32 protein-coding genes and 1 pseudogene are annotated in these 41,345 nt (G+C 67.3%); 13 read left to right on the forward strand and 20 right to left on the reverse strand.

All coding sequences use genetic code 11. The features are described 5' to 3' along the window. Nucleotides 1-282: 282 nt before the first annotated feature. The 16 genes from bamA to D5301_RS23270 all read right to left on the reverse strand — a co-directional run bounded on the left by bamA (nt 283) and on the right by D5301_RS23270 (nt 18,092). Nucleotides 283-2,646 (reverse strand): outer membrane protein assembly factor BamA, encoded by a 2,364-nt coding sequence (gene bamA, locus D5301_RS23195; protein ID WP_153857020.1) that lies wholly within the window; start codon nt 2,644-2,646, stop codon nt 283-285. Between the two features lie 74 nt (nt 2,647-2,720). After that, on the reverse strand, nt 2,721-4,079 hold the full coding sequence (gene rseP / locus D5301_RS23200; protein WP_153857021.1) for an RIP metalloprotease RseP: 1,359 nt from the start codon (nt 4,077-4,079) through the stop codon (nt 2,721-2,723). Nucleotides 4,080-4,134: 55 nt separating this feature from the next. Further along, nucleotides 4,135-5,325 (reverse strand): 1-deoxy-D-xylulose-5-phosphate reductoisomerase, encoded by a 1,191-nt coding sequence (locus D5301_RS23205; protein WP_153857022.1) that lies wholly within the window; start codon nt 5,323-5,325, stop codon nt 4,135-4,137. A gap of 2 nt (nt 5,326-5,327) precedes the next feature. Next, nucleotides 5,328-6,164, reverse strand: a complete 837-nt coding sequence (locus D5301_RS23210; protein WP_110711707.1) for a phosphatidate cytidylyltransferase — start codon at nt 6,162-6,164, stop codon at nt 5,328-5,330. Next, nucleotides 6,161-6,928, reverse strand: coding sequence for a polyprenyl diphosphate synthase (gene uppS, locus D5301_RS23215; protein WP_110711708.1), 768 nt, complete (start codon nt 6,926-6,928; stop codon nt 6,161-6,163). Before uppS ends, D5301_RS23210 begins: the two co-directional genes overlap by 4 nt. Before the next feature lie 5 nt (nt 6,929-6,933). Beyond that, on the reverse strand, nt 6,934-7,488 hold the full coding sequence (gene frr / locus D5301_RS23220; protein ID WP_014036506.1) for a ribosome recycling factor: 555 nt from the start codon (nt 7,486-7,488) through the stop codon (nt 6,934-6,936). 96 nt (nt 7,489-7,584) lie between these two features. Then, the gene (gene pyrH, locus D5301_RS23225) at nt 7,585-8,313 is read right to left on the reverse strand and encodes a UMP kinase (RefSeq protein ID WP_005415854.1); all 729 of its coding nucleotides are present in this window, start codon (nt 8,311-8,313) and stop codon (nt 7,585-7,587) included. Nucleotides 8,314-8,434: 121 nt separating this feature from the next. Beyond that, nucleotides 8,435-9,973 carry a GGDEF domain-containing protein gene (locus D5301_RS23230; protein ID WP_110711709.1) on the reverse strand — a complete coding sequence of 513 codons (1,539 nt, stop codon included), beginning with the start codon at nt 9,971-9,973 and terminating at the stop codon, nt 8,435-8,437. A gap of 236 nt (nt 9,974-10,209) precedes the next feature. After that, nucleotides 10,210-11,085: a translation elongation factor Ts gene (gene tsf / locus D5301_RS23235; RefSeq protein WP_088025411.1), complete on the reverse strand. Its 876-nt coding sequence runs from the start codon at nt 11,083-11,085 to the stop codon at nt 10,210-10,212. Nucleotides 11,086-11,211: 126 nt separating this feature from the next. After that, on the reverse strand, nt 11,212-12,018 hold the full coding sequence (rpsB, locus tag D5301_RS23240) for a 30S ribosomal protein S2 (RefSeq protein ID WP_005408748.1): 807 nt from the start codon (nt 12,016-12,018) through the stop codon (nt 11,212-11,214). A 220-nt stretch (nt 12,019-12,238) separates the two neighbouring features. Next, entirely contained in the window at nt 12,239-12,937 is a 699-nt protein-coding gene (locus tag D5301_RS23245; protein WP_153857023.1) for a molecular chaperone, read from the reverse strand. After that, nucleotides 12,937-13,155 (reverse strand): hypothetical protein, encoded by a 219-nt coding sequence (locus D5301_RS23250; RefSeq protein ID WP_110711712.1) that lies wholly within the window; start codon nt 13,153-13,155, stop codon nt 12,937-12,939. The genes D5301_RS23245 and D5301_RS23250 overlap by 1 nt, the downstream gene beginning before the upstream one ends. Before the next feature lie 231 nt (nt 13,156-13,386). Next, nucleotides 13,387-14,424 (reverse strand): spore coat U domain-containing protein, encoded by a 1,038-nt coding sequence (locus tag D5301_RS23255; protein WP_153857024.1) that lies wholly within the window; start codon nt 14,422-14,424, stop codon nt 13,387-13,389. After that, entirely contained in the window at nt 14,421-16,799 is a 2,379-nt protein-coding gene (locus D5301_RS23260) for a fimbria/pilus outer membrane usher protein (protein ID WP_153857025.1), read from the reverse strand. The genes D5301_RS23255 and D5301_RS23260 overlap by 4 nt, the downstream gene beginning before the upstream one ends. A gap of 7 nt (nt 16,800-16,806) precedes the next feature. Continuing rightward, entirely contained in the window at nt 16,807-17,556 is a 750-nt protein-coding gene (locus D5301_RS23265) for a molecular chaperone (protein ID WP_110711715.1), read from the reverse strand. After that, entirely contained in the window at nt 17,556-18,092 is a 537-nt protein-coding gene (locus D5301_RS23270) for a spore coat U domain-containing protein (RefSeq protein WP_110711716.1), read from the reverse strand. The genes D5301_RS23265 and D5301_RS23270 overlap by 1 nt, the downstream gene beginning before the upstream one ends. A 172-nt stretch (nt 18,093-18,264) precedes the next feature. Here D5301_RS23270 and map point away from each other — a divergent pair, with 172 nt between their 5' ends. Genes map through dapE form a run of 6 tightly spaced genes read left to right on the forward strand, consistent with a single transcriptional unit; the run spans nt 18,265 to nt 25,233 of the window. Continuing rightward, on the forward strand, nt 18,265-19,107 hold the full coding sequence (map, locus tag D5301_RS23275) for a type I methionyl aminopeptidase (RefSeq protein ID WP_110711717.1): 843 nt from the start codon (nt 18,265-18,267) through the stop codon (nt 19,105-19,107). A gap of 2 nt (nt 19,108-19,109) precedes the next feature. Continuing rightward, on the forward strand, nt 19,110-21,737 hold the full coding sequence (locus D5301_RS23280) for a [protein-PII] uridylyltransferase (RefSeq protein WP_153857026.1): 2,628 nt from the start codon (nt 19,110-19,112) through the stop codon (nt 21,735-21,737). Then, nucleotides 21,737-22,825 (forward strand): 2,3,4,5-tetrahydropyridine-2,6-dicarboxylate N-succinyltransferase, encoded by a 1,089-nt coding sequence (gene dapD / locus D5301_RS23285; RefSeq protein WP_153857027.1) that lies wholly within the window; start codon nt 21,737-21,739, stop codon nt 22,823-22,825. The genes D5301_RS23280 and dapD overlap by 1 nt, the downstream gene beginning before the upstream one ends. A gap of 2 nt (nt 22,826-22,827) precedes the next feature. Continuing rightward, a complete protein-coding gene (locus D5301_RS23290) occupies nt 22,828-23,697 on the forward strand; it encodes a hypothetical protein (protein ID WP_324187385.1) in 870 nt (289 codons plus the stop codon). 31 nt (nt 23,698-23,728) lie between these two features. Further along, the gene (locus D5301_RS23295) at nt 23,729-24,100 is read left to right on the forward strand and encodes an arsenate reductase (protein WP_180847611.1); all 372 of its coding nucleotides are present in this window, start codon (nt 23,729-23,731) and stop codon (nt 24,098-24,100) included. Continuing rightward, nucleotides 24,097-25,233 (forward strand): succinyl-diaminopimelate desuccinylase, encoded by a 1,137-nt coding sequence (dapE, locus tag D5301_RS23300; RefSeq protein WP_153857029.1) that lies wholly within the window; start codon nt 24,097-24,099, stop codon nt 25,231-25,233. The genes D5301_RS23295 and dapE overlap by 4 nt, the downstream gene beginning before the upstream one ends. Nucleotides 25,234-25,299: 66 nt before the next feature. On the opposite strand, the gene D5301_RS23305 is transcribed toward dapE, so the two are convergent. Next, complete coding sequence (locus D5301_RS23305; RefSeq protein ID WP_110714286.1) at nt 25,300-26,178, reverse strand: tetratricopeptide repeat protein; 879 nt, start codon at nt 26,176-26,178, stop codon at nt 25,300-25,302. Nucleotides 26,179-26,516: 338 nt separating this feature from the next. Between D5301_RS23305 and asnB the strand changes: the two genes are divergently transcribed. Next, on the forward strand, nt 26,517-28,208 hold the full coding sequence (gene asnB / locus D5301_RS23310; RefSeq protein WP_153857030.1) for an asparagine synthase B: 1,692 nt from the start codon (nt 26,517-26,519) through the stop codon (nt 28,206-28,208). Between the two features lie 100 nt (nt 28,209-28,308). Beyond that, nucleotides 28,309-29,697: a cation:proton antiporter gene (locus D5301_RS23315; protein ID WP_110711723.1), complete on the forward strand. Its 1,389-nt coding sequence runs from the start codon at nt 28,309-28,311 to the stop codon at nt 29,695-29,697. 78 nt (nt 29,698-29,775) lie between these two features. On the opposite strand, the gene D5301_RS23320 is transcribed toward D5301_RS23315, so the two are convergent. Next, complete coding sequence (locus D5301_RS23320) at nt 29,776-32,103, reverse strand: penicillin acylase family protein (RefSeq protein WP_153857031.1); 2,328 nt, start codon at nt 32,101-32,103, stop codon at nt 29,776-29,778. 123 nt (nt 32,104-32,226) lie between these two features. On the opposite strand from D5301_RS23320, the gene bfr reads away from it, so the two are divergent. Next, nucleotides 32,227-32,715 carry a bacterioferritin gene (gene bfr / locus D5301_RS23325; protein WP_005408763.1) on the forward strand — a complete coding sequence of 163 codons (489 nt, stop codon included), beginning with the start codon at nt 32,227-32,229 and terminating at the stop codon, nt 32,713-32,715. A 325-nt stretch (nt 32,716-33,040) separates the two neighbouring features. Here the strand turns inward: bfr and parC are convergent. Both parC and D5301_RS23335 read right to left on the reverse strand, forming a co-directional pair. Further along, nucleotides 33,041-35,316 (reverse strand): annotated as a pseudogene (parC, locus tag D5301_RS23330) (DNA topoisomerase IV subunit A). A 60-nt stretch (nt 35,317-35,376) separates the two neighbouring features. Then, entirely contained in the window at nt 35,377-36,258 is an 882-nt protein-coding gene (locus D5301_RS23335) for a helix-turn-helix transcriptional regulator (protein WP_180847695.1), read from the reverse strand. 172 nt (nt 36,259-36,430) lie between these two features. On the opposite strand from D5301_RS23335, the gene emrR reads away from it, so the two are divergent. From emrR to emrB, 4 genes are read left to right on the forward strand one after another with little or no spacing between them, the layout of a single operon-like run. After that, nucleotides 36,431-36,874: a multidrug efflux system transcriptional regulator EmrR gene (gene emrR, locus D5301_RS23340; protein WP_005415875.1), complete on the forward strand. Its 444-nt coding sequence runs from the start codon at nt 36,431-36,433 to the stop codon at nt 36,872-36,874. After that, nucleotides 36,871-38,364 (forward strand): multidrug efflux transporter outer membrane subunit EmrC, encoded by a 1,494-nt coding sequence (gene emrC, locus D5301_RS23345; protein WP_153857033.1) that lies wholly within the window; start codon nt 36,871-36,873, stop codon nt 38,362-38,364. Before emrR ends, emrC begins: the two co-directional genes overlap by 4 nt. 11 nt (nt 38,365-38,375) lie before the next feature. Next, nucleotides 38,376-39,554, forward strand: coding sequence for a multidrug efflux MFS transporter periplasmic adaptor subunit EmrA (emrA, locus tag D5301_RS23350; protein WP_014036529.1), 1,179 nt, complete (start codon nt 38,376-38,378; stop codon nt 39,552-39,554). Nucleotides 39,555-39,561: 7 nt separating this feature from the next. Continuing rightward, nucleotides 39,562-41,148, forward strand: coding sequence for a multidrug efflux MFS transporter permease subunit EmrB (gene emrB, locus D5301_RS23355; protein WP_153857034.1), 1,587 nt, complete (start codon nt 39,562-39,564; stop codon nt 41,146-41,148). Nucleotides 41,149-41,345 lie beyond the last annotated feature (197 nt).

Raw genomic sequence — 41,345 nt, forward strand, 5'->3', positions numbered from 1 at the left:
TGGTCGCCGCATCCATGCGGCTCACCCCCCCGCAGCCCCACCCCGTCCGACCTCCGACGGCGTGGCGCGAGTGCCAGCCACGGAAAAACAGAAAAGATCAAAAGCAGAGCGGGCGCTTCCGGCATCCAGGCCAAACGAAAACGCCGGGCAATGCCCGGCGCTTCGTACCCCGTCTGGTGGAGAGCCCCCCTTTGTTAAGGGGGGCGCGCCAGCGGCGCGGGGGATAGGTGAAATGCGCGGGCAATTCACCGGAGGTGGATCAGTTCTGAGGAACGTTGTTCCTCAGAACTGGCCACCGAACGTGAATTGCAGCCGCTCGATCTTGTCGCCGTCTTCCTTCTTCAGCGGGAAGGCGTAGCTGATCGAGATCGGGCCGACCGGGGCGCGCCACAGCAGGGCCACACCGGTGGACACGCGCAGTTCGTTGGCCTTGAAGTTGTCCACGCCGGTGTAGACGTTGCCGAAGTCGACGAAGGCCGACACGCGTGCCGACGGGCTGTCGAACAGGCGCGGGAAGTAGGCTTCGACCGAACCGACGGTCTTCAGCGAACCACCCAGCGGCTGGCCTTCCGGATAACCGCGGGTCACTTCGCGCGGGCCGAGGGTGTTGTCCTCGAAGCCGCGCACCGAGTTGGTGCCACCTGCGTAGAAGTTCTCGTAGAACGGCAGGCCCTTGGCTGTGACCGAACGCAGGTTGCCGGCCTCGTCAGGCACCATCGCGGTCTTGTCGCTGCCATAGCTGTCGCCGTAACCCACTTCGGCGCGGGTGTTGATGACCAGCGACGGCATGATCGGCCAGTACTTGCTGATCTGGTAGTTCAGCTTGTAGTACTCGATGGTCGAGCCCGGCAGCGTCGTTTCCAGGCCAACGCGCTGGTAGGTACCACGGGTCGGCATGAAGTAGTCGTTGCGCGAGTCGCGTGCCCAGCCCAGCTCCGTGCGCCATGCATGGAAGGTCTTGCTGCCCAGTACGTTGATGTAGTCGATGATCGACTGCGGGGTCGAGCCCTGGTAGGTGGTGATCTGGTTGCTGTCGATGCCGAACATCAGCGAGACGGTATCGGTCTCGGTGATCGGCACGCCGAACACCACCTGCGCCGAGCCATTGGTGCTGTTGTACTGCGCGGTGTTGAAGTCGGAGTAGTCCAGTTCGCGCCAGGACAGGTTGTAGCCCAGCGACACGCCGTCATCGGTGAAGTACGGGTTGGTGTAGCTGAAGCCATAGCGTTGCAGGTAGCTGCTGCGCGAGGCTTCGACCGACACGCGGTTGCCGCCGCCGAGGAAGTTGTTCTGCGACAGCTGTACCGAGGTGGTCATGCCGTAGGACTGCGAATAGCCCAGGCCGAACACGAAGCTGCCGGAGGTGGTTTCCTTGACGTTGTAGACGACGTCGACCTGGTCGTTGCTGCCGCTGACCGCCGGAGTCTCGACGTCGACCGACTCGAAGTAACCCAGGCGCTGCAGGCGGATCTTGGAGCGGTCGATCGCGGCCTGCGAGTACCAGCTGTTCTCGAACTGGCGCATTTCGCGACGCATCACTTCGTCGGACGTGCGGGTATTGCCGCGGAACAGGATGCGGCGCACCGACACGCGCGGGCCCGGAACGACCTGCATGTTGATCGCCACGGTCTGGTCGGGGCGGTTGGTGGTCGGGATCGGGTTCACCTTGGCGAACGCGTAGCCGATGTTGGACAGCGAATTGGTGATGGTGTCCGAGCTGAACTCCAGCAGCGCACGCGAGAACGTGTCGCCCGGCTTCTGGATCACCATGCGCTCGACGTCCTCCTGCGGAAGGATGGTGTCGCCGCTGACCTTGATCTCGGAGATCTTGTACTGGGCACCCTCGGTCACGCCGGCGGTGAGGAACATGTCGCGCTTGTCGGGGCTGATCGACACCTGGGTCGAGTCGATGCTGAAGTCGACATAGCCGCGGTCCAGGTACCAGGAATTGAGCTTTTCCAGGTCGCCGGACAGCTTTTCCTTGGAGTACTGGTCATCACGGCGGTACCACGACGCCCAGTTGTGCTCCTTGGACTCCCAAGTTTCCAGGATGTCCTTGCTCTCGAACTTCTCGGTGCCGACCAGGTTGACGTGACGGATCTTGGCCGCCTTGCCTTCCTTGATGGCGATCGCGATGTCCACGCGGTTGCGGTCCAGCGGGCTCACGGTCGGGGTGATCTCGACGGTGTACTTGCCGCGGTCGTTGTACTGGCGGCGAAGCTCCTGGGTCACGCGGTCCAGGCTCAGGCGGTCGAAGGTGCCGCCCTCGGTCAGGCCGATGTCGGACAGGCCCTTGAGCAGCTGCTCGGACTTGATGTCCTTGTTGCCGGTGACGGTCAGCTTGTTGATCGCCGGGCGTTCCTTGACGGTCACCACCAGGATGCTGCCCTGGCGGTCCAGCTGAACGTCTTCGAAGAAGCCGGTCTTGTACAGGGCGCGGATGATCTCGCCGACCTTGTTGTCGGTGATGGTCTCGCCACGTTCCACCGGCAGGTAGGTGAATACCGTGCCCGAGCTGATGCGCTGCAGGCCATCCACGCGGATGTCGCTGACAGTGAAGGGCTCGGCTGCCTGGGCCAGGGCGGGAGCGCCGGTGACGGCGGCGAGGGCGAGGGCCAGCAGGCGGCGATTGGGGAGTCGCGTCATGTCACGTCCGGTAGGAAGGTCGATTTCATTGGTGCGGGATGCCGACGCTGTAGACGGCAACAACGTGGAAAAGTTCATCGCGGGACCAGGCCGAGGATGTCGTTGTAGAACGCCAACCCCATCAGCCCGGCCAGCAACGCCAGGCCGATGTATTGGCCGGCGGCGATGGCACGCTCGCTCAGCGGGCTGCCCTTGACCAACTCGATAAGGTAATACAGCAGGTGGCCGCCGTCCAAGATCGGGATCGGCAACAGGTTGATGATGCACAGGCTGAGCGACAGCAGGGCAAGGAACTGCAGGAACCAGTCGAGGCCGCGCTTGGCCGAGACATTGGCCACACGGGCGATGGTCACTGGCCCGGAAACGTTCTGCAGCGAGGCCTTGCCGGTGACGATGCGGCCCATCATGCCCAGCGAATCGGCGGCCAGACGGCCGGTTTCGCGCACGGCCACGGTGACCGCGTCGAGCGGGCCATAGCGCAGCAGGGTGTCGTAGGGGGGGCTGAACGAGGTCGGGAACTGCACGCCGATCTGCCAGGTCGGCTCGCCCCTGGAATCCTTGCCCTGACGCGGGGTGATTTCCAGCGCCAGGCGTTCACCGCCCCGCAGGACCTCGATCATGCCCGGGCCGCCAGCGCGGCCCAGCGTCTGGATCTCGCCGATGACCTGGTCGGCGCCGTCGATGCGCTGGCCGTCGATCGCCACGATCAGGTCGCCCGGCTGCAGCTGCCCGGCCACCACGGAGTCCGCGGTGAGCGAATCGACCAGCGCCGGTTGCAGCCACGACTGCCAGTACAGGCCGGCCAGGATCGGTACCCGCCGTTCATCGAAACCGGCCGGCAGCTGCGACAGCGGCAGGGTGCGCACGCGCATCTGGTCGGCCGGGTCCAGCACTTCCAGCTTCACGTCGCGGCGGTCCATCGCAGCGGCGGTCAGCGCCATGCTGGCCTCGCCGAGGGTGGCCACCGGGCGCTCGTCCACGCGCAGGACGCGGTCGCCGCTGGTCAGGCCAGCGCTGGCGGCGATGCCGCTGGCACGGCCGATGGTCGGCGAATAATCCTGCTTGCCGATCACGAACATCGCCCACAGCAGCAGGATGCACAGCAGCAGGTTGGCGATCGGTCCGGCGGCGACGATGGCGATGCGCTGCCAGACGGTCTTGTGGTTGAAGGCCTGGCCACGCTCGCGCGGGTGGACTTCGACCTCGCGTTCGTCGAGGAACTTCACATAACCGCCGAGCGGGATGGCGGCGATGGCGAACTCGGTGCCGTGCCTGTCGCGGCGCGACCACAGCGGCCGGCCGAAGCCGACCGAGAAGCGCAGGATCTTGACCCCGCACAGGCGCCCGACCCAGTAATGCCCGAACTCGTGGAACGTGACCAGCAGCCCGAGGCTGACAATCATCCACCAGACCGATCCGATGAAGTCAGTCATGCAGGCTCACAGTGGCGGGCAGGGGCGGCGTCGTCATGCGGGGCGAGGCGGTCGTTCAGGCGGCGTCGATGGCGTTCAGGGTCAGCTGGCGTGCCCGCTGGTCGGCGGACAACAGGACCTCCAGTGTATCGGCTGGCTGGGTCGGCAGTGTTGAAAGAGCGTTAGCAACCAGCTCCGGAATGGTCAGGAAACCGATCCGGCCCTGAAGAAACGCTGAAACCGCCTCTTCATTGGCGGCGTTCAGCACCGCCGGCGCGGTGCCGCCGGCCTGCATCGCCTGCCAGGCCAGGGCCAGGCAGGGGAAAGCGTCAGTGTCCGGGGCCTCGAAGTCCAGCCGGCCCTGGGCCAGCAGATCCAGCCCGGACACGCCCGATTCGATGCGTTGCGGCCAGCCCAGGCCAACGGCCAGGGTCGTGCGCATGTCCGGCAGACCCATCTGCGCCAGGGTTGAACCGTCCACGAACTCGACCAGCGAGTGGACCAGGCTCTGCGGATGCACCAGCACTTCGATGCGCTCACCGGGGATGCCGAACAGGTGATGGGCCTCGATCACCTCCAGGCCCTTGTTCATCAACGTCGCCGAATCGACCGAGATCTTCGGCCCCATCGACCACTTCGGGTGGGCAACGGCCTGTGCCGGGGTGACCTGGACCAGTTCGGCGCGGCTGCGGCCGCGGAACGGGCCACCGGAGGCAGTCAGCAGGATCCGGCGCACGCCGGCACCGTCGATGCTGGCGTCGCGCGAGCGCAGGCACTGGAAGATCGCACTGTGCTCGCTGTCGATCGGAATGATCTCAGCGCCAGCATGCTGGGCCGTGCGGGTCAGCAGCTCACCGGCCAGTACCAGCGATTCCTTGTTGGCCAGCAGGATCCGCTTGCCGGCGGCGGCCGCGGCCAGGGTCGAGGACAGCCCGGCGGCGCCGACGATGGCGGCAACCACGGTGTCACAGGCATCGCTGGCGGCCAGCTGGTCCAGCGCGGCATGGCCGGCATGGGCTTCGGTGGCCAGGCCGGCGTCGCGCAGGCCGTCACGCAGTTCGGTGAACAACGATTCGTCGGCGATCACCGCGTGCGCCGGCTTATGCTGGCGGCACAACGCCAGCAGCGCCTGCACCTGGCGGCCGGCGGCGAGCACCGTGGCCTGGTAGCGCTGCGGGTGGCGGGCGATCACGTCCAGCGTGGAGGCACCGATCGAGCCGGTGGCGCCGAATACGGCGACCCGGCGCAGGTCTGCGACAGCATTCATGGTCAGAATCCGAAGATTTCCTTGCCCAGTGCGAACACCGGCACCGCAGCGAGGACGCCGTCAACACGGTCGAGCACGCCGCCGTGGCCCGGGATCAGATGGCCCGAGTCCTTGGCGCCTGCATGGCGCTTGATCAGGCTTTCGAACAGATCGCCCAGCACCGAGGCGAATACCGCCACCACCGAGGTGATCAGCAGGCCCGGCAGGTGACCGGCATCGATACCTGCCAGCCAGCCGAGGCCAAGGGCCACGGCGACACCGGCCAGCAGGCCGCCGAACAGGCCTTCCCAGGTCTTGTTGGGGCTGATCCGCGGGGCCAGCTTGTGCTTGCCGAAGTGCCGACCGGCGAAATAGGCGCCTGAATCAGCCGCCCAGACCAGTGCCAGCGCAGCCAGCAGCCACAGGTGACCCTGCTTGCCCGGCGGATCGCCGCCCGCATGGATCAGCACCAGCGCGGCCCAGGCCGGGACGATGGCCAGGGTGCCGGCCAGCATCTTCACGATCCGCGAGGGCGCCGAGGGCTGTGCGCCGAAATTGAAGAAGCGCAGCCAGACCAGCGCGGCCAGCCACCAGGCGACGCCGGCCAATGTGGTGATCTGGAACAGCACCAGCGTGCTGCCATCCGCCCAGACCAGCAGCACCATCAGCAGCAGGTTCAGCACCAGCAGCACGGTGCGCGCCAGGGTGTCTTCGATGCCGGCCAGCTTCAGCCACTCCCACAGGCCGATCAGCAGCACGGCGGCGGCGGCGGCGGCCAGCCATTGCGTCGGCAGCAGCAGGATCGCGGCAATGGCGACCGGCGCCATGATCAGCGCGGCGAGGACTCGGGTCTTGGTCATGGGCTGGAGGTCTCGGTGGCCAGTGCGGCGATCTGGGCGCTGGTCAGGCCGAAACGACGCTCGCGGCTGCCATAGGCGTCCAGCGCCTGCTGCAGCAGTGCGGCATCGAAGTCCGGCCACAGCGCCTCGGTGAACCACAGCTCGGTGTATGCCAGCTGCCACAGCAGGAAGTTGCTGATGCGGGTATCGCCACCGGTGCGGATGAACAGGTCCGGCGGTGGCAGGTCGGCCAGGGCGACCTGGCTGCCCAGCAGCGATTCGTCGATCTGTTCGGGCAGCAGGCGGCCGGCGGCGACTTCAGCCGCCAGGGCGCGCGCGGCACGGGCGATGTCCTGGCGGCCGCCGTAACTGGCTGCGATCGACAGGGTCAGGGCGCTGTTGTCGGCGGTGCGTTGTTCGGCCAGCTGCATGCGGCTGACCAGGCCGGCGCCGAAGCGTTCGCGCTCGCCGATGAAGCGCACGCGCACACCGCGCCGATGCAGCTCGTCCACTTCGCGGTCGAGCGCGCCGAGGAACAGCTTCATCAGGGCATCGACTTCTTCCTGCGGCCGGCCCCAGTTCTCGCTGGAGAACGCGAACAGGGTCAGCGCCGGAATGCCCAGTTCAAGGCAGCGCTCGATGGTGCGGTTGACCGCGCGCGCGCCGGCACGGTGGCCGATCACGCGCGGGCGACGGCGCTGCTGTGCCCAGCGGCCATTGCCATCCATGATGATGGCAATGTGGCGGGGCAGGGCGGCCGGCAATGGAGGCGGGACTGAAGGCATCGACTTCAGACCGACAGCAGTTCTTTTTCCTTGTCGGCGACGACCTTGTCGACGTCCTTGATGTTGGCGTCGGTCAGCTTCTGGATGTCGTCTTCGCCACGCTTCTTCTCGTCTTCGCTGATCGCCTTGTCCTTGACCAGCTTGGCGATTTCCTTGTTCGCGTCCTGACGGATGTTGCGGATCGCGATCTTGGCGCCTTCGCCTTCCTTCTGCACCTGCTTGGCCAGCTCCTTGCGGCGCTCTTCGGTCGGCGGCGGCATGTTGATGCGGATCGCGGTGCCCAGGGTATTCGGGGTGAACTCGGCGTTGTAGAGACCCTTTTCGATCTCCTTGATCATGCTCTTGTCGAACGGCGTGACCAGCAGCGAGTGGGCGTCGGCGTTGGAGATCGACGCGACCTGGTTCAGCGGGGTGCTGGCGTTGCCATAGGCGCTGACCGTGACGCGGTCCAGCAGGGCCGGGGTGGCGCGGCCGGTGCGGATCGAGGTGAGGGTGTGCTTCAGAGCGTCGATGCTCTTGGCCATGCGCGTCTGCGCGTTGTTCTTGATGTCGTTGAGCATCGCCCGGTCCTGGGTGTAACTGGAATCGGGCGATTATAGGCGAATACGGGACGCTGCCGGGCCTGAATCGGCCCGGTTGTCGCCTGGGACTCAGGCTCAGGCCGGGTCGCGGCCCTGGACCAGGGTGCCGATGTTCGCGCCGTTGAGGATCTTCAGCAGCTCGCCCGGCTGGCCCATGTCGAACACGCGCATCGGCAGGTCGCTGTCGCGGGCCAGTGCGAAGGCGGCGGTATCCATCACTTCCAGGCCGCGACGGATCACTTCGTCGTAGCTCAGGCTGTCGAAGCGGACCGCGTCGCTGTGCTTGTTCGGGTCCTTGTCGTACACGCCATCGACCTTGGTGGCCTTCAGCAGCAGGTCGGCGCCGATCTCGATCGCACGCAGCGCGGCACCGGAGTCGGTGGTGAAGAACGGGCTGCCAACGCCAGCGGCGAAAATCACCAGGCGGCCCTTTTCCAGGTGGCGGATGGCGCGGCGGCGGATGTAGTCCTCGCACACGTCGTTGATCTTGATCGCGCTCATCACGCGGGCCTTGGCGCCCAGCTTCTCGAGGGCGTCCTGCATGGCCAGGGCGTTGATGACCGTGGCCAGCATGCCCATCTGGTCGCCGGTGACCCGGTCCATGCCGCCAGCGGCCAGGCCGGCGCCGCGGAAGATGTTGCCGCCGCCGATCACCAGGGCCACTTCGGCGCCGGCCTGCTGGGCTTCGATGACCTCGCGGGCCAGGCGGTTGATGATCTTCGGGTCGATGCCGTAGTCCTCATCTCCCATCAGCGCCTCCCCGGACAGTTTCAGAAGGATGCGGCGATAGGCGAGCTTGGACATAGGGACCTCGGGTGCGTGGAAATCGCGGGGGATTCTACGCGCATGCGGCGTCGGGCCAAAGTGTTTTGTGCACTGCGGCGCGAAATCCTGCCATCCGCCCCGGCCACGCGGGGCGTCCCGTTCAGCCCAGCTCGGCGCCGGCGGTGGCTGAAAGCTCGTCGTGGCCGAGGGCGCCGGGGGAGCGGGCAATCACCCGGTTGCGGCCCAGGTTCTTGGATCGGTACAGCACGTCGTCGGCTGCGCGCAGCAGGTCCTGCACGTCGGCAAAGCGCTCGTAGCCGCCCTGGGTGGCCACGCCGGCGGAGAACGTGACGAACAGCGGTCCGCCCTCCAGCTCGGCCATCGGCGTGGCGACGATGTTGGCCAGCACCCGGCGGATCACGTCCAGGGCCACGCTTTCGCTGGTGTTGGGCAGCAGTGCGACGAATTCCTCGCCGCCGAAGCGGGCCACGGTATCGCTGTTGCGCAGCTGGCCCTGCAGCTTGCCGGCGAAGGCGCGCAGCACCTCGTCGCCGGTCAGGTGGCCGTGGGCATCGTTGATCTTCTTGAAGTCGTCCAGGTCGATGAAGGCCACCGACAGCGGCCAGCCTTGCCGGCCGGCGCGCAGGAACTCCTGCTCCAGGACCGCTTCCAGCTGGCGGCGGTTGAGTACGCCGGTCAGGGCGTCGCGGTGGGCCTGGTCGGCCAGGCGCTTGGCCCGGGCCTCGAATTCGTCGGCGCGCCGGCGTGCCTGGTCTGCATCCTGCAGTTCGCGCAGGTTGCGCAGGGTGGCCAGTTCCTGCGCGTGGTCGATCAGCTCGCGCACCCGCAAGGGCGAGTTCAGGCCGGCCTCAAACAGGCTGGCGATGTCCGGCAGGGCTTCGCTGATGCGGGTGAGTACCTGATCGAAACGAGCGCTGTCCAGTTCCAGGCGGTCGTGGACCTGATGCAGGGCACGCTCGCGCGCGGCGTCGGCGTCGTCGTCCAGCCAGATGTCGGCGACCGCACCGGACAGCTGCACACAGGCCTGGAACGGCGATTCGGCGGCGCCCTCGTCCTCGCTGTGGCTGATGCTTTCCACCAGGTAGCGGGGCAGGCCCCACTGCTCGGCCACCCAGGCGCCGACATCTGCATGGCTGCAGCCCAGTTCCTCGCGCTCGCGGGCCACCAGATCCGTGTTGTCACGGGCTTCGCGCAGCAGTGGCAGGTAGCGCTCCGATTCGGCCTGGGCCAGGCACAGCACGCCCAGGTCCTGCAGCAGGCCGGCCAGCATCAGTTCCTCCAGCCGGCGCAGGCCGCGGGCCTGGCCCAGCTGGCTGGCGGCCAGGGCGCTGAGGATGCTGCGCTTCCACGCACGCTGGCGCAGGTCGTGGTCGGCACCGCCGCCAGCGGTCAGGCCCTGGGTGACGGTGAAGCCGAGGGCGAGGCTGATCGTGGCATTCAGGCCGAGCATGGTCAGCGCCTGGCCGAGGTTCTCGATGCGGCGGCGGCTGGCATACAGCGGCGAATTGGCGATGCGCAGCATGCGAGCGCTCAGCGCCATGTCGATGGCGATGATGTCGGCGGCGGTGGCGATGTCCGCTTCCGGGTCCTGGGCCAGCTCGATGATGCGCAGGGCAATACCGGGTGGCGAAGGCAGGTTGCGGCAGAGCGCCAGGGCAGCTGTCAGCTCGGGAGGCATGTCGGGTCGTTCAATTCCATTAGGACAAGAATACCTAGGAATGCATCACAGTCCGCGATTTTCGTTCCTGCTATGCGATTGTGGATTCCCTGCGCCGAGTATCGGCTTGATTCGCGCGCAACGCAAAGGTGTGGGTGTGGGCACCAACGGTGCGCACCCACGGGCCCACCGGCATAAAAAAAGAGCCGCGGTTTCCCGCGGCTCCTTCTGGTCGCTTCACAGCCGGAAGGCTGCAATCAGACCTGCATCGCCTTGGCAACTTCGGCGGCGTAGTCTTCCACCACCTTCTCGATGCCTTCGCCGACGATCAGCAGCTTGAAGCCTGCCACGTCGGCGCCAGCGGCCTTGACCACCTGCTCGACGGTGGTGTCGCCCAGCACGTAGGTCTGGCCGTACAGGGTCACGTCGCTGACGATCTTGTTGATCTTGCCGCTGATGATCTTTTCCAGGATCTCGGCCGGCTTGGCCTTGTCCTTTTCGGACATCTTGGCCAGCTCGATTTCCTTTTCCTTCTCGACGAAGTCGGCCGGAACGTCCGCAGCCTTGTTGTGCGGCGGCTTCAGGGCAGCCACGTGCATGGCCAGGCCACGGGCCAGCTCGACGTCGCCGCCGATCAGATCGACCAGCACGCCGACCTTGCCGTTGGTGTGGACGTACGCACCGACGTTGCCGGTGGTGTCGACCTTGACCATGCGACGGATCTGGATGTTCTCACCCAGGGTCTGCACGGCGGTGGCGCGGGCTTCTTCAACGGTGCGGCCATCGGCCAGCTTGGCAGCCTTCACGGCTTCGACGTCGGTGGCGCCCGATGCCAGGGCAGCGGCGGCGACGGCGTTGACGAAGGACTTGAAGTTGTCATCGTTGGCGACGAAGTCGGTTTCCGAGTTGACTTCGACCAGCACGGCCTTGCCGCCGTCCTGGGCCAGGCCCAGACGGCCTTCGGCGGCCACGCGGTCAGCCTTCTTGTCGGCCTTGGCAGCGCCGGACTTGCGCATGGCTTCAGCAGCAGCGTCGATGTCGCCGTTGGCTTCGGTGAGAGCCTTCTTGCATTCCATCATGCCGGCGCCGGTGCGCTCGCGCAGTTCCTTGACCAGGGAAGCAGTGATTTCCACGGGATTACCTCACGAAAGAAAGGGGTTGGGCCGGCATGGTGGCCGGCCCGTGTGACACGGTCCTGTCACGCGCCAAAGGCTGCGCGCAGGGAGGGTGGACGCCGGGCGTCCACCCCGGGGCCTGGATCAGGCCTGGGCGTCGTCGCCCTTCTTGGCAGCCTTCTTGGCCGGAGCGCGGCGGGCCGGCTTCTCTTCGCCTTCAGCAGCGGCTTCGGCGAACTCTTCCTCACGCACCGAAGCGGCGTGCGGAGCAGCAGCCTTGCCTTCCAGCACGGCGTCGGCAGCGGCGCGGGCGTACAGCTGCACAGCGCGGATGGCGTCGTCGTTGCCCGGGATGGCGTAATCAACCAGTTCCGGGTTGTAGTTGGTGTCGACCACGGCGATGACCGGGATGCCCAGCTTCTTGGCTTCCTTGATCGCGATGTCTTCGTGGCCGATGTCGATCACGAAGATGGCGTCCGGCAGGCGGTTCATGTCCTTGATGCCGCCCAGCGAGGCTTCCAGCTTGTCGCGCTCGCGACGCAGGCCCAGCACTTCGTGCTTGACCAGCTTCTCGAAGGTGCCGTCGGTTTCACCGGCTTCCAGTTCCTTCAGGCGGGCAACCGACTGCTTGACGGTACGGAAGTTGGTCAGGGTGCCGCCCAGCCAGCGCTGGTTCATGAACGGCATGCCGCAACGCTCGGCTTCTTCCTTGATGGTTTCGCGGGCGCTGCGCTTGGTGCCCAGGAACAGGACGGTGCCGCGCTTCTGGGCAACCGACGAGATGAAGTTCATCGCATCGTTGAACAGCGGGACGGTCTTTTCCAGGTTGATGATGTGGATCTTGCCGCGGGCGCCGAAGATGTACGGAGCCATCTTCGGGTTCCAGTAGCGGGTCTGGTGGCCGAAGTGGACGCCGGCTTCCAGCATCTGACGCATGGTGACCTGGGGCATTGCAATACTCCTGATATGGAACCAGCGATTCCGCCCGCGGGGATAGGTATGCGGGACGCGTGGAAGCGCGATCGGTTCCGGGGTTGGGCTTCCCTGTTGCCTCCGTGGCCGAACTCCTTGCGGAGCACCCCGGCACGGATGGGGGCAGCAGGTGTGGATTCACCGGTGACGTCCGGTGTGGACGGGTTCCCGCGCACGCAGGCGGCAGGAATCCGGTCGATTATAGCCCGCTCGGCGCGCTTGCTGCAATTGCCGGGTCCGGCGCGGTCAGGTCGATCATGCGGCCGTCCGGCAGCCGGGCCTGGAAATGGCCATCGATGTAGCCGTCGGCACGGGCCGGCAGGGCCCAGTGGCGCTCCCGGCCAGCCAGGACATAGCCGGCCAGACCCGGCAGCAGCACGGTACGGCGACCATCATTGGCGACGAAGGTGAGGTCCTGCAGGCGAGCGTGCAGTGTCCCTGTGTTGCTCAGTCGCAGCGAAGGTTGCGACGGTTTGAACTCAGTCCAGGCGCGCAGCCGTGGCTGGGCCAACGGCCCGGGCTTGCCCCGAAACAGGGGCAGCGAGTAGCGCGGCAGGCCGGGGATGCTGGGGGCGAGCACGACCCGGTAGGCCTGTTCGGCGGCCACGGGTGTGGGTTGGCGTGGCAGCAGCCAGATGCGCTGGCGGGTGCCGGGCGGGATATCGAGCCGGGTGGGGCTGGCCAGGACCTGGTCGCTGGCACGCAGCTCTTCCGCGTCGGTCTGCTGTTCCCAGGCCAGGATCCGTACCTGGCCCTGCCAGCGGTGGGGGCCAGGGTTGTACAGCCACAGTTCGCCGTGACCGCCTTCGGCGGGCAGCTGCAGGGTGGTCGGCACCAGGTCCAGCGCCGCCGCGGGCAGTGCCAGCAGCAGTGCCAGCAGGCTCAGCAGGATGCGCATCAGTAGATGACGGTCACGGCAGGCGCCGCGTCGTCGCTGTCGGCCGGCGGCGCGAGGTCGTGGATCTGCTGCGGAAGCTCGGGCGTGTCGCTGCGCTGGTGCGGTGCCGTGCATCGGGTGTTGCCGCCATCGCCGCTGCAGCCCTCGACCACGGTCAGCCGGATCTGCAGGGAGGTGCTGCCGGGTTCGGCCCATGCCGGCGTGCTGGCGACCAGCATCGCCCCGATCAGAAGTGCGCGAACCACCTGCCATCCACCGTGCTGTAGGACCCGTTGCGCGGTATCGGCCGGATCGGCCGGATCTGTAGGGTCGACTGCCAGTCGACTGGTCCTGGCGCAGGAGTGATGCGCGCATCCACGCATGGCGTGGATCTACCGAAACCCACCCCGATGGGTGCCGACCATTCCAAACCCATCCCGGTGGATGCCGACCGTTGGTCGGCACACAGGTCAGTAAGTGATCGTCACCTGCACCAGATCATTGTAGGTACCCGCCGGGGGCTGGCCGGTGACGGGCGCTACCCGGCCATAGATGGTCAGCTGCTGCGCGCTGCCACTTCCGGTGCCGCCAACGGTATCGACGTTGAGGGTATTGCCCCAGCGCAGGCTGCGCGCGGCATCGCGGTACAGCTCATAGGGGAGGTAGTAGGTGCCGCTGCCAATGGTGGTGGCCATGCGCCGGGTGGTGGAGGCAGCAGGATTGTTCTGGCCGTTGTTGAGGCTGATCTGGTAGGCGGTGTTCTTCAGGCAGGTCAGCGTGAGCGTGGCGGTCCGGTCGATGTTGGCGGGAATGCCGCCGGTGACGTTGCCGAAGTCCATGTTGGTGGTGACGTAGCTGCCGCATTGCGGCAACACATTGGCGGTGGCGGTGAAGCTGAAGGCTGCACTCGCACTGTTTGTACCGGTGGCGCCGCCATTGCAGGTGGCGGGGATGGTGGCGGTGCCGAGCAGCACTTCGTTCCAGGCCCAGGTGAGCACTACGCTGGCGCCGCTGAAGGTGCTGCTGTACGCACCCGATGCCAGGACCTGGTTGGCCGGGATCTGTCCGAACAGCTGTACGGACTGCGCGCCGCTGCCGCCGGTCAGCAGCGGTACGTTGTAGCTCATGGTCAGCTCCTGTGCCGGTGGCGTGCCGTGCGGAACCAGCCCGGTGACCTGGCCGAAGCTGGCATTGTTGTACAGCTGGAAATTCATGGTGTCGCTGGTGGAGGTGGCCATCGTCCGGAAGCTGGAACTACTGCCGCCGCCGGTGCCGGCACCGATGCCCACGCAGACGCGTACACCGGTGGTGGCCAGCAGGCTCAATGCGGCGGTGGTGCAGGTCACCGTGATGTTCAGATTGGCCGTGCTCGGGCCGGGGGCATTGCTGTTGATGTTGCCGAATGGCAGGGTCGGATTGGCGACGGCGGCGCAGACAGCCGTGGCGCGGGCGGGCGCCGCCGCCAGCAGGCACGCCATCAGCAGCAGGGCGGACAGCAGGATCCTCATGGCGCCACCTCCGGGATGCACTGCAACGGTGCCGGCTGCGGTCGAGCGCCAGATGCCACAACCCTGGGCATGTCCGGCACCTTGACCCGGCACTGGCCGCGGCTGGTAGTGATGTACAGCGTGCTGCCGGCGGCCACGTCCTCCAGGTACAGCAGGCCGTCATAGCCGACCGTCGCCTGGCGGCCATCGGGCAGCTGCACCTCGCTGCCAACCTCCAGCGGCTGTCCGTCCATTGCCAGCAGGGTCAGGCTGAGCGAGGGCCGCGAGCGCAGCTGGAACGTCACATGCGCACCTGCGCGCTGTCGTGGTGTCACCCAGTCCTCGATGCGGTCGGCACGCATGTCCTCGGGCAGGTCGAGGGTGTCGATCGAGACCCGGTTGCGCTGCCAGGACAGCAACGGACTGACCAGCAGCAGGCCGCGATCATCGGTGACGCCGATCAGGCGGTTCTCCAGCCGCACCGGCACGCCACCGACACCATTGGTGCTGATCACCGCGAACGCATCGGAGACCTCGCGGGTGGCGAAGGCATGCCCGCCCATCCAGACCAGGCTGCCACTGGCGCTGCCGTAGGCATAGTTGAGCCCGCCCTGGCGCGAGGCGCCGAACGAGTAACGGCCGACGTCATTGAGGATACCGACTTCGGCCAGCCCGCCATTGCCGTCCTCGCCGTGGCGCACCTGCGCGCGCCAGCCGATGCCGCCTGCGCTGCCGTCACCGGGCACCGGCTGGGTCACGTCGGCCACCCAGCTCTGGCTGTCGCCGTTGCGCTGGCTGGACAGGCTGGCCTGGCGGTTGTTGCCCAGGCTGGCGGTCACCGACAGGTAGATGCTGCGGTCGTCGCTGTGGTCTAGGTTCTGGTTCACCGACAGGTAGGCCGACCAGCGCTGGCTCCAGGTGCGCGACCAGAACAGGCTGGCATAGCGGTTGTCCTCGCCATCCGGGTAGCGCAGGCGCAGGTAACTGGCGCTGAGCGTGCCCAGCCGAAGCAGATCCGCGCCGACCGTGGCCTGTTCGCTGATGCTGGGTGGCAGGTTGCCCTGCAATGCCCCGAGGTCACGGTAGTCGCCGTGGCTGCGCACGCTGCGCAGGTTGACGTTGAGGCGGCGGTTGTTCCAGCTGTAACCCAGCGCCCACTGGCCACCCTGCAGGCCCTGGTAGCTGCTGTGCGCATAGGCGGCGTTGAACACGCCGGCGCCACCCAGCAGCCACCAGCCGCCGATGCCGGCCTGGGCCAGGCCACCACCGCCTTCGGCATGAGCCTCGCCGGTGAACGTGTCACTGATGCCACCGCGCCAGCTGGCACTGGCCACGGTGCGGTCGTCGTAGGCGAAGGAGCGTTGGCCGAAGTCCTCACGCAGGTGGCCGATGCCGGCGGACCAGTCCGACAGGCCCTTGGCCAGCAGCTGCTGGGTGCCATAGAAGCTGAAATCCAGGGTCTGCATGCGGCCGAACGCATCGGTCACCACCACCTGTGCGCTGCCGGTGCCGCTGATGCCCGGCTGTGCCGCCAACTGGAACGGGCCGACCGGGACCTGGCCGCTGTACTGGCGCAGACCATCGACGTACAGCTCGACCGTGGACGGCACCACCGCCTGGCCGAGGAAACTGGGCGTGGGGGTCAGTACACGATAGGGCTGCAGGCCGTAGTTACGACCGATCTGCAGGCCACCCAGGCGTACCGGCCGGGTCCAGTCGACGAAGCCGCTGTAGAAATCGCCGACCTCCAGCGTCATCGCCTGGTCGGGGAAATCCAGGCTCCAGCGCGTATCCAGGCGCACGCTTTCACCGCGCCAGCGACGATCACCGGGCTGCTGGTAGCGACGGCTGATCGCGGTGTTCTCGAAGGTGCCGTTGCCGATGCCGAACAGGCGCAGCTCCGAGCTCAGGCTGAGGTTGCCGAGCGTGTCCACCCGGCTGCCGTAGATGTCGTAGTTGAGCAGCACGCCGGGTGAGGCGCTGCCGGCAGGTGCACGCGTCTGTGGGCGGCTGAGTACGGTGGTCGGCAGGGTCAGCTGGTCCAGCGGCACGTCCAGCGCCAGGGTCTGCATGTGCGCGTCATAGCGCACCACCGCGCCGCTGATCTGGTCCAGGTAGACCGGTGCATCGCCGCTGGCATTGAAGCCGAGCTGGCGCAGGACGTCGGGGCTGGCCTGCAGGCGGCCACGGTTTTCGACGAACGGCAGCAGGCCGCGCGGCGTGCTGTTGAGCGATACGTCCAGATACAGCGTCTGGCTGGCGGTCAGCGGGGTGGGGGGCGGCAGGATCGCATCGGCGGAGATTCCTGATACGTCGGCGGCTCCCGTGGCCGCGGCACCGGACACATCGGCGGCTTCGGTCGCCGCAGGAGCCAGGGCAGCCAGCAGCGCGCCCATCAACGCCTCAGCGAGCCGGTGGTGGCGATAGCGGGGTCTGTTCCGACTCGCCATTGAGCTTGGCCGTGATCTGGTCGTTGTCGCGGTCGATCGCCATGCGCTCGATCGGCCAGCGCATCACCTGGCCGGGCAGCACATAGCCCAGCAGGCCGGGGTGCACGATGCGCGGGCGCTTGGCGCTACCGAGTGCGAGGTCGGCAATCTGTGCATAGCTGTTGCCCGAATTGGCCACCTCGACGCCGTTGCGGCCATCGCCCAGCGTCACCAGGCGCGCCTGCAGCTGCGGGGCGAGCTTGCCGGACGCGGGCTGCACGAATACCGGGATCGAGTAGCGCAGGACGAACTGCATGCCCTCGGCACGGGTGGCCAGGTCCGGCACCTCGTCCACGATCAGGCGGTAGTACTGCTGTGCCGCCGGGGGCTCCCGGGTCGGGCGCATCACCCGCACCAGCTGCTGCTGGCCCGCCGCCAGCTCCTGCATCGGCGGGGAGGCCATCAGTTCATCGGTGGGCAGCAGTTGCTCCTGGCCACCCTGCTGCACCCAGCGGAAGACGCGTACCTGCAGCTTCACCGGTGAGGTGCCGCTGTTGGTCAGCCACAGCTCGCCGGCACGCTGGCGGGCTTCCAGCTGCAGGCTGGTGGGGGCGACCTGCAGGCTGGTGGCGCCTGCCGTAGAGGTCGCCAGCAGGCACAGGGCGAGCAGCGCCACGCCGGTGGCGCGCCACGGGCGGGGTCCGGCCATGCGGGCGTGCTCCATCAATAGGTGATCGTGGCGGTGACCGTATCCAGGTAGTTACCGGTGGCCGGGTTGTTGGTGCTCAGGTTGAGGATCTGGCCGTAGACGATGTAAGGCACGGCCAGGCCGGTGCCGATGCCGGCCTGCGTGTTGGTGCCGGAGGTGGAACCCCAGACCAGGGTGTGCGCGGCATCCTGGTACAGCTGGTAGCCCACGAAGTTGTTGGCGGTCACCGCGGCGTTGGTGTTCTTCATCCGGCGGGTGGTGACGTCATTGGCAGTGCCTGCATTGGCACCCGCATTCAGTGAAATCGTGTACGGGGTCAGGGCCGAGCACTGGGCGGTCACCGTGCCCTGGCCCAGGGTGGGGGTCGCGGTGGTCGAGGCCGCCGTGCCGAAGTCAACGTTGGTGGCGGCAGCAGCCGTGATCGTGCAGGCCTTGGTCACCACCAGGGTGACGTTGAAGGTGGTGGTGTCGGCGGCCTGGGCCAGCGCTGGGCCAGCCATCAGCAGGGCCAACAGGCGCCACGCACGCAGGGAACGAAGCGGGAATCGCATGGACAACCTCCCTGACCCGAAGGTCCGTTGAACAAGGCGAAGGCGGCACGTTCGGCACCGCTTCGGCGACGGTAGCCTCAGCTTGTGCGGGTAAGTGTCTGTAATCCGTGATAAATAGGCGGGCGAAAGAGTGGAGGTCATCACGCTTTCACTTTCCTTGCCGGAACCGTGCATGGCCCGGATCGCCAGTTGGGTGGCGTTCGTTCAGATTGTGGCCGGATCGGCGATAATGGGGCCCATGAGCGTGAATCTGAAAACCCCGCAGGAAATCGAGATGATGCGAATCGCCGGCCGCCTGGCCAGCGAAGTGCTCGACATCGTCACCCCCCACGTCAAGCCCGGTGTCACCACCGAGGAACTGGACCGCATCTGCCACGACCACATCGTGAACGTGCAGGGCGCCGTTCCGGCCAACGTCGGCTACCGCGGCTTCCCGAAGACCGTGTGCACCTCGGTCAACAACGTCATCTGCCATGGCATCCCCAGCGAAGGGAAGGTGCTCAAGGATGGCGACATCATCAATATCGACGTCACCGTCATCAAGGATGGCTGGCACGGCGACACCAGCCGCATGTACTTCGTCGGCACGCCTTCGGTGATGGCCCGCCGCCTGGTGGAAACCACCTACGAAGCGATGTGGCGCGGCATCCGCGCGGTGCGTCCGGGCGCCACCCTGGGTGACATCGGCCATGCCATCCAGAGCTATGCCGAAGGCGAGCGTTTCAGCGTGGTGCGCGAGTACTGCGGCCACGGCATCGGCAAGGTCTACCACGATGAGCCGCAGGTAGTGCATTACGGCCGTCCGGGCCAGGGCCTGGTGCTGCAGCCGGGCATGACCTTCACCATCGAGCCGATGATCAACGAGGGCACCCGTTACAACAAGGTGCTGCCGGATGGCTGGACCGTGGTGACCAAGGACCGCAAGTTGTCGGCACAGTGGGAGCACATGATCGCGGTCACCGAAACCGGCGTTGACGTGCTGACGCTGTCGCCGGGCGAGTCACAGGTCTCCTGACGATGCTGCCGGCGGGTTCGCTGCTGGACACGCCGGCCGCGTCGCTCAACGACCCGGACTGGGCTGCTGCCGCGCGACAGGCGCTGCAGCAGGCCGACGCGCGGCTGTACCGCCGCTTCGACCAGGGCGACAACATCGAGCGCCTGCTGGCGCTGCGCGCGCGTGCCGCCGACCATCTGATCCGCCTGGCCTGGCAGCGTTGCCTGCCGGCCGACAGTGGCCTTTCACTGTTCGCGGTGGGTGGGTACGGACGCGGTGAACTGTTCCCGCGTTCGGACATTGACCTGCTGGTGTTCGGTGATCCTGCCGCGCAGCTTGCCCACGAGGCGGAACTGGCGCGTTTGTTCGCGCTGCTGTGGGATTGCGGGCTTGCAGTGAGCCATGCCGTGCGTTCGGCGGCGCAGTGCCGCGAGGCGGCGGCTGACCAGACCGTGCTGACCGCGCTGATCGAGGCGCGCCCGATCCTCGCTGAAGAGGCCGCACGTCGCGCGTTGCGCGAGGCCACCGATGACCGCGAACTGTGGCCGGCACGTGCGTTCTTCCTGGCCAAGCTGGAGGAACTGCGCAACCGCCACCAGCGTTTCGGCGATACCGCCGACAACCTGGAGCCGGACCTGAAGGATGGCCCGGGCGGCCTGCGCGATCTCAATACGCTGGGCTGGATGGCGCTGCGCGCGTTCGGCGTGCGCGACCTGGAGGCGCTGGTCGGGCTCGGCCACCTGGGCGCCGACGAAGCGGCGGCGCTGAAGCGCGAACGTGCGGTGCTGGCGCGGCTGCGCTTCGGCCTGCACCTGGTGGCGCGGCGCCCGGAAGAGCGGCTGCGTTTCGATTACCAGAAGACCCTGGCCGCGCGCCTGGGCTTCGAAGACGATGCCGAGAACCTCGGCGTCGAGAAGATGATGCAGGGTTTCTACCGCGCCGCCCTGGTGGTGCGCCGGATCAGCGACCGCCTGCTGCAGCGCTTCGAGGAACAGTTCGATGGCGAGGCGCAGCCGGAGCCGCTGACCGTGGGTTTCTCCCTGCGCCGTGGTTACCTGGCGGCCAATGATGCGGATTGGCCGCGCGGCGACATCGGCCAGGTGTTCGCGCTGTTCGCCAGCTGGGCCAACAATCCGCAGGTGCGCGGCCTGCATTCGTTGACTGCGCGCGCGCTGGCCGAATCATTGCCGTTGCTGCCCGCCTATGACCAGGCCGACAGCGATGCGCGCGAGAATTTTCTGGCCCTTCTACGTGGCCAACGCCCGGTTGACACACTCTCGCGCATGGCGCGGCTGGGCGTGCTCGGGCAGTGGATTCCTGCCTTCGCCCAGGTCAGCGGGCGCATGCAGTTCGACCTGTTCCATGTCTATACCGTCGACCAGCACACGCTGATGGTCCTGCGCAACATCGGCCAGTTCGCCAGCAGCCGTGCCGACGAGCGCTTTTCGATCGCGCATGAAGTGTGGCCGCGCCTGCGCAAGCCGGAGCTGCTGCTGCTGGCCGGCCTGTTCCATGACATTGCCAAGGGCCGTGGCGGCGACCACTCGGAGCTGGGCGCGGTGGACGCGCGCGCGTTCTGCCAGGCGCATGCGCTGAGCACGTCCGATACCGAACTGGTGGCGTGGCTGGTCGAACAGCACCTGCGCATGTCGGTGACCGCGCAGAAGCAGGACATCGCCGACCCGGTGGTGATCCATCGCTTCGCCACCCTGGTGGGCAGCCGCGACCGCCTCGACTATCTGTACCTGCTGACCTGCGCTGATATCGCCGGCACCAGTCCGAAGCTGTGGAACGCGTGGAAGGACCGCCTGCTGGCCGACCTGTATTTCGCCACCCGGCGCGCGCTGCGCGAAGGGCTCGAGCATCCGGTACCCGCGGCCGAGCGCGTGGCCGAGGCGCGCGACAGCGTGCGCGCACTGGTGCGCGAACAGGGGTACGACGATGCCACCATCGACCGCCAGTTCGCAGTGATGCCCGACGAAGGCTTCATTCGCCTGCGTCCCGAGCAGCTGGCCTGGCAGACCGCCGCGCTGGTACCGGTGAAGCAGGGCCACACACTGGTGAAGGTGCGCCGGATCAGCGTCGACGACCCGGCGCTGGAGGTGTTCGTGCACTCCCCGGACCGTGATGGCCTGTTCGCAGCGATCGCCATGACCCTGGACCGCAAGGGCTATGGCATCCATCGCGCACGCGTGCTGGACGGCCCTGCCGACACCATCTTCGATACCTTCGAAGTGAACCCGGCCGACAGCTTTGCCGATGGCAGCAGCGCCAACCTTGAGGCGGCGCTGCGCGAAGCGCTCAGTGGCGACCTGACCCGCCTGCGGCCGTCGCGCCGGGTGGTGCCACGGCAGCTGCGCCATTTCCGTTTCGCCCCCCGCATCGAGTTCCGCGATGAACCCGGCGCGACCCGTTTTGCCCTGGTCGCTCCTGACCGCCCCGGCCTGCTGGCCGACGTGGCGTTCGTGCTGCGCAACCAGGGCCTGCGCGTGCATGATGCGCGCATTGCCACGTTCGGCGAACGCGCCGAAGACACCTTCGTGATCAGTGACGAACACGACCTCCCCCTGACTGAACCTGCCCGGCAGCAGTTGCATGACGCGATGCTGGCCTGCCTGGACCCTGATCGAAACGCCGGAGACCCCGCCTGATGGCCACCAAGCCTGTTAAGAAGACTGCTGCCACCGCCAAGAGCGCAGCGGCCAAGAAAGCTCCACAACAGCCGAAGGCTGGTCAAACTGCCGCCGTGCCGGCCGCGAAGAAGGCTGCCGCGCCGAAGAAAGCCGCAGCGGTAAAGGCCCCGGCGAAGAAGGTGGCGGCACCCAGGAAGGCCCCGGCCAAGAGTGCCGAAGCCGCACGCGCCGAAACCATCGCCCGCAAGTCGCTGCGCAAGCCGGCCGCGCCGGGCGTGGAAGAACTGAAGTTCGGCATCGAGAGCGCCTTCGAGCGCCGCGCCACGCTGACCCTGCACGAACTGGAAGGTTCGACCAAGCCGCTGGTCAACCGGGTGATCGATGGCCTGGAAAGCGGCGAATTCCGCGTCGCCGAGCCGGACGGCCACGGTGGCTGGAAGGTCAACGAGTGGCTGAAGAAGGCGGTGCTGCTGTACTTCCGCGTCAACGACATGGCCGTGGTCGATGCGCGCCCGGCACCGTTCTGGGACAAGGTCGAATCGCGCTTCGCCGGCTATGACGAAGCGAAGTTCCGCCGTGGCGGCGTGCGCGTGGTGCCGGGCGCGATCGCCCGCCGCGGCACCTACTTCGGCAAGGACGTGGTGCTGATGCCGAGCTTCACCAACATCGGCGCCTACGTTGGCGAAGGCACCATGGTCGATACCTGGGCCACCGTCGGCTCCTGCGCGCAGATCGGCCAGCACTGCCACCTGTCCGGCGGCGCCGGCATCGGCGGCGTGCTGGAGCCGCTGCAGGCCAGCCCGACCATCATCGAGGACCACTGCTTCATCGGTGCGCGCTCGGAAGTGGTGGAAGGCGTGGTGGTCGGCCACCACAGCGTGATCGGCATGGGCGTGTTCCTCAGCCAGAGCACCCGCATCTACAACCGCGCCACCGGCGAGATCAGCTACGGCTACATCCCGCCGTACAGCGTGGTGGTGTCCGGTTCGCTGCCGAGCAAGGACGGTACCCACTCGCTGTACTGCGCGGTGATCGTCAAGCAGGTCGATGCCAAGACCCGCAGCAAGACCAGCGTCAACGACCTGCTGCGCGGCCTGGCCGACTGAAGGTGGCTGCGCCGGAGGACCTGGCGCAGTCCGCGATCTACCGGCATCCGTCCGACACCCTGTTCGGGCGGATGCTGCCGCGCCTGCTGCACGCCCCGCGCTGGACCCGGCTGCGCCGCGTACTGTCGCGGCGCTGGCCGATGCCGGCGCTGGTCAGTGACGTGCGCGACGTTGTCTACGTGAGCTGGTGGGTCGACGTGCGCCACGCGCCGATGCCACCACCAGGCCATCACTATGTGGTCCATGCCGGACGCACGCCTTACACCATCCTCAGCTACCGTCACGGCCACTTCGGGCCCGCGCTGGCTGGGCCGCTGCGTTCCCTGATGCCGTCTCCGAGGCAGAGCAACTGGCGCTGGTACCTGCATCGTGACGACGATCCGGACGGGACACCGGTGGTGCTGTTCGACCGCAACGTGATGGATCAGCTGCCCTTCGTGGCCGGCGCGCGTGCCTTCAGCGATGCCATGCAGCCGCATATGTCCACCCGCTTCGAACATGTGGTGCGCACCGATGGCGGAGGGCACACCCTGATCGAAGGCGGGCAGGGCAGTGCGCCGAGGTTGCACCTGCAGTGGCAGGCCGCTGCAGGCTGGGAGGATGCGGCGGCGTGGTCGGCGGCCTTCGACGGCCACCAGGCCCTGCTGCGTTTCCTCACCTGCCAGGACGAGGCCATCGCCCGTACCTGCGACGGCCGCTGGGCCTGCACCCGCATCGCGCTGCCGGTGGAGGTCGACAGCCTGCAGCCCCTGCGCCTGATCGGTGAGCAGCAGTGTCCGCGGCTGCAGGCGATGGACTTGGCGCTGCAGGAAGGGCTGGCCTTCCGGCTGCCACGGGTGCCGTTCCGGGTCGTGTCCGAGCGCCTGTTGTGAGATTCTGGCCCTCTGTTTTCCAGCATCACAGATGGCCATGAGCACCACTGTCTACGGTTTGAAGAACTGCGATACCTGCAAGAAGGCGACCAAGTGGCTGGACCGCTTCGGCGTGCCTTACACCTTCGTCGACTACCGCGACAACAAACCCAGCCCGGAAATGCTGCTGGCATGGGCGGCGCAGCTGGGTGGCCTGGCCGCGATGGTGAACAAGTCGTCCACCACCTGGCGGCAGTTGCCGGACAACCGCAAGGCTGCCGATTCCGAGGCCGAATGGAAGCTGTTGCTGCGCGAGTATCCGCAGCTGATCAAGCGCCCGCTGGTGGTCACCGCCGACGGCGCGGTCAGCCAGGGTTTCAGTGACAACGGCTTCAAGGCACGCTTCGGCGTGGGCGACGCATGAGTGCTGTCCTCGACTTGACCTGTGAGCTGATCGCACGGCCTTCGGTGACACCGGACGATGCCGGCTGCCAGGCACTGCTGGCGGCACGCCTGAAGCAGGCCGGATTCCATTGCGATCACCTGCGCTTGGGTGACGTCGACAATCTGTGGGCGACCCACGGCCAGGGCGCGCCGGTACTGGTGTTGCTGGGCCACACCGACGTGGTGCCGCCCGGCGCGCGCGAGGCCTGGGCCAGCGATCCGTTCACGCCGCAGATCCGTGAGGGCGTGCTCTACGGCCGCGGCGCCGCCGACATGAAGGGCAGTGTCGCCGCGTTCGTGGTCGCCGCCGAGCAGTTTGTCGCTGCACATCCCGATCACCCGGGCACGCTGGCGGTGCTGCTGACCAGCGACGAGGAAGGCGATGCCATCGACGGCGTGCGCCATGTCGCACGCCTGTTCGCCGCACGCGGCCAGCGCATCGACTGGTGCATTACCGGTGAACCGTCGTCGACGGCCACGCTGGGTGATCTGCTGCGGGTCGGCCGTCGTGGCAGCCTGTCGGCCAAGCTGCGGGTGCAGGGCGTACAGGGCCACGTGGCGTATCCGGATAAGGCACGCAACCCGATCCACCAGGCCGCTCCGGCCTTGGCCGAACTGAGTGCGCGACGCTGGGACGACGGCTACGAGAGCTTCCCGCCGACCAGCCTGCAGGTCTCCAACATCCATGCCGGCACCGGTGCCAACAACGTGATTCCCGGCGAACTCGAAGTGGATTTCAATATCCGCTACAACCCGCACTGGGATGCGCCGAAGCTGGAGGCGGAGATCACCGCAGTGCTGGAGCAGCATGGCCTGCAGTACACGCTGAAGTGGCACCGCAGCGGCGAGCCGTTCTACACCCCGGAAGGCACGCTGCGCGCCACCGCGCGTGCGGTGCTGGCCGAGCACATCGGCCGTGCGCCGGAAGAAAGCACCGGCGGCGGCACGTCAGATGCACGCTTCATCGCGCCACTGGGTGCGCAGTGCATCGAAGTGGGGCCGGTCAACGCCAGCATCCACCAGGTGGATGAGAACGTACGCGTGGACGATCTGGAAGCGTTGCCGGGGCTGTACCAGCGCCTGGTGGAACGGCTGCTGGTGGGAACCCCATGACGGAATGAATTCCGCGAGGGTGGGTGCCGACCGTTGGTCGGCACGCCTCCCGCCGGGGCCGCTTCTCTACTCTGAAAAAATGAAGAACGGCGGCTCGACCGCTTTCTTCCAGTAACTCGGCGCGGCCATGTAGAAGTGTTGCGCCTCGGCCCTGGCGAACCAGTGCGCCGCCGCGTCGGTGTCTTTCTCCACACCCGGCGCACTGCGGCCCAGCAGCAGACCGGCGAAGTACTGGCCGAACACATTGCCCTTCTCACCGGCGCGCTGGTACAGCTGCAGCGCACGCACCGGATCGCGCGGCAGTCCCACGCCCTTTTCCAGCAGCGCGCCCAGGTCGACCTGCGCTTCGGCGTCGCCGTGCTCGGCACGACGCTGGATCTGCGCCACCCGCGGATGCACGGTGTCACCCTGTGCCGCCACCGCCTCCGGCAGTCGCGACGATGAACTCGGGTAGCGCTTGTAGATCATTCCGCGCAGGTCCCAGCGCAGCGCCTGCTGCGCGTCGCCTCGCTGGCGATAGGCCTTGGCGAGCCCGTAGAACGCATAGGGATTGCCGTGGTTGGCCGCCGCCAGATACGCACGTTCACCGCGTTGCCAGGAGGCGCGCAGCACCGGAGCCGGATTGATGTGGGGGCTGTCGGCATGCTGCAGCGTGCCGGAGGTCCAGATCCGGCCCAGTGCTTCTTCCGCTTTGCTGTTGCGGAAGGTCCAGGGCGTGATCGCGGCAGCACGCTCGTAGTAGGCGACGGCGCGCGGATCGTTGAAACGTTCGAAGGTCTGCGCGGTGTCCCAGGCACCGTCGAAGCTGCCGTCCGTGCCGCGTTGCTCCAGTGCCTGCTGCTGCGCCAGCGGCAGCGTGGAAGGCGGAGGCAGGGTCTGGCAGGCCGCCAGGCCCAGGCAGAGCAGGGCGGCCAGCGCTCCGGTGCGTCCATTGCGGTGTTGCATTTCCATTACACGTTCCAGGGCGGGCCATTATGCGCTTCGGGAGTGGTTGCCAACGCAACGGTTGCGCCGTGCTGGAAACCGCGGTAGGGTCGATGCCATGTCGATCCGCCTGGCCACCGCCGTCAATAACAACAACCGCAATAATCTGCGCGCGAATAATCGTGCGCGGCCGATGCGGGACTGCGCCCTGGGTAGATAGACAGCAACACACGCCCGGACACCAGAAAACCCGCATCAGCCGATGCGGGTTTTTTTGTGCCCGGGCGCAGCCCCACCCGGGCCTGGATGGCCGGTCGAACACCTTCCCACCCGTGAAATCCCCCAACAGGAGCTCCCCCATGTGTTCGATCTTCGGAATCTTCGGCCTGCAGGCCGGTGACGATCTTCCCGCTCTGCGCCGCCACGCGCTGGAACTGTCGCAGCGCCAGCGCCACCGTGGCCCGGACTGGAGCGGCGTGTACCTCGACGAAGGTGCGCTGCTGGTCCACGAGCGGCTGGCCATCGTCGATCCGGCCGGTGGTTCGCAGCCGCTGCTGTCGGCCGATGGCCAGCTGGCGCTGGCGGTGAACGGCGAGATCTACAACCACCAGGCATTGAAGGCGGCGCTGACCACCACCTACGACTTCCAGACCGGCTCGGACTGCGAGGTGATCAACGCACTGTACCGCCAGGGCGGATCGCCGGCGCAGTGGCTGGAGCAGCTCAACGGCATCTTCGCCTTCGCGCTGTGGGACCGTGACAGCGGGCGCGTGCTGGTGGCGCGTGACCCGGTCGGCGTGGTGCCGCTGTACTGGGGCCATGATGCCCAGGGACGCCTGCGCGTGGCGTCGGAAATGAAGGCGCTGGTCGACACCTGTGCCGACGTCGCGCAGTTCCCGCCGGGTCACTACTTCGACAGCGCCAGCGGTGAGCTGGTGCGTTATTACCAGCAGCCGTGGCGCGACTACGCCGACGTTCAGGGCCGCCAGGCCGACCTGGCCGAACTGCGCCAGGCCTTCGAGCACGCGGTGGAGCGACAGCTGATGAGTGACGTGCCGTATGGCGTGCTGCTGTCCGGTGGCCTGGATTCGTCACTGGTGGCGGCCGTTGCCGCGCGCTATGCGCGTCGGCGCATCGAGGATGGCGGGCAGACCGAAGCCTGGTGGCCGCGCCTGCATTCGTTCGCGATCGGCTTGAAGGGTTCGCCGGATCTTGCTGCTGCGGCGATCGCTGCCGAGGCTCTTGGCACCGTGCATCACGGCTTCGAATACACCTTCGAGGAAGGCCTCGACGCGCTGCCGGAAGTGATCCGCCACATCGAAACCTATGACGTCACCACCATCCGCGCCTCGACGCCGATGTTCCTGCTGGCACGGCGGATCAAGGCGATGGGCGTGAAAATGGTGCTCTCCGGCGAGGGCAGCGACGAGATCTTCGGTGGCTACCTGTACTTCCACAAGGCACCGGATGCGCGTGAATTCCACGATGAGCTGGTGCGCAAGCTCGACGCCCTGCACAACTACGATTGCCTGCGCGCCAACAAGTCGATGATGGCCTGGGGCGTGGAGCCGCGCGTGCCGTTCCTCGACCGTGAGTTCCTCGATGTGGCGATGCGCTTCGATGCCGCGCACAAGATGGTCGGTGCCGGCTTTGGTGGCCGCCGCATCGAGAAGGCGGTGCTGCGCGAGGCGTTCGACGGCTACCTGCCGGACAGCATCCTGTGGCGGCAGAAGGAACAGTTCAGCGATGGCGTCGGCTACGGCTGGATCGATGGGCTGAAGGCGCATGCCGAAGCACAGGTGAGCGACCGCGTACTGGCGGCGGCTGACAAGCGCTTCCCGCACAACCCGCCGCAGACCAAGGAGGCGTACTACTACCGCCACCTGTTCGAGCAGTTCTTCCCCAGCCGTGCGGCGGCCGAGACCGTGCCGGGCGGCAAGTCGATCGCCTGTTCGTCGCCGGCCGCCATTGCCTGGGATGCCAGCTTCGCTGCAGCTGCAGATCCGTCGGGTCGCGCGATCGCCGGGGTGCACGCGCAGGCACTGGCCTAAGCGCCAAAAAGGGGACGGAGGGGATTAAGTCGTTTGTCCCACAAACGACTTAATCCCCTCCGTCCCCTTTTCCGTATCATCGCCCCCTGCACATTGGGGAATGTTCATGGACGTACAGACCGGGGGCCGGGCGCCGCCGATCAAGTGGGGATGGCGCTACCTGGCCTGGGCCGGGGTGCCGTTGCTGGCCGGCGTGCTGCTGGCGCGATATGCCGGGCCTGCGGCGCCTGCGGCGGTTGCCCGTGCCACCGCCGCCGCTGAAGGCGGCTGGGCTCAGCACCTGACGTCTCCGCTGGGCCTGTTCCTTCTGCAGCTGCTGGTGCTGCTGCTGGTGGCCAAGGGCGCAGGTGCGCTGCTCAAGCGCTTGGGACAACCGGCGGTGATCGGCGAGATGGCCGCTGGCCTGATGATGGGGCCGCTGGTGCTCGGCAGCCTGCTGCCGCAGCTGCATGGTGCGTTGTTCCCGGCCAGCTCGCTGGGGCCGCTGGGCATGCTCAGCCAGCTGGGCGTGCTGATGTTCCTGCTGGTGGCCGGTGCCGAGCTGGACCTGGCGGCGCTGCGTGGCCGCCGGCGCTTCGCCTTCACGGTCAGCCATGCCGGCATCGCGGTGCCGTTCGTGCTTGGCGTGGCGCTGGCGATCTGGCTGTATCCGCAGCACGGTCCGCAGGGTGTGGGCTTTACTGCATTCGCATTGTTCGTCGGCATCTCCATGAGCATCACCGCGTTCCCCGTGTTGCTGCGCATCCTTGCCGATCGCGGCATCACACAGACGCCATTGGGTCAGACCGCGATCGCCTGCGCGGCATTGGGCGATGCCACCGCCTGGTGCCTGCTGGCGCTGATCGTGGCCGCTGCCCAGGCCAGCGGCTGGTTGCCGGCCAGCCTCAACCTGCTGTGCGTGGTCGTGTTCGTGGCGCTGATGCTGGGGCTGGTGAAGCCGTGGTTTGCCCGCCAGCAGATCGCGCCGGGCCGTGAGGGACGTTGGCTGCTGGGCATCCTGCTGTTGTCGCTGGCCAGTGCGCTGGTCACCGAGATGCTGGGCATCCACGCACTGTTCGGTGCATTCGCTGCGGGCGTCGCGGTATCGTCCAACGCGCAGTTGCGCGACCTGCTGATGGCCCGCGTCGAACCGTTCGCGGTGACCCTGCTACTGCCACTGTTCTTCGCCATGACCGGCCTGCGCATGCGCGCCGATGCGCTGCAGGCCAGCGATGTCGTGTTGTGCGTGGTGGTGATCGCGGTGGCCACGACGGGCAAGCTGCTGGGTACCTTCAGTGCCGCGCGCAGTGCGGGCATGCCCACGCGCGAAGCGTGGCGGTTGGGGGCGCTGATGAACACCCGTGGCCTGATGGAGCTGATCGTGCTCAACCTGGGTTACGAGCTGGGCCTGCTCGGCGACCGCCTGTTCGCGGTGCTGGTGATCATGGCGCTGGTGACCACGGCGATGACCGGGCCGCTGCTGAACCTGATCGAGCGGCGCAGGGGCTGAGTGCTGGACGGCATCCACGCAGGAGTGGAGGTGGGGTCAGATCCCTTTTCCTCTGGAAAAGGGATCTGACCCCGGCCGTCAACGGGCCGGCACCAGCGTCATCGTGTGCTGCGCCTTGCCGGGCAGGAACGGTGTCGGCCGCCCATGCACCCAGTCCTCGTGGCCGGCGCCCCAGTACGGCGACAGCGGATGGCCGCTCTGGCCGCCGGGCATGTGCACGATGCCGTCGGCCTCGTGGCCGGGCGAGACCACCATGCGCTCGGAGGCGCCGAAGTTCGGCGTCTGCACGCGCGGCATGTCGCGGTCGCCGGGCAGGCGGTCGGCCGGCATGCACAGCCAGCGCTTGGCGATGTCCGGCAGTGCCCGCGCGATGGGATGACAGATCGCCGCAGTATTGCGTTCGCCCCAGGTGCGCTGGGCCAGTGGGCCCTGCTTGGCCAGCTCGCTCTCGGTGCGGCGTGCGGCATCAAGCAGCAGCGCGTCCCAGCTGTCGTAGGCCGGTGGCAACAGGTTGGCGGGGCGTTGCTGCAGCATCGGCCAGGCCACGCCTTCCAGTTGTGCCAGGCGCGGGTCCAGATAGTCATCGCCCAGCTGCGCGTTGGCCGGCGCCAGCAGTGCATCGGACAGGGTATCCATCACCTGCGTGCGGAACGCGCGCACCACCCGGTAGCTGACCGAGCTGGCCGAGGCCCGGCCGCCCCATTGATGGCTGACCGCCTTCAAGCGCTTCAGTGCAGGGTCGTCACTGCGTTCGATGACGTCATGCAGCAACGCCCACCAGCGCTGCAGAAACACGGCGCGATCATCGAGCTGGATCGCCAGCAGGTCGTGTTCGTCGAAGCGGTCCTGGATTGCCAGCAGGTCGCGGATCTGCCGCGCCCGGGCACCAAGGTCATAGCCGCCGTTGCCGACGCTGGCCAGTGCCTCGCCGTCGAGGACGCGACCGTTGGCGGTCCACAGGCGATGGTTGGGGGGATCGATCAGTGCCGGCGAGGCATCGCTGCGGATCGGCCACGGTGCGCAGTCCTGGTTGTTGGCGGCAGTGAAGCCGGCCGGCGCACAGCCGGGGCCGCGGTCAGGGCGGGCACCGATCAGCCGCCAGGCAATGCGGCCGCTGCGGTCGCCGACCACCAGGTTCTGCGCGGGAATGCCGGCGCGGTCGGCGAAGTGCAGTGCACCGTCCAGGTCACCGGCGCGGGCCAGGTCACCGAAGTCCAGGCGCACGGCGCCGGGCAGGTGTGCGACCCAGCGCAGCGCATCGCCACTGCCATCGGCATGGGTATGCAGGATCGGCCCCCAGGCGGTTTCGCGTACCGGGAACAGCACGTCGGCCTGGCCAGCCACGGCGATGCGTTCTTCGTGCACGGTCATCGCGGCGTTGGCCGGTTCCGTGCGGTAGTCCGCCGTGTCGATGTAGCTGTTGGTGAAGCCCCAGGCGACGTGGCCGTTGCTGCCGACGATCACGGCCGGCAGGCCGGGCAGCGAGAAGCCGGTGACATCGACCTGGCCGCCGGCGGCCTGCGGGTCGGGGTAGCGCAGGCGTACGCGGAACCACAGGCCGGGTGCACGCAGGCCCAGGTGCATGTCGTCGGCGACGATCGCGCGGCCGTCGGCGGTAAGTGCACCGGCCACCGCGAAGTTGTTGCTGCCGATGGCGTCGGCCTCTTCCTGCTCGGTGCCCGTTTTCCCCTTCAAAGTGCGCAGATCGAGCTGGCTGGCATCGGGCAGGGCGGCGTTGCCGGTGGGTTCGCCGAACAGCGGTGCATCCCATTCGGTGCCGTCGTGGGCGATCAGCGCGTACAGCGCCGGCGGCACCACTGCGCGGATGCGGCTCAGTGCAAGCTCGGTCTGGTTGTTCGGGTCCTGCAGGTCGGCGTACATGGCCAGCCCGGCCAGCACGCTGTCGCTGGCCTGCCACGGTTGTGGCGATTGCCGCAGCAGCAGGTAGGCCCACGGGCGCACGGAGAGATCGGCCAGGCCCTCGTTGACGCCATCCACGTAGGCGCGCACCGCCTCGCCGTTGTCGCCCAGTGCGGCCTGCAGATTCGCCTCGGTGCGTGCGCGCAGGCGATGCACGCGCATGCGCTTGTCAGCATCGATGGCCTTCGGCCCGAACAGCGCCGACAGCTCGCCGGCGGCACTGCGGCGCATCAGGTCCATCTCGAAATAACGTTCCTGCGCGTGTACGCGGCCGAGCGCACGCATCGCGTCGGCCTGGCTGCCGGCGGTAATGGTGACCACGCCCAAGGCATCGCGCTCGATGGTGACTGGCTTGGCCAGCCCCGGCAGCGCATGCTCGCCGTCCAGGTCGGCCAGGCTGCCGCGCAGCAGCAGCCATAGCACCAGGACGGTGACCAGCGCGATGGCGATCAACACGCCCAGCACCCAACGCCATGTACGTCGCATCGCACGTCCTTTCCGAACTCGTGGGCTGATTGTAGCCGCAGGCGCAACTGCGACTGATTCCGATTAGATCACCGTATTTTGAAATGCGGCACCCTATGTCACATCGATTCACAGGAGCCCCCCATGAAAGGCAACCCGGACGTCATCGCCTGCCTGAAGGAACTGCTGCGCGGCGAGCTTGCTGCCCGCGACCAGTACTTCATCCATTCCCGCCGCTATGAGGACCAGGGCCTGTTCGCGCTGTACGAACGCCTGAACCACGAGATGGAAGAGGAAACCCAGCACGCCGATGCGCTGCTGCGCCGGATCCTGTTCCTCGGCGGTGACCCGGACATGCGCCCGCATGCCACCGAGCCGGGCAAGACCGTGGAGGAGATGCTGCAGAAGGATCTCGATACTGAATACGCGGTTCGGAACAATCTCGCCGCCGGCATGAAGCTGTGCGAGGAGAAGGGTGACTACGTGAGCCGCGACATCCTGCTTGCACAGCTGAAGGACACCGAAGAAGACCACGCCTGGTGGCTGGAGCAGCAGTTGGGCCTGATCAAGCGCATCGGCCTGGAGCTGTACCAGCTGAGCAAGATCGACGGCAACGGCGCTCCGGCGCACTGAGCCGCAGGTGGCGCCGGGCCATGCCCGGTGACCACCCGGTAGAGCCGACCGCTGGTCGGCTGCTCTGCAAAAAGCAGCCGACCAGCGGTCGGCTCTACCAGAAGAAGCACAGCGTTCTGTCGCCCGCCAGCACCGGAGCATCGCCAGCCAGCCTTCGCCCGCCAGCCGCTCCACCGCCCGCCAGCCGACAACGAAAAAGCCGGGGAATGCCCCGGCTTTTTCGTGTCCGGGGTCGGATCCGTTTTCGACGAAAACGGCTCTGACCCCTCGCCATGTTGAATGGGTCAGAGCCCTTTCCCATGGAAAGGGATCCGACCCCGCACCCTCACTCCACCGACAACCCTTCCACCTTCTGCCAGCCGCGCGGCAGCAGGTGGCCGCGGGTGGCGCGGGCGCCGAGGTAGGCGTCGAGCTCGTTGAACTTCAGGCCCATGGTGCGCTGGCCGGCGCGGACCTGCAGGGTCTGCCCCGGGCTGATCGCCACGATGGCCACCACGCGTTCGGTGGCGAGCTTGGCCTTCGGGATCTCGATGATCTTGTTGCCCTTGCCCTTGTCCAGTTCCGGCAGGTCGTTGGCGGCGATCGCCAGCAGGTTGCCGGAGCTGGTCACTGCCACGATGCGGTCGGTGGCGACGTTGGCGACCACCGACGGGGTCAGCACCGACGAACCCGCCGACAGGTTCAGCATCGCCTTGCCGGCCTTGTTGCGGCCGATCAGGTTCTCGAAGCGGGTGACGAAGCCGTAGCCGTGGGTGGAGGCCAGCACGAAGCGGGCATCCGGCTCGGCACTGGCCAGGGTGACGAAGCTGGTGCCCGCTGCCGGCGAGAAGCGGCCGGTCAACGGTTCACCATTGCCGCGCGCCGAAGGCAGGGTATGCACCGGCGTCGAGTAGGCGCGGCCCTCGCTGTCGAGGAACGCGACCTGCTGCGTGCTGCGCGCACGCACTGCGCCCTGCAGGGCGTCACCATCACGGTAGGACAGGGCGGACGCATCGACGTCGTGGCCCTTGGCGGCGCGGATCCAGCCCTTCTCCGACAGCACGACGGTCATCGGCTCGCTCGGCACCAGCTCGGTCTCGTCGATGGCCTGCGCGGCCTGGCGCTGCACCAGCGGCGAACGGCGTGCGTCGCCGAACTTCTTGGCATCGGCGGTCAGTTCGTCGCGGATCAGCTTCTTCAGCTTGGCCTTGCTGTCGAGGATGCCGAGGATCTTCTCGCGCTCCTTGGCCAGCTCGTCCTGCTCGCCGCGGATCTTCATCTCCTCCAGGCGGGCCAGCTGCTTCAGCTTGGTTTCCAGGATGTACTCGGCCTGGTCGTCGGACAGGCCGAAGCGCGCGATCAGCGCCGCCTTCGGTTCGTCCTCGGTACGGATGATGTGGATCACCTCGTCCAGGTTGAGGAACGCGACCAGCAGGCCTTCCAACAGGTGCAGGCGGCGCTCGACCTTCTGCAGGCGGTGCTGCAGGCGGCGGGTGACGGTGTTGCTGCGGAAGGTCAGCCATTCGCTGAGCAGCATCTTCAGGTTCTTCACCTGCGGACGGCCGTCCAGCCCGATCACGTTGAGGTTGACGCGGTAGCTGCGCTCCAGGTCCGTGGTCGCGAACAGGTGGCCCATCAGCTGGTCGGCGTCGACGCGGTTGGAGCGCGGCACCAGCACCACGCGCACCGGGTTGGCGTGGTCGGATTCGTCGCGGATGTCTTCCAGCCACGGCAGCTTCTTGGCGCGCATCTGCGCGGCGATCTGCTCGATCACCTTCGACGGCGACACCTGGAACGGCAGCGCGGTGACCACGATGTTGTTGGCTTCCTTGGTGAAGGTCGCACGCGCACGCACGCTGCCGTTGCCGGTCTCGTACATCGTGCGCAGGTCGTTGGCTGCGGTGATGATCTCGGCGCTGGACGGATAGTCCGGGCCCTGCACGTGCTCGCACAGATCGCGCACGCTGGCCTCGGGGTTGTCCAGCAGGTGCAGCAGCGCGCTGACAATCTCGTTGAGATTGTGCGGCGGCACGTCGGTGGCCATGCCCACGGCGATGCCGGTGGTGCCGTTGAGCAGCAGGTGCGGCAGGCGTGCCGGCATCCAGGTCGGTTCCTGCAGGGTGCCGTCGAAGTTCGGTGCCCAGTCGGTGGTGCCCTGGCCCAGTTCGCCCAGCAGCACCTCGGCGATCGGGGTCAGCTTGGATTCGGTGTAACGCATCGCCGCGAACGACTTCGGGTCGTCGCTGGAGCCGAAGTTGCCCTGGCCCTCGATCAGCGGGTAACGGTACGAGAACGGCTGCGCCATCAGCACCAGCGCCTCGTAGCACGCGCTGTCGCCATGCGGGTGGTACTTACCGATGACGTCACCGACGGTGCGCGCGGACTTCTTCGGCTTGGACGCGGNGTGCGCGCGGACTTCTTCGGCTTGGACGCGGCATTCAGGCCCAGCTCGCTCATCGAATAGATGATGCGGCGCTGCACCGGCTTCAGGCCGTCGCCGATGAACGGCAGGGCGCGGTCCAGGACCACGTACATCGAGTAGTCGAGGTAGGCGCGTTCGGCGTACTCGCGCAGCGGCAGTTGTTCGAATCCGTGGAACACGGGGCGGGCAAGTTCGGTCATGCGGCGTTGTTACCTGTTGTCGGGAGGCGGCGACGGCGGTCGCCGCTCGCAATCCTGTGATTATCCGGATGCGGCGGGGGATGCCAAGCCACGTGCAGGGTCCAGCCCGGTTTCCAGGCCGTGTCCGGCCCGTGCCAGGTAGCGCCCCGGTGGCAGCCCGAAGTGGCGGCGGAACACGGTGACGAAGGCGCTGGCGCTGCTGAAGCCCAGCGCGTGGGCGATGTCGGCCACGCTGCGGCCGTCGGTCAGCTGGCGCAGGGCCTCGGACAGGCGGGCCTGCTGTCGCCACTGGGCGAAGCTGAGGGTGGTCTCGTCGCGGAAGTGACGGGTCAGGCTGCGCGGCGAGAGGCCGGCCCAATGCGCCCATTCGGCCAGGCTGCGTTCGTCGGAGGGGTCGGCCAGCAGCTGCGAGGCGATCTTCAGCAGGCGCCGGTCGTGCGGCATCGGTAGATGCATGCGCTGGCGCGGCGCGGTGCGGATCTCATCCAGCAGTACGTCAATGATGTGCTGCCGCTCGGGCGTGGTGTCATAGCCCAGCGGCCACTCGCAGATGCGGTCGGCCAGCGCCTGCGCCAGCTTGGACAGGCCCAGTACGCAGGGGTCGGCGGGCAGGGTGGCGCAGGCCGGTGCGGCCAGCGCCATGCCCCAGCCGCGCAGCGGGCCGTCGAGGGTGACCGTATGCGGCTCCAGCGGCGGCATCCAGCCGGCCGAGCCCGGCGCCAGCGACCAGGTGCCGTGCGAGGTGCGGGTGGTCAACAGGCCGCGTTCGACGCAGATCAGCTGGGCACGCTGATGGTGGTGCCAGTCCACCTCACGGGCCAGGCCCTGCTGGCTGTCGAAGCGGAAGGCGATGACCGGCGGGCCGTCATTGCGCTCGAACCAGTCCAGTGCGTCATCCCTGAGCAGGCGCTTGGGAACCTGAATTTCTGCCTTGTTCATCATGTCCACTGGCTGAAATGTGTCATCCATTGGCTGGATTGTACTACCGGGCCACCTGACCAGATCATTAAGGTAGGCGCCTTCATTGATCCAGCCCGCTGCTGCAACACAGCATTCGATGCCAGATCGAATATTTCCATTGAGAAATATTTTTTTTGGAAGAGAATGCTCCCCCATGATCTGTCCTGCAACCACTCCCCCCAGCTTCGGCCTGCTGCTGCGCCAGGTGCGCGACGGCCTGGTCCGCCAACTCGATGCGTCCATGGCTGAAGAAGATCTGGGTATCGGCTTCACTCACTACATCGGGCTGAAGGTGCTTTCCAACATGGCCCCGTGTACTGCCAACGAGCTGGCCCAGGCCATCGACCAGGTGCCCAGCGCGGTGACCCGCCTGCTGGACAAGCTGGAAGCCCTGGGCTGCGTCCGCCGCGAACCGCATGCGCAGGACCGGCGCGCACTGCAGATCGTGCTGACCGATGAAGGCCGCGCGCTGTGGGCGCGGTTGAAGCTGCGCGGCGACGCGGTGATGGATTACGCGCTACGCGATCTTTCCGCCGATGAGCGCACGCTGCTGCTGTCCCTCCTTACCCGAATCCGCGATTCACTGACGACCCCATGAACCCGATCCCGCATTCCACTCTTCGCCGGTCCGGGCGCGCGCTGCTGGTATCAGCGCTGGCCCTGGCCCTGGCCGCCTGCGCCAGCAGTCGTGGCCTCAATCCGCAGGGCCACGTGCTTGACGTGGACAGCCTGCACAGCGAACGCACCCTGGCCGACACCGACCTGAGCGCCGCCGGCTTCCCGGCGCAGGACTGGTGGAAGGCGCTGGGCGATGCGCAGCTGGACGCGCTGGTCGCCGAGGGCCTGGCCGGCCACCCGAGCCTGGATGCCGCCGATGCGCGCCTGCGCCAGGCCCAGGCCCAGGTCGGCACCGCACGGGCCGATGAGCTGCCCAGCCTGTCGGTGTCCGGTGGCTATACCGGCCTGCGCCTGCCCGAGTCGATGGTCGGCAGCGAGATGGGGGGCCGCTATGGCGGCAGCAGCCAGGTTGCCTTCGACTTCAGCTACGGCGTGGACCTGTGGGGCGGCAAGCGCGCCGCCTGGGAAGCCGCCGTGGATGGCGCGCATGCCGCCACCGTCGAAGCCCAGACCGCACGCCTGAACCTGTCTACCGGCATTACCCAGGCCTATGCCGATCTGGCTTACGCGTGGCAGCTCAACGACGTGGCCGAGGAAGAACTGGCCCGCTCGCAGAAATCGCTGCAGCTGACCCGCCAGCGCCGCGGCGCCGGCATCGACAGCGATCTGCAGGTGCGCCAGGCCGAAGCCCGCGTGCCGGCCGCGCAGCAGCAGGTGCTGGCCGCACAGCAGCGCATCGATGCCGCCCGCACCGCACTGGCCGCCCTGGTCGGCAAGGGTCCGGACCGAGGCCTGTCGATCCAGCGCCCGCAGCCGCTGAACCCGGTGGCGCTGCAGCTGCCGGGCGTGCTGCCCAGCGAACTGCTGGGCCGTCGCCCCGACATCGTTGCCGCACGCTGGCGCGTTGAGGCGGCCGACAAGCAGATCAAGGTTGCCAAGACCAAGTTCTACCCGAGCTTCAACCTGACCGCGCTGGCCGGCGTGGTCGCCCCGAACGTGGGTGACCTGCTGAAGAGCAGCTCCACCTTCGCCTACATCGGCCCGGCGCTGAGCCTGCCGATCTTCGAAGGCGGCAAGCTGCGCGCCAACCTGGCCAACACCGACGCGCAGTACGACCTGGCGGTGGCCAATTACAACCAGGCCGTGCTGGATGCACTGCGCGACGTCGCCGACCAGGTCAACGCGGTGCGCTCGCTGGCACAGCAGGCGCACGCGCAGCAGCAGGCAGTGGACACCGCACGCTCGGCCTTCGACCTGGCCCAGCAGCGCTACCGCGCCGGTATCGGCAGCTACCTGGACGTGCTGACCGCGCAGTCCACCCTGCTGCAATCGCAGCAGCAGCTGGCCGGCCTGCAGTCGCAGCAGGTGCAGACCTCGGTGCGCCTGAGCAAGGCACTGGGCGGTGGTTTCCAGCCCGCTGACGCCGACCGCGCACCGATTGCCTCCCATTCCGATTCCTCGCATTCCTGAAGACGCCCGCCATGAGCCAGACCCAAGACACCGCGGCCCCGGCCGCCCCCAACCGCCGCGGCAACCTGCTGCGCGGCCTGTTCGTGATCGTCGTGCTGCTGCTTGCTGCACTGGCGCTGTGGTACTTCATGTTCGGCCGTTGGTTCGAAGAGACCGACGACGCCTACGTGCAGGGCAACCAGGTGCAGATCACCCCGCTGGTGGCCGGTACCGTGGTCGCCATCAACGCCGATGACGGCATGCGCGTGGAGCGCGGCCAGCTGCTGGTGCAGCTGGACCCGTCCGACACGTCGGTGGCGCTGCAGCAGGCCGAAGCCAACCTGGCCAAGACCGTGCGCCAGACCCGTGGCCTGTACCGCAGCGTGGAAGGCGCGCAGGCGGACTTGAACGCCCGCCAGGTGACCCTGAAGCGCGTGCGCGACGACTTCGCCCGCCGCAAGGACCTGGCCGCCACCGGCGCCATCTCCAACGAAGAACTGGCCCATGCCCGCGATGAGCTGGCCGCCGCCGAAGCGGCCGTGGCCGGTTCGCGCGAGACCGTCGAGCGCAACCGCGCACTGGTCGACGACACCGTGATCGCCACCCAGCCGGACGTGCAGGCCGCTGCTGCGCAGCTGCGCCAGGCCTTCCTCAACAACGCCCGCGCCGGCATCGTCGCGCCGGTCACCGGCTACGTCGCCCGTCGTTCGGTGCAGGTGGGCCAGCGCGTGCAGCCGGGCAATGCCCTGATGGCCGTGGTGCCGACCGAGCAGATGTGGGTCGAGGCCAACTTCAAGGAAACCCAGCTGCGCCACATGCGCCTGGGCCAGGAAGTGGAGCTGAAGTCGGACCTGTACGCCGGTGACGTGAAGTACAAGGGCCGCATCCAGAGCCTGGGCCTGGGCACCGGCTCGGCGTTCTCGCTGCTGCCGGCGCAGAACGCCAGCGGCAACTGGATCAAGATCGTGCAGCGCGTGCCGGTGCGCATCGCCATCGATGCCAAGCAGCTGGCCGAACACCCGCTGCGCATCGGCCTGTCGATGAAGGCGGAAGTGAGCCTGCGCGACCAGAAGGGTGAAGTGCTGCCGAGCACCCCGGCCAAGGGCACGGTGTTCGACACCGACGTGTATGCCAAGCAGCTGCATGATGCCGATGAGGTGATCCACACGATCATCCAGGGCAACCTGCCGCAGCAGGCGAAGGTGGGCTGAGGTCGCCATGTCCGCACAAGCTCCAGCCGCGCCCGGTGCTCCGGGCGCCCCGGCGGCGCCGGGTGCGGCCTCCGGGTTCCTGCCGCCCAGCGTCGCCCTGTGCACCGTGGGCCTGGCGATGGCGTCGTTCATGCAGGTGCTCGACACCACCATCGCCAACGTCTCGCTGCCGACCATCGCCGGTAACCTCGGCGCCAGTTCGCAGCAGGCGACCTGGGTCATCACCTCGTTCGCGGTCAGCACGGCCATCGCGCTGCCGCTGACCGGCTGGCTCAGCCGCCGCTTCGGCGAACGCAAGCTGTTCGTCTGGGCCACGCTGGCCTTCGTCATCACCTCGCTGCTGTGCGGCCTGGCGCAGAGCATGGGTATGCTGGTCCTGTCGCGTGCGCTGCAGGGTTTCGTGGCCGGCCCGATGTACCCGATCACGCAGTCGCTGCTGGTTTCGATCTATCCGCGCGAGAAACGCGGACAGGCCCTGGCGCTGCTGGCGATGATCACGGTGGTAGCGCCCATCTGCGGTCCGATCCTCGGTGGCTGGATCACCGACAACTACAGCTGGGAATGGATCTTCCTGATCAACGTGCCACTGGGCATCTTCGCCGCGCTGGTGGTGGGCAACCAGCTGAAGGGGCGCCCGGAGCAGATCGAGAAGCCGAAGATGGACTACGTCGGCCTGGTCACCCTGGTGATCGGCGTCGGTGCGCTGCAGCTGGTGCTCGATCTGGGCAACGACGAGGACTGGTTCTCGTCGATGAAGATCGTGGTGCTGGCCTGCGTGGCGGTGGTGACGCTGACGGTGTTCCTGATCTGGGAACTGACCGACAAGGATCCGATCGTCGACCTGAAGCTGTTCCGTCATCGCAACTTCCGCGCCGGCACGCTGGCGATGGTGGTGGCCTATGCGGCGTTCTTCAGTGTGGCCCTGCTGATTCCGCAGTGGTTGCAGCGTGACATGGGCTATACCGCGATCTGGGCGGGTCTGGCGACGGCGCCGATCGGCATCCTGCCGGTGATCATGACCCCGTTCGTGGGCAAGTATGCCTCGCGCTTCGACATGCGCATGCTGGCCACGGTGGCCTTCATCGTGTTGTCGATGACCAGCTTCCTGCGTTCGAACTTCAACCTGCAGGTGGACTACATGCACGTGGCCGGCGTACAGCTGATCATGGGCATCGGCGTCGCGCTGTTCTTCATGCCGGTGCTGCAGATCCTGCTGTCGGACCTGGATGGGCGCGAGATCGCGGCGGGCTCCGGCCTGGCCACGTTCCTGCGTACGCTGGGCGGCAGTTTCGCAGCGTCGCTGACGACGTGGCTGTGGGCGCGGCGCACCCAGGTGCACCATGCCGACCTGACCGAGCATATCTCGGCCTATCAGCCGGGCATGCAGGACCAGGTCACGGCGATGGGGCAGGGCGACCTGCAGCACGGCGCAGCGGTACTGAACAACATGATCAACCACCAGGCATCGCAGATGGGCTTCAACGACATCTTCTTCCTGCTGGGCTGGATCTTCCTGGCGATCATCGCGTTCCTGTGGCTGGCCAAGCCGCCGTTCGGCGCGGGTGCGGGTGCAGCCGCCGGTGGCGGACACTGAAACTCCCTGGAAACACGTGCTGTATTTTGACCCCGCCGCAAGGCGGGGTTTTTGTTTGTGTGCTCAGGCGTCGACGGAGTGCATCCATGCGTGGATGGGCGTCGCCATCGCGTTGACGCTGCAAACCCCGGAAACGAAAAAACCCGCTTTCGCGGGTTTGATCATCTTGAGTCGTGGTGCCCAGGAGAGGACTCGAA

The sequence above is a fragment of the Stenotrophomonas sp. MH181796 genome, assembly GCF_009659995.1.
Classification (GTDB): Bacteria; Pseudomonadota; Gammaproteobacteria; order Xanthomonadales; family Xanthomonadaceae; genus Stenotrophomonas; species Stenotrophomonas riyadhensis.

Bases quoted from the DNA above. Each gene is read 5' to 3' on its own strand.
- D5301_RS23315 (WP_110711723.1), top strand. From the start codon at position 28,309: ATGTTCATGGACGTACAGACCGGGGGCCGGGCGCCGCCGATCAAGTGG.
- D5301_RS23260 (WP_153857025.1), bottom strand. From the start codon at position 16,799: ATGGGCGCGCTGCTGGCTGCCCTGGCTCCTGCGGCGACCGAAGCCGCC.
- D5301_RS23280 (WP_153857026.1), top strand. From the start codon at position 19,110: ATGCTGCCGGCGGGTTCGCTGCTGGACACGCCGGCCGCGTCGCTCAAC.
- emrC (WP_153857033.1), top strand. From the start codon at position 36,871: ATGAACCCGATCCCGCATTCCACTCTTCGCCGGTCCGGGCGCGCGCTG.
- uppS (WP_110711708.1), bottom strand. From the start codon at position 6,928: ATGCCTTCAGTCCCGCCTCCATTGCCGGCCGCCCTGCCCCGCCACATT.
- D5301_RS23245 (WP_153857023.1), bottom strand. From the start codon at position 12,937: ATGCGCATCCTGCTGAGCCTGCTGGCACTGCTGCTGGCACTGCCCGCG.
- dapD (WP_153857027.1), top strand. From the start codon at position 21,737: ATGGCCACCAAGCCTGTTAAGAAGACTGCTGCCACCGCCAAGAGCGCA.
- D5301_RS23250 (WP_110711712.1), bottom strand. From the start codon at position 13,155: ATGCTGGTCGCCAGCACGCCGGCATGGGCCGAACCCGGCAGCACCTCC.
- bfr (WP_005408763.1), top strand. From the start codon at position 32,227: ATGAAAGGCAACCCGGACGTCATCGCCTGCCTGAAGGAACTGCTGCGC.
- D5301_RS23295 (WP_180847611.1), top strand. From the start codon at position 23,729: ATGGCCATGAGCACCACTGTCTACGGTTTGAAGAACTGCGATACCTGC.
- D5301_RS23230 (WP_110711709.1), bottom strand. From the start codon at position 9,973: ATGCCTCCCGAGCTGACAGCTGCCCTGGCGCTCTGCCGCAACCTGCCT.
- D5301_RS23270 (WP_110711716.1), bottom strand. From the start codon at position 18,092: ATGCGATTCCCGCTTCGTTCCCTGCGTGCGTGGCGCCTGTTGGCCCTG.
- D5301_RS23305 (WP_110714286.1), bottom strand. From the start codon at position 26,178: ATGCAACACCGCAATGGACGCACCGGAGCGCTGGCCGCCCTGCTCTGC.
- D5301_RS23210 (WP_110711707.1), bottom strand. From the start codon at position 6,164: ATGACCAAGACCCGAGTCCTCGCCGCGCTGATCATGGCGCCGGTCGCC.
- frr (WP_014036506.1), bottom strand. From the start codon at position 7,488: ATGCTCAACGACATCAAGAACAACGCGCAGACGCGCATGGCCAAGAGC.
- D5301_RS23320 (WP_153857031.1), bottom strand. From the start codon at position 32,103: ATGCGACGTACATGGCGTTGGGTGCTGGGCGTGTTGATCGCCATCGCG.
- emrB (WP_153857034.1), top strand. From the start codon at position 39,562: ATGTCCGCACAAGCTCCAGCCGCGCCCGGTGCTCCGGGCGCCCCGGCG.
- map (WP_110711717.1), top strand. From the start codon at position 18,265: ATGGCCCGGATCGCCAGTTGGGTGGCGTTCGTTCAGATTGTGGCCGGA.
- emrA (WP_014036529.1), top strand. From the start codon at position 38,376: ATGAGCCAGACCCAAGACACCGCGGCCCCGGCCGCCCCCAACCGCCGC.
- D5301_RS23335 (WP_180847695.1), bottom strand. From the start codon at position 36,258: ATGATGAACAAGGCAGAAATTCAGGTTCCCAAGCGCCTGCTCAGGGAT.
- D5301_RS23205 (WP_153857022.1), bottom strand. From the start codon at position 5,325: ATGAATGCTGTCGCAGACCTGCGCCGGGTCGCCGTATTCGGCGCCACC.
- pyrH (WP_005415854.1), bottom strand. From the start codon at position 8,313: ATGTCCAAGCTCGCCTATCGCCGCATCCTTCTGAAACTGTCCGGGGAG.
- dapE (WP_153857029.1), top strand. From the start codon at position 24,097: ATGAGTGCTGTCCTCGACTTGACCTGTGAGCTGATCGCACGGCCTTCG.
- emrR (WP_005415875.1), top strand. From the start codon at position 36,431: ATGATCTGTCCTGCAACCACTCCCCCCAGCTTCGGCCTGCTGCTGCGC.
- asnB (WP_153857030.1), top strand. From the start codon at position 26,517: ATGTGTTCGATCTTCGGAATCTTCGGCCTGCAGGCCGGTGACGATCTT.
- D5301_RS23255 (WP_153857024.1), bottom strand. From the start codon at position 14,424: ATGAGGATCCTGCTGTCCGCCCTGCTGCTGATGGCGTGCCTGCTGGCG.
- bamA (WP_153857020.1), bottom strand. From the start codon at position 2,646: ATGACGCGACTCCCCAATCGCCGCCTGCTGGCCCTCGCCCTCGCCGCC.
- D5301_RS23265 (WP_110711715.1), bottom strand. From the start codon at position 17,556: ATGGAGCACGCCCGCATGGCCGGACCCCGCCCGTGGCGCGCCACCGGC.
- rseP (WP_153857021.1), bottom strand. From the start codon at position 4,079: ATGACTGACTTCATCGGATCGGTCTGGTGGATGATTGTCAGCCTCGGG.
- rpsB (WP_005408748.1), bottom strand. From the start codon at position 12,018: ATGCCCCAGGTCACCATGCGTCAGATGCTGGAAGCCGGCGTCCACTTC.